The following is a 54,060-nucleotide window of genomic DNA, read 5'->3' on the forward strand; positions in this document are numbered from 1 at the left end:
CGCGGGCGACCAGGACACCCAAAACCGTTCGGGATGTCCGCAGTGCACAGGAATGGGCCCAAGACTCACTCCTGCTCACTGACTAGGAACGGTTCGTGGTCGTCCCGCGCGTGCTCCTCGTCGACTTCGCCCCCAGGGACGTGGAAAGGACGCCGGTGCTGATCAGCTTCGAGGAGTTCGCCGGGATGTTCCGGACCTTCGCGCACACGGCTTGGCGCCTGGAGACCCGGCGTCGCTACCAGTCCGACGAGGAGACGGAGACGTATCAGCGGTTCATCCGGGGCGAGGACGCCGGCTGGGACCTGGACGACCCCTGGTGCGTATCCCGGCGCGAGCAGTCCGCCCTGGGCAAGCGCTTCGAGCGGGTACGGATCGCCGACAACCCGCCCACCCCCGGTCAGCGCTATCTCCTCGACAACGCCCGCCGCAACAGCGCAGTGGGCGAGGACATCCGCAACCTGTGGCGCTCCGAGGCCGAAGCGCTGCAACTCCCCGACGTGGACTTCTGGCTCTTCGACTCCCGGGTCATCGCCCGGCTCCACTTCGATGACGGCGACGTGATGACGGGCGTCGAGCTGGTCACGGACCCCGTCGACGTGGCCCGCGCCTGCCAGGTCCGGGACGCCGCGTGGCACCACGCCGTCCCGTACGAGACCTTCGCGGAACAGGTGCCGTCCGCCGAGTGAGCACCGACTTCCAACAAGCAAGAGTGGCCCTCGGTGCGCGGCTGCGCGAGCTGCGCACCGATCGGCGTCTCACCGGCCGCCAGTTGGCGGTCCTGCTCGGCTGGACCCAGTCCAAAGTCAGCAAGCTGGAGACCGGCCGTCAGACCGCGACGACGGACGATCTCCTGGCGTGGGCGGAAGGTACCGGCCATCCGGAGGCCGCAGAGGAGCTGATCACCAGGCTCCGGAGCCTGGAGTCCCGCTCCCGCGCGTGGCGCAGACAGCTCGCCGCGGGCCACAAGCCGGTCCAGGACACCCTCACGGCCGAGTACGAACGTACGAGGACGTTCCACGTCTGGCAGGGCTCCACGGTCGTCGGCATGCTCCAGACCGCCGAGTACGCCCGCCACGTCTTCACCCGCTACGCCGACCTCCACCAGTCCGTCCGGGACACGGAGGAGGCCGTCCGGGCCCGCGTGAAGCGTCAGGAGATGGTGTACGAGCCGGGGCGCACGTTCCACATCGTGATGTGGGAGGCCGCGCTCCGGGCTCTCGTATGCCCTCCGCCCGTGCTGGCCGCCCAGCTCGATCGCCTGGCGGGCGTCCTCGGACTGGACACCGTCTCCCTGGGTATCGTCCCGTTCGGCGTCTCCCTGAAGATCCCCCCGGCCAACGGCTTCTGGCTCTACGACGACCGCCTGGTGATCGCGGAGGACTGGCACGCGGAACTCTGGCTCGACGACGCGGACAGCGTGGGCGTGTACCGGAAGGTCTGGCAGGCACTCTCCGATTCCGCGGTATACGGGGCAGACGCCCACCGCGTGATCGCCCGCGCCCGGCGGGCTCTCGACACCGCCTGAGAATCCCCCGGAAGATCACGTCCCCGCCCGAGAATCCCTGCGAATCAGCCCCCACAGGGCCCGGCAACCGGCCCTAGCGTCCCTCTCATGGACAGCTCGCACGAACTGGAGACAGTGACCCCGAGCACGGTCATGGAGTCACTGCGCGAATCGCTGATGGCCGCCGGAATCGTTCTCCCCTCCCTGGGCATCGACCCGGCACCGCCCGGCCCGGGGCTGGTGAAGCGGGGCAGTATCCGCCCCGACGTCGCCAAGAAGCTGGCGCAGGTCGTGAAGCGGCGGATCGCATGAGCGCACGCGACAGCCATCCGGACGGGACGGAACCCGGTTGGGCACGGTTCGAGGGCCCGGACCTGAGTCCGGGCAACGCCTTGAAGTGGCGTCCGTGCGAGTGCAGCCGACCGGTGTGTCCGGAGTACCGCCCGGCCACCGGGAGTACCCAGCGGCTGAACGCCAGGGTGGCCGAAGCAAACCGACGGAGCCAGGGGACGGCGCAGTGAGCTCCCCCTGACCCCACCCCACAGACGCCGCCCCGGTGACCGATCCACCGTTCTGCCGGGGCGGCCCACGGCACCACTCAACCCTCACGAGAAGGAGCACGTTCATGGGCGGACAGCACGGCGGAGGCAGCGGCTCGGGTCAGGGCGGAAGCCAGCATGACGACGGCCAGTCCGGCGCCGGTCACGGCGGAGGCGGCTCGGAAGGTCAGGACTCCGGGCACAGTGACACGAAGGGCAGCGGTACCAAGTGACCGAACGCGCCACGACGGAGGCCGGCCCCCAGGGGTTGGCCTCCCGGCTCATGGACTCCGGAGCCCTGACCTCCGACTGGCTCCCCGCCTATCAAGCCGTGCCCCGGGAGTCGTTCGTCCCGGATGTGATCTGGCCCGGCGTCGGCCCGGCCGACGGCGGACCGGTGGCGAGCATCGACCGCCAGGCCGACCCGGAAGGATGGTTCCGCGCGGTCTACTCGGACACCTCCCTGACCACCCAGTGGGACGACGGAAGCCACACGGGCCCCGACCGGGGGAACGTCCCGACATGCAGCAACTCCCAGCCCGCCATGGTGTTCTCCATGCTGGCGGCCTTGGACGTCCAGCCGGGCTCCAAGGTCCTGGAAGTAGGCACGGGAACCGGCTGGAACGCGGCTCTGCTGTCCGAACGGGTCGGCTCGGAGAACGTCACCACCATCGAGTTCGACCCGGAGAACGCGGCCACGGCCCGAGCCCGCCTGGACGCCGCCGGGTACAACCCGGTGGCCGTGGTCGGTGACGGCTCTCAGGGCTGGCCCGGAGGCGCCCCGTACGACCGTGTCCTGATCACCGCCTCCCTCCGGGCGTTTCCGGCGGACATCATCCGGCAGACCCGGCCCGGCGGAGTCATCGTCTCCCCGTACGCCACGGAGTACGGCGGGGAGGCCGTGGTCCGCCTGACCGTCCAGGAGGACGGGAGCGCGTCCGGCCCGTTCGTCTGCTCCTCCGCCTTCATGCGTCTGCGGCAGCAACGCACCTACCGGACGCATGTGAAGAAGTACCTGGGCGGCAAGCCGTGGCCGGCCGATGGCCGCCGGACAACCACTTCACTGTCCCCGGAGGACGTGGCCGACTGGCTCCCCATGTTCGCCATCGGACTCCAGACCCAGGGGATGTTCCCCTACCCCGAGAAACTCGACGGCGGCCGCTACACGCTCTGGCTCCGGGACACCCGGGTCACTTCCTGGGCGTCGATCGACTTCGTTCCCGGTGCGGAGGAGTTCGAGGTCTACCAGTCCGGCCCTCGGGAACTCTGGGGCGAAGTCACCGCTGCCCATGCCTGGTGGGACGACCAGGGCCGACCGGAGTTCGAGCGGTTCGGACTCACGGTCACCCCGGGAGGAGCCACCTGGGCCTGGCTCGACTCCCCGGAGCACCCGGTACCCGCCGTCGGGTAGCCGGACAGGGCACGCGCCCGCCCGGCGCCGCCTTCTCGTGGTCCCGGGCGGGCATCCCGGCGGCTACTCCGCCCCGGCCAGCTTGCGGAGCACGTCGTCCGTCAGGCGGTAGACCGTCCACTCGTCCTGCGGCCGCGCGCCCAGCGCCTCGTAGAACGCGATCGTCGGCGCGTTCCAGTTCAGGACCGACCACTCCAGCCGCTCGTACCCGCGCTCCACGCAGATCCGCGCCAGCTCCGCCAGCAGCGCCTTGCCGTAGCCGCCCCCGCGCACGCCCGGACGGACGTACAGGTCCTCCAGGTAGATGCCGTGCACCCCGCGCCACGTCGAGAAGTTGAGGAACCACACCGAGAAGCCGACGACCTCCCCCTCCTCGGACTCCGCGATGTGCGCGAACGCCGCCGGCCGCTCCCCGAAGAGCGCCTCCCTCAACTGCTCCTGCGTGGCGCGCGCTTCGTGCGGCACCTTCTCGTACTCGGCCAGCTCGCGGATCATGGCCTGGATGGCGGGAACGTCTTCGACGACGGCGCTACGGATCATGCCCCGAGCGTACGACCGCCCGCACCGCTCACCCCAGCAGCAGCTGCGCCACCGCGACCTCGCGCTCCGGCAGTTCCTCCTGCCCCGGCGCCCCGTCCTCCAGCTCCCACAGGCAGTTCTGCAACACCCGCCCCAGCGTCCACGCCCGCGCGCGGTCCCGGTCACCGTCCAGCCCCGCCGCCTCCGTCAGCAGGTCGAACCGCCACCGCACCTCGTCCGCCGAGAAGTTGTTGACCAGCGCCGGCAGCAGCTCGAACCCCGGGTCGCCCGCGAGCGGCTTCGGATCGATCGCCAGCCACGGCTCCCGCCCGCCCGCCAGCACGTTGTCGAAGTGCAGGTCCCAGTGCAGCAGCCGGTCCCCGGGCTCCCCCGCCACCTCCGCCACCGCCGCCGCGCAGTCCGACAGCAGCCGCCGCTCCCCCTCGTCCGCCAACAGCCCGAGCGCCTGCGGTACGCGGTCCAGCATCCGGGCCGCCATCCCCCCGAGCCCGCGCAGCCCGCCCGGAGCCCGCACCGACGTCAGCCGGGCCAGCAACTCCCCGATGACCCGCACCGCCGCCCGCGAGTCCCGTACCGCCAGAGCCGACAGGTGCCGGCCCTCGTCCAACCGCTCCAGCAGCAGCGTCCCCGTCGGCCCGTCGTGCTCCAGCAGCTCCACACAGCCCCGCCCGCCCCACGCGCGCAGCGCGAGCGGCTCCCCCGCACTCTCCTCGTCCAGCATCCCCAGCTTCAGCACGGCCGCCGTGCCGTCCGCCCGTACCACCGGCAGCACCAGAGCCGTCACCCCGTGCATCCCCGGACCCGTCCGCCGCAGCGCCCACCGCTCCAGGAACTCCGTCGCCCGCGCCGGCAGCGCCGCGATGAACTCCCGCCCGGCGGTGCCGTTGTACTCCAGCTGCGCCCGTACCAGCCCGTCCGGAACGTCCTCGATGTCGACCATGCCCCGAGCGTACGACCGCCCGCCCGGCCGCCCCCCACTAGCCCGCGGCGCCGACCCCCGCGGCCTTCAGCGTCGCCGTGAACGCCCCCGCGTCGAACATCGAGCCGTCCTTCGCCCCCACCGGGTTCCCGTCCACCAGGACCAGCGGCGTCCCCTGCGCCCCGGTCGCCTCGAAGCCCTTCTCGGCCTCGGCGACCCACTCCTTGTGCGTCTCCTGCGCCACCGCCTTGTCGAAGGCCTCGCCCCGCAGCCCCGGCACCTGGTCCGCGATCCTCAACAGGTACTCGTCGGTGAACCGCCCCTTCGGCTGACTCGCGAACACCGCCGCGTTGTACTCCGCGAACTTCCCCGCGTCGACCGAAGCCCTCAGCGCGTTGACGGCCTTCACCGAGCCGCTCGCCCCGCCCTGGTCCAGGAACGAGGCCAGCAGGTACTCGACCTTCACCTTGCCCTCGCCCGCCAGCTCGAGCAGCGCCTCGCCACCGGCCCCCTCGAACTTCGCGCAGTAGCCGCACCGCGGATCCACCAGCACCTGCGCCGTGTGCGGCGCGTCCGGCTGTCCGACCACGACCTTCGCCCCGTCCACCTTCGCCGGCAGCTTCGCCAGCCGGTCCGCGATCGGGCTGGTCCGCACCACGGCGGTGGCGTCGGCGTCGGCCGACTTCGCGTCCCCGCCCGCCCCGCAGCCGACGACGGCACCGCCCAGCAGCGCGGCCGCCGCCACCGCCGCGACCACGTGCCCTGCCCTACGTATGCGCACCATTTACCGAACCTCTCACCCAAAACAGAACAAAATACCCCGCCCCACCCTACGGACCCGATCGCCCCGCCCGCATCAGCCATCCGGCCACCCTTCCCACCCCGAAACCCGACACCACGCCGCTGGACACCCCTCCGAGACCGGGTGTAGCAACTCCCCCATGACGATCAACGGCGGCATTTCCTTCTGGTACGCGACGGACAAGACCGCCGACCACCCGCCCCGCGCCCCCCTCACCGGCGACTCCACCGCCGACGTCGTCATCGTCGGCGGCGGCTACACCGGCCTGTGGACGGCCTACTACCTCAAGCGCTCCGCCCCCGACCTCCGCGTCACCGTCCTGGAGCAGAAGTTCTGCGGCTACGGCGCCTCCGGACGCAACGGCGGCTGGCTCTACAACGGCATCGCCGGCCGCGACCGCTACGCCCGCCTCCACGGCCACCAGGCCGCCCAGCGCCTCCAGCGGGCCATGAACGACACGGTCACCGAGGTCATCGACGTAGCCGCCAAGGAGGGCATCGACGCCGACATCCGCCGCGGCGGAGTCCTGGAAGTCGCCCGCACCCCCGCCCAGCTCACCCGCCTCAAGGCCTTCCACACCGCCGAGCTCGCCTTCGGCGAGAGCGACCGGGAGCTCTACGACGCCCCCGCGACCCGCGCCCGCATCGACATCGCCGACGCGGTCGGCTCCAGCTGGACCCCGCACGGCGCCCGCATCCACCCCCTCAAGCTGGTCAAGGGCCTGGCGGCCGCCTGCGAGGGCCTCGGCGTGGTCATCCACGAATCCACACCCGTCACCGAGATCGCGCCCCGCCGCGCCGTCACCCCGTACGGGACGGTTCGCGCGCCCCACGTCCTGCGCTGCACCGAGGGCTTCACCGCCGCCCTCAAGGGTCAGAAGCGCTCCTGGCTCCCCATGAACTCCTCCATGATCGTGACGGCCCCGCTGCCCGCCTCGACCTGGGAGCAACTGGGCTGGTCGGACGCCGCCACCCTCGGCGACATGGCCCACGCCTACATGTACGCCCAGCGCACCGCCGACGACCGCATCGCCCTCGGCGGCCGCGGGGTCCCGTACCGCTACGGCTCGCGCACCGACAACGACGGCCGCACCCAGCCCGCCACCATCGAAGCCCTGACCGACCTGCTGACCTCCTTCTTCCCGGTCCTCGCCGGTACGGAGATCACGCATGCCTGGTCCGGCGTCCTCGGCGTGCCCCGCGACTGGTGCGCCACCGTCACCCTCGACCGCGCCACGGGCCTCGGCTGGGCGGGCGGGTACGTCGGCTCCGGCGTCGCCACCGCCAACCTCGCCGCCCGCACCCTGCGCGACCTGGTCCTCGAAGACGCCACGGAGCTGACGGACCTCCCCTGGGTCAACCACCGCGTCCGCCGCTGGGAGCCGGAGCCGCTGCGCTGGCTCGGCGTCCAGGCCCTGTACGCCGCCTACCGTGAGGCCGACCGCCGCGAGGCCGCCACCCACAGCCCGACGACAACCCCCCTGGCCCGCCTGGCGGACCGCATCTCGGGCCGCCACTGACGACAAAGCGGAAGGCCCCGGACGATCGTCCGGGGCCTTCCGCTTCTGTGCGAATTCCCTCGATCAGAGATCTTCCGACCTGGGATGGAGCCGCCTGTCGGAATCGAACCGACGACCTTCGGATTACAAAGCCGGAGCTCTACCAACTGAGCTAAGGCGGCACGAAACCCACCCGCGAACCCATCGCGAGTGGAGCCGTCATCACTCTACACAGCACCCGATTCCCCAAGCCATCACGTTGAAGCCGTCCCGTAACCACCCACTCACACGTTCGTTGAACGGACTGGTGTGCCGTTCCGAAGATCAGATGGTGGGAGGGGCGATGACGGACCGCATATCGGGGGAGGAAGCCCGGCGCATCAAGCGCGAACACCTCGGGGTGGGCGACCGGACCAAACACCAGGACCGGAAGGCGACTCCGCTGAAGGGACTGGTCCGAGAGCCGGGCACACAGCAGCGCGTCTACCGTTTCCGCTTCTACCCGACCCCCGAGCAGGCGGCCCAGCTCACCCGGACCTTCGGCGCCTGCCGCTGGGTCTACAACGAGGGCCTAGCCCTCCGCGTGAAGGCCTGGGAGGAATGCGGGACCACCCATGACCGCGATACGAATGCGGCGGTGAATCTTCGCGACGAGGGGATGCGGCTGTACTGGTCGGTGGCGGCCGGACTGCCGCCGGGCCGGGTGCCGCCGAGCGTGATCAGGGCTTCGGAAGTGGGGGAGCTCGTACCGGCGGCATAGCCGGGTGCGTTACGAACCGACGGGCCGTCGGCCGCAATGCCTGTGGAGCCTGTGCAAGACCGATCGGTCGCGCCCTCCAGGATCGCGCCCGGCCGGCGACGGGCGTTGAAGCAGGAAGCACCGCTCGCGAGGGTGGTGAGGCGTGGAGCCCAGGTCAAAAGTGAGTCGCTCTGCCAGCCCGGGGGCTGACAGAAGCCCGCCCGGCGGGTAGCGTCGGGCGGAGTCCGGTTGACTGGACTAGACCTTCCACTCGGATCGTCCGGCACGTTCCTGCCGGTAGAAGGGATTCACCACCATGGCTTCTGTCACTTTCGACAAGGCGACCCGTCTGTACCCCGGCGGCGACAAGCCCGCCGTCGACCAGCTGGAGCTGGAGATCGAGGACGGCGAGTTCCTCGTCCTCGTCGGCCCCTCCGGCTGCGGCAAGTCCACCTCGCTGCGCATGCTCGCCGGCCTGGAGGACGTCAACGGCGGCGCCATCCGCATCGGCGACCGCGACGTCACGCACCTGCCGCCCAAGGACCGGGACATCGCGATGGTGTTCCAGAACTACGCGCTCTACCCGCACATGTCCGTCGCCGACAACATGGGCTTCGCGCTCAAGATCGCCGGCGAGGACAAGGCCACCATTCGCAAGAAGGTGGAGGACGCGGCGAAGATGCTCGACCTCACCCAGTACCTCGACCGCAAGCCCAAGGCCCTCTCCGGCGGCCAGCGCCAGCGCGTCGCCATGGGCCGCGCGATCGTGCGCAAGCCGCAGGTGTTCCTGATGGACGAGCCGCTGTCGAACCTCGACGCCAAGCTCCGCGTGTCCACCCGCACCCAGATCGCCGCGCTCCAGCGCGACCTCGGCATCACCACCGTGTACGTCACCCACGACCAGGTCGAGGCCATGACCATGGGCGACCGCGTGGCCGTGCTCAAGGACGGGCTGCTCCAGCAGGTCGACACCCCGCGCAACATGTACGACCGTCCCGCGAACCTCTTCGTCGCCGGCTTCATCGGCTCCCCGGCCATGAACCTGGTCGAGGTGCCGATCACCGACGGCGGCGTGAAGTTCGGCGACAGCGTGGTCCCGGTGTCGCGCGAGGCGCTGTCGGCCGCCGCCGACGCGGGCGACCGCACCGTGACCGTGGGCGTGCGCCCCGAGCACTTCGACATCGGCGACACGGGCGGCCTGACGATCACCGTGAACGTCGTCGAGGAGCTGGGCGCCGACGGGTACGTCTACGGCTCCGCCGCCTCCGCCGAGGGTTCGCAGGACATCGTGGTCCGCGTGGGCGGCCGCCAGGTGCCCGAGAAGGGCTCGACCCTGCACGTGGTGCCGCGCGCCGGCGAGATCCACGTCTTCTCGACCTCGTCCGGGGCCCGCCTGTCCGGCTGATCCCCGGCTCATCCCCGGCGGATCTCCGGCCGGTCCCCGGCCGATGCCCGAACGACCTCGGGCCGTACCGAAGGGGCGCTCCCTCAAGGGGCGCCCCTTCGGCGTGAGTTACGCAGATCGGGCCATTCGGCCCCTCTCGTCAACCCTTAATTCGAAAAGCCACGTCGAACCATCCCCCGACCGGGTGACTAAATGTCGCCAAATCTTCACCGAGCGCTACTCTCGCCCTCGTGACCCACACTGCCCGCCGTATCGGCCGTTCCCTCGCCCTGGTCCTGCCCGTCGTCCTGGTCCTGTCCGGGACCCTCGCGGTCACCATGGTCCCCTGGGCGGACAATTCCCCCTCCCAGATCCTGACCGCCTCCGCCGAGGACGTCTCCGTCCCCGCGAAGCCGCGCGCCGCACAGGACGTCGTCCGCGACCAGCTGCTCAGCGAGCTGCAGCGGGGAGAGCAGCCGGGTGACGTCCTCACCCACCTCCAGCAGGAGGTGGACCGGCGCCCGTCGCTCGCCGAGCACTGTGTGGGCATCGCACGGGCCCTGGGCCGGGCGGCAGTTGACGCGTACGGGCCGACGAAGGCCCAGTCCTACGCCCGTCCGGTGTGCGACACCTCGTACGCCTCGGGTGTCGCCTCCATGGGCTGACCCGCCTCCCTACGCTGGCCGGCATGACCGACGCCGATCCCGCACCCCCTGCACCCTCCGCAACTCCCGCGCCCTCCGCGCCCTCCGCGCCCTCCGCATCCGGATCCGCCTCCCCCGCAGCCGCGTTCCCCGCCTCCCCCGCCCAGGCAGTCGTCCTGGCGGGCGGCCAGGGTTCGCGGCTGCGGCCGTACACGGACGACCGTCCGAAGCCGATGGTGGAGATCCCGGGTACGGGGATGCCGATCATCGGGCACCAGCTGGCCTGGCTGGCCTCCGAGGGGGTGACCGACGCCGTGGTGTCGTGCGGGCACCTCGCGGAGGTGCTCCAGGAGTGGCTGGCGCGGGCCCCGCTGCCGCTGCGCGTGACGACGGTGGTGGAGGAGGCGCCCCTGGGGCGCGGTGGCGGGCTCAAGTACGCCGCGCGGCACCTGCCGTACCCGCAGCGGCCCTGGTTCGCGACGAACGGGGACGTGTGGACGCGGTTCCCGCTGCGCGAGATGGCCGACTTCCATGCGGAGCGGGGCGCGACGGCGACGCTGGCGCTGGCCCGGCCACGGATTCCGTGGGGGGTGGTGGAGACCGATGGGTACGGGCACGTGCTGGACTTCATCGAGGCGCCGCCCTCGCCGTATCTGATCAATGCCGGCGTGTACGTCTTCGGCGCCGAATTCGCGGCCCTGCTCCCGGATTTGGGGGACCACGAGCGCACGACCTTCCCCCGGCTGGCGCGGGAGCGGCGGCTGGCGGGCTTCCCGCTGCCCCAGGGGGCCTACTGGCGGGCGATCGACACGGCGAAGGACCTGACCGAGGCCGCACGGGAGTTGGCGGCGCACAGGGCTTCCTGAGGCTTCCGCGTACGCGCCCGGGCACACCTCGGGGTACGCGTACGGGCCCGGCACGCTCGTGGCGTACCGGGCCCGTACGGGAGGGGTCGTAAGGCGGGGCGTCAGCCGAGGAGGCCGCCGACCAGCCCGGGCTTCTTCGTCGGCGTGCCCCCGCCGGTGGTGCTCGACGAGGCGGGCGGCTGCTGGGGGGTGGACTGGCGGGGGGTGCTGCGGGGGCTCTGGCCGCCGCTGGTGCCGCGGGTGGCGGTGGGCGACTCGGCGCCGGTCCCGGCGGTCTCGCGGGAGGTCGAGCCGCCGGTGCTCTTGCCGGTGGACTTCGCGGCCGGCGAGGAGGCTCCGGCGGAGGGCTGCGCGGAGGGCTTGGAGACGGGCGCCTGCGAGGGCTGCTGCCGTGCGGGGGTGGGCGGCAGCGGGCGGCCGGGGAGGTAGTTGCTGGGGTCCTGGCCGGGGCCCGGGACGGTGACGACGGTGGTGGAGCGGACGGCGCCGCCGAGGAGGGAGCCGACGAGCAGGGTCAGACCGCAGACGACGGTGGCCATGACGGCTCCGCGGCGCAGGACGCGCCGGCGCAGCCGCCAGATCTCGGAGCGGGGGCCGAGGGTGCGCCAGGCCTCGCCGGCGAGGCGTCCGTCGAGGGAGTAGACGGGGGCCCCGGCGATGATCAGCGGGCTCCAGGCGGCGAGGTAGATGATGTCGGGGGCGTCGTACGCGGGAACGGTCTTCCAGCTCACGGTCATGAGCAGGGCGGCGGACAGCAGTGCGCCGAAGCAGGCGGCGAAGCGCTGCCAGAGGCCGAGGACGGTCAGGACGCCGACGGCGACCTGGAGGAAGGCGACGGTCAGGCCGGCCCCGACGGGGTGGGCGAGGGCGAAGTCGCGCAGCGGCTCGGCGAGCGCCCAGGGGTGCAGGGTGTGCAGCCAGGTGACCATGGAGCCGCGCTCGCCGCCGTCGAAGTAGACGGGGTCGCACAGCTTGCCCATGCCGGCGTAGATGGAGATGAAGCCGAGGAAGACGCGCAGCGGGAGCAGCACGACGCCGAGGTTCATGCGGCGGCCCGGGTAGTAGGAGGCCTGGCCGCGCGCGTCGGACGCGGCGCGCCGGGACTCCGCACCGGCTCCGCCGCCCCCGTCCCCGCCCGGGTACGCGGCCTCGTACGGGAGGTCCCGTACGGCGGCCAGCGGGCGGGTCTCGTCGGGGTCGCGGTAGGTGCGCTGGCCGATGACGGTCGGCGTGGCGAGGGTGTCGTCGGCGAGGTCGTGCACGAGGTCGATGCGCGGGATGACCTGCGTGTCGCCGCCGTCGAACTCCTCGTGGCCCCTGCTGTTGTCACGTACGGCCTGGAGCAGGCCGCCCATCGCTGCGGCGTCGCCCGGGGCGGACTTGCCGCTCCAGACGACGGGGCGGCGGCGGCCGGCTCCGGCTCCGACGGCGGCTGCCGCGAGCGCCCCGCCGAGGGCGGGTACGCGCGCGGGGGCGCCTGCGGGCTTGGGACGCGCGCTCGGGCTCGGTGCGAGCCGCACGCGGAAGCTGGCGTGGTTGACGATGACCTGTGCGGGGTCGCACGGCACCTTGACCATGCTCAGCGCGGGCTGGTCGTCGAACCCTGGCGTTCTGGTGTCCACACTCATCTAACCGAGTGATGGGTGTTTAGGACACTGCCTTGACATCAAGGATGTGTCCGAGACCCGTCAAGATCCAGCCATCTCCCCCCGGCAGAAAGGTTGTTCGGGCGGTGTGTCGGCAGCTGATGCGAGAATCAAGGCAGTTGAAGTCTGAGGGGGACACCGGGGATGACCGACCGCGCGCACAACCAGCTCGTCTTTGGTGATCTCACGGACTATCCCGTGATGTCGCAGGCTCTCGACAACCAGTGGCTGCCCGCGGATCTCGCCGGATCCCGGCAGCGGGCGAGCGCGCAGGCCGGGCCTTCGGCCGAGGCCGTGGCGGCGGGGGCGGCGGAGCTCCGGCGCTCGCTGGCGAACAGCGGGACCCTGGTCGTCAACCGGGCGTTCCTGCTGAACAACGAAGCGCTGTACGCGAATTACCTGCCGTCGGCCGAGCCCTCCGAGCGGGCCGCCTTCGCCCAGCTGCTCAACCGCCGGGCGCTGGTGCCGTACCTGCACACGGAGCGGGAGGCCGCGGCCGAATTCAGCTGGGGACACGACCGGTCGGTGAGCTCGGCCTGGCAGCGGATGGTGACGGACGAGTCCGACCCGGGGCTGGTGCGCTTCGACTGGGACGACGAGACCAACCGGGAGCGGGCCGGGCAGGTGGGCAACTTCTTCTCGCGGGAGCTGTCCGGACTGCGGCGGCTGCCGGCGCCGGTCCTGGCCGAGAATTTGGGCATCCCGCTGGAGCAGGCGCAGGCCATGCGCGAGGGCATCCTGAAGGACCTGTACTTCTGGGCGGGCGAGCAGGACAACGACCGGGACATCACGCGGCAGGCGGTCTACGAGCGGTTCCTGACCCGGCCGGGCACGCAGCCGTACGAGAACCTGCTGCGCGAGGGCGACCACATCGTGCCCGCGAAGCAGCTGATCAACCTGCTGTACAGCCTGGGGGTGCCGAAGGCGAGCGGGCTGATCTCGCTGACCCCGCCCGATTCGCCGCCGCGTTCGACCCTCCAGGAGCTGCGGGAGGACAGCCGGCCGGCCGCGGACGATCCCGAGCGGATCGGGCTGCTGCTGCGGGACCTGTTCGCCGACGACCTGCACCGGGCGGTGGACGGGCCCAATTCGTACGCCGGGCTGTCGCTGGCCGACATCGTGCGGCTGCGGCGCGAGGAGGAGTGGCGGTCGTACATCGACGCCCTGGACGGGTTCGTCCGCGGCGGGTTCCGGGACGGGCGGCTGCCGTCGCCGGAGGAGTTCGCCGCGCACACCCGGGACGTGGCGCGCTTCCACGCGCGGATGCTGCGTACGGCGCGCAAGACGAGCGCTTCGCACGGCGGGTTCACCAGGGAGATCAGCACGGTCCTGATCCTGGAGTCGTCGGGGATCGCGCTGCAGGTGGGCGCGGGCGAGGACGTGTCGCTGCTGGCGGGGTCGCTGCAGCTGCTGACGGCGGCCGCCGGGGTGCTGACCGTGCGCCTGCAGTTCCGGGACAAGGGCCGCAAGGGTTCCGGGCTGCGCGGCGGCCTCGGGCACAGTGTGACCCTGCCGTCGCTGCGGCTCGGCAGCCTGCGCAACGACTGGCAGACCATCCTGCGGGTATATGGCGGCCAGGTGGCGCTGAGCGCCGACACCGGCCGCAGGCGCTCGGCCGACCAGCAGGCGGCGGTGTAGTCCCGGCGTGCCACGGCGGGCGGACCTTGAACCACACGGGGAGAGCATGAGCGGGACGGGCGGAGTCGAGGGGTACGAGCGCCTGCGCGCGCAGCGGCCGGAGCTGTTCCGCAACGACCCGGAGGGGATCGAGATCCTGACCGACCCGGGAGCGGTCGCGGCGGCGGGCGGGGTCCTCTACCAGGACCGGTACCTGACGCTGCTGCGCGACCCGGTGCGGTTCCCCGACGGCCGGGAGGGGACGTACCTGCGGGCGCTGAGCGCGACCGCCGAGCCCGGATCGGTGGTGCTGCCGCTGCTCGACGGCCGGGTGGTGCTGATCGAGCACTACCGGCACGCGCCGCGCTCGTGGCAGTGGGAGATCCCGCGCGGCGCCGGCACCCGGGGCCTGACGGGCGAGCGGAACGCCGTGAAGGAGCTGCACGAGGAGGTGGGAGCCGAGGCGCTGGAGCTGATCCCGCTCGGGGTGGTGCACCCGGACAGCGGGATGATCGGGGACTCCGTGCGGCTCTTCGCGGCGCGGATCGACTCGGTGGGGGCGCTGGCGACCGGCGAGGGCATCCGCGGGACGCGCGTGGTGACCTTCGCGGAGGCGGAGGCCATGGCCGCGGACGGCCGGATCACCGACGCGTTCACGATGGTGGCGCTGCTGCGGGCCCGGCTGGCGGGCCTGGCGGACTGAGGACCCGGGCCGGATCGCCGGCGGGCCCCTGGTGGGCGGCCCGCCGGCGTCCGGCTACGGGTGTCAGGTGCGCGGGGCCTCGGCGCGGCGGCGGGCCGCCTCGTAGAGCACGACGCCCGCGGCGACACCGGCGTTCAGCGACTCGGCGCCACCCGGCATCGGGATGCGGACGAGGAAGTCGCAGTTCTCGCCGACGAGGCGGCCGAGGCCCTTGCCCTCGGAGCCGACGACGATGACGACGGGACCGGCGAGCGCTTCCAGGTCCTGGACCTCGTGGGTGCCCTCGGCGGCGAGACCGACGATGGTGATGCCGGACTTCTTGTACTCCTGGAGGGCCCGGGTCAGGTTGGTGACGCGGGAGACCGGAGTGCGGGCGGCGGTGCCGGCGGAGGTCTTCCAGGCGCCGGCGGTCATGCCGGCGGCGCGGCGCTCGGGGATGACCACGCCGTGGCCGCCGAAGGCGGAGACGGAGCGGACGATCGCGCCGAGGTTGCGCGGGTCGGTGACGCCGTCGAGGGCGACGATGAGGGGCTCCTCGCCGTTGTCGTAGGCGGCGTCGGTGAGGTCCTCGGGGTGCGCGTACTCGTACGGCGGGACCTGGAGGACCAGGCCCTGGTGGTTGAGCCCGTTGGTCATGCGGTCGAGCTCGGGGCGCGGGGCTTCCATCAGGTTGATGTTGCCGCGCTGGGCGGCGAGCTGGAGGGCCTCGCGCACGCGCTCGTCGTTGTCGATGAACTGCTGGACGTACAGCGTGGTGGCGGGGACGCCGTCGCGCAGCGCCTCGAAGACCGGGTTGCGGCCGACGACCATCTCGCTCGTGCCCTTGGCGCCGCCGCGGCGGGGCGCGGGGCGGCGCTTGGCGGCCTGGCGGGCCATGGCGTTGGCGATGCGGTTCGCCTTGTGCTTCTTGCGGTCCTCGGCCTTGGGCGTGGGGCCCTTGCCCTCCAGGCCCTTGCGCCGCTGGCCACCGCTGCCGACCGTCGCGCCCTTCTTGTTGGACGTGCGGCGGTTCCTGCGCTGGCTGTTCCCGGCCATGACCTCTACCTGTTTTCGTTGGTGCTGCGATATGTACGTATGAAGAGTGTGCCGCCCTGAACGCCGGGCGGCACAGTCGGACTGCTCCGGGTGCCGGGGGCTCAGCGGGGGCCGAGCGTCCAGCGCGGCCCCGTCGGGCTGTCCTCGATGACCAGACCGGACTGCTGGAGCTGGTCGCGGATGGCGTCGGCGGTCGCCCAGTCCTTGCGGGCGCGGGCGGACTCGCGCTGCTCCAGGACGAGGCGTACGAGGGTGTCGACGGCGCCGTGGAGGTCCTCGCCGCGGTCGGCCTCGCCGGCCCAGTGCGGGTCGAGGGGGTCGAGTCCGAGGATGCCCAGCATCGCCCGTACCTCCGACAGGCGGGCGATGGCCGATTCCTTGTCGTCGGCGGCGAGCGCGCTGTTGCCCTGGCGGACGGTGGTGTGGACGATGGCGAGCGCCTGCGGGACGCCGAGGTCGTCGTCCATGGCCTCGGCGAAGGCGGGCGGGACCTCGGCGGCGGGCTCGACGGTCTTGCCGGCCTTCTCGATGACGCGCTGGACGAAGCCCTCGATGCGCGCGAAGGCCGACTCGGCCTCGCGCAGCGACTCCTCGCTGTACTCGATCATCGAGCGGTAGTGCGGGGTGCCGAGGTAGTAGCGCAGGACGATGGGGCGCCACTGCTTGACCATCTCGGAGACGAGGACCGAGTTGCCGAGCGACTTGGACATCTTCTCGCCGGACATGGTGACCCAGGCGTTGTGGAGCCAGTAGTTCGCGAAGTCGTCGCCGAAGGCCTTGGCCTGGACGATCTCGTTCTCGTGGTGCGGGAAGATCAGGTCGAGCCCGCCGCCGTGGATGTCGAAGGCGCTGCCCAGGTACTTGTGGGCCATGGCGGAGCACTCCAGGTGCCAGCCGGGACGGCCGCGGCCCCACGGGGTCTCCCAGTCGGGCTCGCCGGGCTTGGAGGCCTTCCACATGGCGAAGTCGCGCGGGTCGCGCTTGCCGGTGATGCCCTCCTCGGAGGGCTGGCGCAGGTCGTCGATGTTCTGGTTCGACAGCTGCAGGTAACCGGGGTACGAGCGCACGTCGAAGTAGACGCTGCCGTCGGCCTCGTAGGCGTGGCCGCGCTCGATGAGGGCGCGCATCATCTCGATCATCTCGGGGACGTGACCGGTGGCGCGGGGCTCGTACGTGGGCGGCAGGCAGCCCAGCGCGTTGTAGCCGTCGTTGAAGGCGCGCTCGTTCTCGTAACCGATGGACCACCAGGGGCGGCCCTGCTCGGCGCCCTTCGCGATGATCTTGTCGTCGATGTCCGTGACGTTGCGGATGAAGGTGACGTCCTGGCCGCGGTAGACGAACCAGCGGCGCAGGATGTCGAAGTTCAGGTACGAGCGGACGTGCCCGATGTGCGGTGCGGCCTGCACGGTGGCGCCACAGAGGTAGATCGAGACACAGCCCGGCGTGAGCGGGACGAAATCGCGGATCTGCCGGGCGCTGGTGTCGTACAGGCGAATAGTCACGGCATCCAGGGTAGTGGGCCTCCGGCAGTGCCCCGCGACCCTTTCGGGGCGCGGGGTGCGATTGTTTTCCGAGTGGTGCCGGGCGAGTCGTCGCCGCGGCGCGCTCAGGCGGGGTTCGTCCGGTACACCAGGGCGGTGGCGATGGCCGCGAGCCCTTCGGCGCGGCCGGTGAGGCCGAGTCCGTCGGTGGTGGTCCCGGAGACGGAGACGGGGGCGCCCGCGGCCGCGGCGAGCGCCTTCTGCGCCTCCTCGCGCCGCTTGCCGATCTTGGGACGTACGCCGATCACCTGGATCGCGATGTTGCCGATCTCGAAGCCCTCGGCGCGGACGATCCGCGCGGCCTCGGCCAGCAGGGTGGCACCGGCGGCGCCGGACCACTCGGGGCGGGAGGTGCCGAAGTGCGCGCCGAGGTCGCCGACTCCGGCGGCGGAGAACAGCGCGTCGCAGGCGGCGTGCGCGGCGACGTCGCCGTCGGAGTGTCCGGCGAGCCCGTCCTCCCCCTCCCACAGCAGCCCGGCGCACCACAGCTCGCGGCCGGTCTCGAAGGCGTGCACGTCGGTGCCGATGCCGACCTGCGGCAGCAGCGGCCGGCCTGCGGACACGGCCGGAGCCGCGGAGGCCGCGGAGGCCGCGGAGCTCTCGGAACCTGCGGAGCTAGTAGGCATCGGTGGCCCTCCTGCGGGCGAGTACGGCCTCGGCGAGGACCAGGTCGAGCGGGCGGGTGACCTTGAAGGCCTCTTCGTGGCCGGGAACCACCATGACGGTGATGCCGAGCTGTTCCACCATTCCGGCGTCGTCGGTGGCGCCGTCGCCGTTGACGGCGACCTTCTCGTGCGCGCGCACGAGGGTGGTGCGGTCGAAGCCCTGCGGGGTCTGGACTGCGCGCAGCCGGGCCCGCTCGGGCGTGGCGACCACCGGTTCGGGCTCGCCGGGCCTGCCGGGCTCGACCTCCTTGACGGTGTCGGCCAGCGGCAGCCCCGGCACCACGGCGGGGGCGCCGTCGCGTACGGCCTCGACGACGGAGTCGACGGTGTCCACGGGGACGAGCGGGCGGGCCGCATCGTGGACGAGTACGGAGGTCACGTCCGCCGGGAGGGCGTCCAGACCGGCGCGCACGGACTCCTGGCGGGTCTCCCCGCCGGGGACGACCAGGATCTCGGTGCGGTCCGGCAGGGCGTGCTCGTCCAGGAGGCGGCGCACCTCGGCGGCCCCGTCGGACGGGGCGACGACGACCACGAGGGAGACCGCGCGGGAGCGGGCCATGGCGCGGACGGCGTGGATGAGCATGGGGGTGCCGCCCAGGGTCCGCAGGGCCTTGGGGGCGCCGGGGCCGAGGCGTACCCCGCGGCCGGCGGCCGGGATCACCGCGGCGGTGCGGTGGAGGCGCGATTCGTCAGACATCAGTAGCTCCGAGCCAGGTTTGTGACTTCGGCCGACATGGGTATGGCCTGAAGGGTGCCGGGTGCGACGCCCTCGCCCCTTCCGTGACGACCGGTCGAGCCGGCTGCCCGGACCCGGCACGCCAGTGGTGGGTGCGAAAAGTGCGGAAAAAGTTTCTGGGTACAGACATGCCGCAGCGCCCGGCAACAGCCCCCTCGTGGAGGAGAGGGCTTGTCATCGGGCACCGCGGCACAACTGCATGAACACCGTGCGACTGAACGGCCTCTCGCGTCAGGACGCGAGCACCTCGTCGAGGAGGGCCTCGGCCTTGTCCTCGTTGGTGTTCTCGGCGAGCGCGAGCTCGCTCACCAGGATCTGACGCGCCTTCGCGAGCATGCGCTTCTCACCCGCGGACAGTCCGCGCTCGCGCTCACGACGCCACAGGTCACGCACCACTTCGGCGACCTTGATGACATCGCCAGAAGCGAGCTTCTCCAGATTTGCCTTGTAGCGCCGGGACCAGTTCGTCGGCTCTTCTGCATACGGTGCACGAAGCACCTCGAAGACCCGGTCCAGCCCGTCCTGGCCGACTACGTCGCGAACGCCGACGAACTCCGCATTGTCCGCAGGCACACGAACCGTCAGGTCGCCCTGGGCGACCTTGAGCACCAAGTAGGTCTTGTCCACGCCTTTGATCTGGCGAGTTTCGATGGCCTCGATCAGCGCGGCCCCGTGATGGGGATAGACCACGGTGTCGCCAACCTTGAACGTCATGTGACAGGTACCCCTTCCGTGGCTATCCAGGGTAACACGAGAACCGACTGTTATGAATGGCGTTTTCGCAGGTCAGGGCACATCTCGGGGCTTGACAACAGCGACACGAACGTGCTGCGGAGGCCTTCTGGAAGGGGGTATTCGCAGGTCGGAGGCGCTGCGCGGACCACCCGAAACGGCCGCGCCGCGGTCGGCGGACTGCCGCGCCAACGTGACGTACGTCCCGATTTGCCGGTTTCGAAGCCACGAAACCGAACTACTCCGTTCGACTGGCGACCACCCGTACGGAGCGGGTTCCGGCCCAATCCGGAATTGATCACGGGGCGGCGTTCGAAGGAATCCGGGAATTGATCACCCGGCGGCCCGCGCACGATATGCGAGCGACACATGAACGGCACGCGGAATGCAAGATCGGGTAGCCGCGGCACGGCCGCCCGTGTGCTGCGGAGGGTCGGGTGCGGGGGCGGGGCGGCGGCTCGGTAACCTAAGCGCGCTGACACACCCTTAGGGCGGCTTTACCTCGGCCGTTCCAGGGGGCACTCCCAGCGGTAGCTGGGGGAGTCCATCCTTCCGTTCCGTACGTCCAAGGAGATGCCGCCGCCGTGAGCCGCAGCCTTCGACGCGGTGCCCTCGCCGCCACCGCCGTCGTGTTCTCGATCGCCTCGCTGGCCGCATGCGGTGCGGGCAATGACGCTCAGACCCTCCAGATCAGGCCGGACAACGCCGCCGTCACCAAGGGCGACATCAAGGTCCAGAACGCGCTCGTGATCACCCAGGCCAAGCTGGACGCGAAGGGCCCGGCCGCCGTGACGGCGACGCTCTTCAACTCCGGCGCCAAGGAGCAGACGCTCGACGCCATCACCCTCCCGGGTGGCAAGGGCAAGGTCGTGCTGAAGCCCGCCGCCGGGGCGAGCAAGGTCATCGTGCCGGCCGGCGGGTCCGTGGTGCTCGGCGGCAAGGGCAACGCGTCCGCCGTGATCGAGTCCGGCCGCGAGGCCGTCGAGGACGGCAACGCGCAGAAGGTCGTCTTCCAGCTGAGCTCCACGGGCGACGTGGAGCTCGAGGCCTTCGTCGTCCCCGCCACCGGCATGTACTCCGGCCACGGCCCGACCGAGGCGCCCCCGGCCGCCGGCGCCACCCCGTCGGGCAGCCCCTCGGGCTCGCCGTCGGGCTCGCCCTCCGGTTCGCCGTCGGGTTCGCCGTCCGGCTCCGCGTCGGGCAGCCACGCCGGGTCCCCCTCGGGCAGCCCGTCCGGCTCGGCCTCCACGGGCACCGGCCACTGAGGCACGCAGCATGAGGAAGGGCCCCCATCCGCACCGCGGGTGGGGGCCCTTCCTCGTACCGGTCGAACTGCGGCGGTCGGCCCCGAGGGGCCTCCCGGGCGTCGGGACGCTGCGCCGGCCTCCGGCCGGCAGTCGGGTCCGACCCGCCGCGGCAGGCTTACGGCTCGAACTTGTAGCCGAGGCCGCGGACCGTGACCAGGTAGCGCGGCGCGCCCGGGTCCGGCTCGAACCCCCCTCCGCGTGCGCCCCTCGCGCCGGTCGGCCCCGAGGGGCCTCCCGGGCGTCGGGACGCTGCGCCGGCCTCCGGCCGGCAGTCGGGTCCGACCCGCCGCGGCAGGCTTACGGCTCGAACTTGTAGCCGAGGCCGCGGACCGTGACCAGGTAGCGCGGCGCGCCCGGGTCCGGCTCGATCTTGGCGCGCAGGCGCTTGACGTGGACGTCGAGGGTCTTGGTGTCACCGACGTAGTCGGCGCCCCAGACCCGGTCGATCAGCTGCATGCGGGTCAGTACGCGGCCCGCGTTGCGCAGCAGCATCTCCAGCAGGTCGAACTCCTTCAGCGGGAGGTCCACCTTGGCTCCGGCGACGGTGACCACGTGGCGGTCGACGTCCATCCGTACGGGCCCCGCCTCCAGGGCCGCCGGGGTGACCTCTTCCGGCTCGCCGCGGCGGCGCAGGACCGCGCGGATGCGGGCGACCAGCTCACGCGAGGAGAAGGGCTTCGTGACGTAGTCGTCGGCTCCTATCTCCAGCCCGACGACCTTGTCGATCTCGCTGTCCTTGGCGGTCACCATGATGACGGGGACGTTGGAGCGGCCGCGCAGCTGCCGGCAGACCTCCGTACCCGGCAGGCCGGGGAGCATCAGGTCGAGGAGGACGAGGTCGGCGCCGTTGCGCTCGAACTCGTCGAGCCCGTCGGGCCCGGTCGCCGCGATGGCGACCTCGAAGCCCTCCTTGCGGAGCATGTAGGACAGGGCGTCGCTGAAGGATTCCTCATCCTCGACGACGAGCACTCGGGTCACGGAAGGACCTCCGGGGCAGGAATGGCTGGTGCTGTTTCTGTTTCGAGCAGGGAGGCGGAGGGTGCGGGGGCCCTCGCCGGGGCCGGCGAGGCTGCTTCGGGGAGTCGCAGGGTGAACGTGGAGCCCTGGCCCTCCGAGCTCCATACCGACACCTCCCCGCCGTGCGAAGCGGCTACGTGCTTCACGATCGCAAGGCCCAGGCCGGTTCCTCCCGTGGCACGGGAGCGGGCCGGGTCCACGCGGTAGAAGCGCTCGAAGATGCGCTCGCGGTCCTTTTCCGGGATGCCGATGCCCTGGTCGGTCACGGCGATCTCGATCAAGTCTCCACCCGGCGCGGTGACCCGGCGAGCGGCGATGCCGACGCGGGTACGGGCCGGGCTGTAGTTGACGGCGTTCTCGACCAGGTTCCCGAGGGCGGCGGCGAGCTGTCCCCGGTGGCCCCATACCCGCAGGTCGGCGGTGCCGCCGGCGGCCATGGTGATCTGTTTCGCGGACGCCGTGTGGCGGCAGCGGTCGACGGCCTCCGCGACGAGCGTGTCCACTCTTACGGGCTCGGCGTCCTCCAGGGGGTCGTCGTTCTGTACCCGGGAGAGGTCGATCAGCTCCTGTACGAGGCTGATCAGCCGGGCGGCCTCGATCTGCATGCGGCCGGCGAAGCGGGTGACCGCCTCGGGGTCGTCGGAGGCGTCCATGACGGCCTCCGACAGCAGGGAGATCGCGCCGACCGGGGTCTTCAGCTCGTGGGACACGTTGGCGACGAAGTCGCGCCGTACGGCCTCGATGCGGCGGGCCTCGGTGAGGTCCTCGACCAGGAGGAGCACCAGGCGGGAGCCGAGCGGGGCGACGCGCGCCGAGACGGCGAGGGCCTCGCCGCGGCCGGTGCCGCGCCGGGGCAGGTCCAGCTCGACCTGGCGTATCTCCCCGTCGCGGCGGGTGTCGCGGGCCATGTGGAGCATCGGCTCCACGGCCAGCTTGCCGCCGCGGACCAGGCCGAGGGCGTACGCCGCCGAGCTGGCCTTGACCACCGCGTCGCCCTCGTCGAGCACGACGGCGGAGGAGCGCAGTACGGAGAGGACGGTGTCCACGCCGGGCGGGAGCACCGCATTGATGTCGGGGCGCATGGAGCTCCGGGTGGGGCGGGCCTGGTCGCGCTCGCTCCAGCGGAACGCCAGCATCGCGATGACGCCGGTGCAAAGACCGGCGATCGCTGCAGCTGCGGCGACCGCCGCGTTCACGTCCATGCATCCAGGTTAAGCAGGCGCGACGACACTTCCACAGCCGTTCGGGTGGCACCTCGAACAGTCGTCGCCCAGAGTTCACCCTGGGGACGGGGTTGATTCACTTGGGATGCCGGAGTCGGTCTCGTTCGCGGGTCAACGTGTCAACGTGGGGGCAAGAGGCCGCCCCGGCGCCCGGCCCCCGGGCAGTAGCGCAGCAGCGCGGTAGTTGCAGTGGTCAAGAGAGGGACACGAGACATGCGGGACGCGTATCACGAGGAACTGGACTCGATCGGAGAAGGCCTGGTCGAGATGGCCCGGCTCGTCGGTTCCGCGATCGGGCGGGCCACGACGTCCATGCTCGACGCCGACCTGAAGCTCGCCGAGAGCGTCATCGCCGCCGACCAGAAGGTCGACGACCTGCAGCACGACCTGGAGGCGCGGGCCATCGCCCTGCTGGCCCGGCAGCAGCCGGTCGCCACGGACCTGCGCATCGTGGTCACCTCGCTGCGGATGAGCGCCGACCTGGAGCGCTCCGGCGACCTGGCGCAGCACGTGGCGAAGCTGGCCCGGCTGCGCTTCCCGGACACGGCGGTGCCGCGCGACCTGCACGCGACCATCCTGGAGATGGGGCAGCTGGCGCAGCGCCTGATGGCGAAGGCCGCCGAGGTCATCATCACGAAGGACGTCGACCTGGCGCTCCAGCTGGAGCAGGACGACGACGAGATGGACCAGCTGCACCGCACGCTGTTCCAGCACCTGATGGACGACCGCTGGAAGCACGGCATCGAGACGGCCGTCGACGTGACGCTGCTGGGCCGCTACTACGAGCGCTTCGCGGACCACGCGGTGTCGGTGGCCAAGCGCGTCGTCTACCTGGTGACGGGCGAGCACGCGGACGAGCTCCAGGCGCCGACGCAGGTCGAGGGCGCCTGACGGGCCGCACCGGCGCGTCTGCCCCAATGCGCCGTTGACGCGCCGGTGCGGCTGGGCATGAATGAGGGCGAGGGCGGTCCGTCGTACCGGGTCGTGTACGCCGCCCGCGAGGAGGAACCATGCCCGATTCCCCCGTCCCCATCACCCCCGAGCACGAGGCGCAGCAGCCGGAGTCGCTGCGCCTCCCGCTGCTCGCCGCCTGCGGCTGCGGCTCGGGCTGCGGCTGCGGCTGCCAGTCCGGCGCCCCCTGCCAGTGCGGCGGCTGACCCCGCCCGCGCCCGGCCCGACGCACGCGAAGGGCCCCGCCCGATTCCCTCGGCCGGGGCCCTTCGCACGCTGTGGGGCGTGTCGGACGGTTACTTCTTGCCCTGGTTCTTGACCGCCTCGATCGCGGCCGCGGCGGCGGTCGGGTCGAGGTAGGTGCCGCCCGGGTTGAGGGGCTTGAAGTCGGCGTCCAGCTCGTAGGCGAGCGGGATGCCGGTGGGGATGTTCAGGCCCGCGATGGCCTCGTCGGAGACGCCGTCCAGGTGCTTGACCAGGGCGCGCAGGGAGTTGCCGTGCGCGGCGACCAGGACCGTGCGGCCGGCCAGCAGGTCCGGGACGATGCCGTCGTACCAGTACGGCAGCATGCGGACGACGACGTCCTTGAGGCACTCCGTGTTGGGGCGCAGCTCCGGCGGGATGGTCGCGTAGCGCGGGTCCTCGGACTGGGAGAACTCCGTGCCGTCCTCGAGCGCCGGCGGCGGGGTGTCGTACGAGCGGCGCCACAGCATGAACTGCTCCTCGCCGAACTCGGCGAGGGTCTGGGCCTTGTCCTTGCCCTGGAGGGCGCCGTAGTGGCGCTCGTTGAGGCGCCAGGAGCGGTGGACCGGGATCCAGTGACGGTCGGCCGCCTCGAGCGCCATCTGCGCGGTGCGGATCGCGCGCTTCTGGAGCGAGGTGTGCACGACGTCGGGGAGCAGGCCGGCGTCCTTGAGCAGCTCACCGCCGCGGACCGCCTCCTTCTCGCCCTTCTCGTTGAGATTGACGTCCACCCAGCCGGTGAACAGGTTCTTCGCGTTCCACTCGCTCTCGCCGTGACGGAGCAGGATCAGCTTGTACGGTGCGTCGGCCATGCGTACGAGCCTAATGGACGGCCCGGGGCGCTCGCGCGCGGTGTGCACGGCGGCCGATTGACACCAGACGTCAATCGAGTGGCCCTGGAGGACGGCTATACGTAGGGTCCCAAGAGCCGCAGGGACACTTACACCGCCGGGGGGATTCCGTATGTCCGTTGACACCTTGAGACGGGCCGCGCAGGAGAGCGTGTCGGGTCTGCCCCGCGCTTTCTGGTGGCTGTGGACGAGCACGCTGATCAACCGGCTCGGGGCCTTCGTCGCCACATTCATGACCTTGTACCTGACCCTGGAGCGGGGCTATTCGGCCTCGTTCGCGGGACTTGTGGTGGCTCTGCACGGGCTCGGCGGTGTGGTGTCCTCGCTCGTCGCGGGCGTGATGACGGACCGGCTGGGGCGGCGGCCCACGCTGATGGCGGCGCAGGCCTCGACGGCCTTCTCGGTGGCGCTGCTGGGGTTCATGAAGGAGCCGGCGGCCATCGCGGCGGTAGCGATGCTGGTCGGCATGACGTCGAACGCGTCGCGGCCGGCCGTGCAGGCGATGATGGCCGACATCGTCCGCCCCGAGGACCGGGTGCGGGCGTTCGCGCTGAACTACTGGGCCATCAACCTCGGCTTCGCGATCTCCGCCGCCGTCGCCGGCTTCGTCGCCCAGTACAGCTACCTGGCCGGTTTCCTGGGCGAGGCGGCGCTGACGCTCGCCTGCGCGGTCCTCGTGTACGTGAAGCTGCCCGAGTCGCGGCCCGAGAAGGGCGACGCGGCCGCGGAGGCGGCCGAGGCGGAGGTCGGGCTGGGCACGGTGCTGCGCGACGGCCGCTACATGGGTGTGGTCGGGCTGTCGTTCCTGATCTCGCTGATCTTCATGCAGGGGATGTTCGGGCTGCCGCTGGCGATGGGCGCGGCGGGCTTCTCCACCTCGGACTACGGCCTGGTGTCCGCCGTCAACGGCGTGATGATCGTCGTACTGCAGATCCCGGTCACGCGGTTCATCGAGCACCGCGACCCGCAGAAGCTGCTGGTGATCTCCGCGCTGCTCGCGGGGTACGGGTTCGGGCTCACGGCCTTCGGCGGCTCGATCGGGGTGCTCGCGCTGACCGTCTGCGTGTGGACGCTGGCCGAGATCATCAACTCGCCGACCCAGATGGGCCTGGTCGCGCGGCTCTCCCCGCTGCACGGGCGCGGCCGCTACCAGGGGATGTACACGCTGTCCTGGGCGGTGGCCTCGCTGATCGCGCCGCTGCTGGCGGGCGGGGTGATCGACCGCTTCGGGGCGGGCTGGCTGTGGGGGGCGACGGCCGCCCTGGGCACGGTGGCCGGGCTCGGCTACTGGCTGCTGATGCGCAACCTGCCGCCCGAGGAGGTTCCGGTGCTCGACGCGTCCACCGCCAAGGCCAAGGCCAAGGCCGCCGGGGCCGAAGCCGCGGCCACCACCGGCCCCTAGGTCAGGCCGTCGGCCGGGTGAGGTGCTTGAAGGCGTCGAGGTTGTAGGTCGGCTCGCCCCGCGACACCCGCCACTCGTACTCGCGGCGGATGGCGCTCGCGAAGCCCAGCTCCAGCAGGGTGTTGAAGGCACCGTCCGCCGCCTCCAGGACCGTTCCGAGCAGCTGGTCCAGGTCCTGCGGGGTGACCACGGACAGCGGGAGCCGGGCCGTCAGGTAGACGTCGCCGAGGCGGTCCACGGCGTAGGCCATCCCGTACAGCTTGAGGTTGCGCTCCAGCAGCCAGCGGTGGACGCCCGCCTCGTTCTCGTCGGGGTGGCGGATCACGAAGGCGTTGACCGACAGCGAGTGCTTGCCGACCCGCAGCGCGCAGGTGGTGGACAGCTTGCGGGTGCCGGGGAGCTGGACGACGTACGAGCCCGGCCCGGGGCTCTCCCAGCTCAGCTCCGCGCCGGCCAGCGTGGTCTCGATGATCCCGGTGATCCCGGTGGTGTCGGCGGTGTCAGCCATGGTGGGAGCGTACGCGACGCCGATGATCATGCATCGCAGCCGTGTACACGTCCGCGGTCCCGCTCGCGGCGGTGTCCCACCCGAAGAACTGCGCGTGCCGGGCGGCCTCGGCGCCCATCCGGTCCGCGAGCTGCGGGTCGTCGACGAAGCGGCGCAGCTCGCGGGCGTAGTCGACCGGGTCGTGGCCGGGTACGAGGATGCCCGTCACGCCGTCGTTGACGGCCACGGGCAGCCCGCCGACGGCGGCCGCGAGGACCGGCGTGCCGGTGGCCTGGGCCTCTATCGCGACCAGCCCGAAGGACTCGCTGTACGAGGGCATGACCAGCACGGACGCCGCCCGGAACCAGTCGGCGAGCTGGTCCTGGCGCACCGGCGGGTGGAAGTGCACGAGGTCGGCGATGCCGAGCTTGGCGGCGAGTTTCTGCAGCCCCTCCGGCTTGGCGAGCCCGCTGCCGCTGGGGCCTCCCACCACCGGTACGAACAGGCGCGAGCGCAGCGAGGGATCGCGGTCCACCAGCTCGGCGACGGCGCGCAGCAGGATGTCGGGGGCCTTGAGCGGCTGGATGCGCCCGGCGAAGAGCGGGATGACGGCGTCCTGCGGCAGGCCCAGGCGGGCCCGGGCGGCGGCGCGGCCGTCGGCGACGGTGAAGCGGTCGAGGTTCACGCCGGGGTGGACGACGGCCACCTTGGCGGGGTCGGCCTCGTAGTACCGGACGAGCTCGTCGGCCTCTTCGGCGGTGTTCGCGATGAGCCGGTCGGCGGCGGAGACGATCTGGGTCTCGCCGATGACGCGGGCGGCGGGCTCGGGGGTGTCGCCCTCGGCCAGGGCGGCGTTCTTGACCTTGGCCATGGTGTGCATGGCGTGGACGAGCGGGACGCCCCAGCGCTCGGCGGCGAGCCAGCCGACGTGGCCGGAGAGCCAGTAGTGGGAGTGGACGAGGTCGTAGTAGCCGGGCCGGTGGCCGGCCCAGGCCTGCATCACGCCGTGGGTGAAGGCGCACAGCTGGGCCGGGAGCTCCTCCTTGGCGAGGCCTTCGTACGGGCCCGCGTCCACGTGGCGCACGAGGACGCCGGGGGCCAGCTCGACCGCGGGCGGCAGGCCGCCGGTGGTGGCGCGGGTGAAGATCTCGACCTCGATGTTGATCGCGGCGAGGCGCTTGGCGAGTTCGACGATGTAGACGTTCATGCCGCCGGCGTCGCCGGTGCCGGGCTGGTGCAGCGGTGAGGTGTGCACGCTGAGCATGGCGACGCGGCGCGGCTTGCGGTGGCTGCCGACGGCCGGCAGGCGCAGCCGGGGCGGGTCGTGGCGGGTGGAGCGGGCGGCTGCGATGCGGCCGCTGAGGCTGCCGCCGAGGCGGGACACGTACTGGCTCAAGGGAGCAGTTCCTCTCGCTCGGACGACGGCCGGCTCGACGGGCGCTGGGGTACAGCTGGGCACGGCTGCGGGAGCGCGGTCGGCGCTCTTCTTGGAGTGCAACCCGGATGGCGGTGCCCCGCATTCCGGGAGCGCGCGGTTTCCTGCTCGGTTTGCCGGTTTTTTATCCGGCGGGAGTGCTCCGCTTACTCTCGGCCCATGGCCTCCCGCAGTACCCCTCCCCCCGGCCGCCCTGTGGGCACGGTGACGCGTGGGACGACGAACCCGAACCGCCTGCGCCGCATGGACCGCTGGATCGCGGCGACGCACGGGGCGGCGCTGCGCCGTGCGGACGCGCCGGTGGCGGTGGACCTGGGCTACGGAGCCGCTCCGTGGACGGCGGTGGAGCTGCTGGCCCGGCTGCGTGAGGCGGCTCCGCGGGTACGGGTGGTCGGCATCGAGATCGAACCGGCGCGGGTCGCGGGCGCGAAGCCGTACGAGCGGGACGGGCTGACCTTCCGGCACGGCGGCTTCGAGGTCCCGCTGGAGGGCGGGGAGCGCCCGGCGCTGATCCGCGCGGCGAACGTACTGCGCCAGTACGACGAGGAGCAGGTGGCAGCGGTGTGGGAGCGGCTGTGCGCGCGCCTCGCCCCGGGCGGGCTGCTGGTCGAGGGGACCTGCGACGAGATCGGGCGGCGGCACGTGTGGGTGGCGCTGGGCCCGGAGGGGCCGCGCACGGTGACCTTCGCGACGCGGCTGGGGTCGCTGGAGCGTCCGTCGGACCTGGCGGAGCGGCTGCCGAAGGCGCTGATCCACCGGAACGTGCCGGGTGAGCCGGTGCACGCGTTCCTGCGGGACTTCGACCGGGCGTGGGCGGCGGCCGCGCCGTACGCCTCGTACGGCGCGCGGCAGCGCTGGATCCGCACGGCGCGGGCCCTGTCCGGCGCGTGGCCGCTGGCGGACGGGCCGGGGCGGTGGCGGCAGGGGGAACTGACGGTGCGCTGGGAGGCGTTGCGCCCGGCGGAGTGAAGGCGGCGTGTCGGGGAACCGGGGGCGCGGACGGCCCGTTGAGACGTCGGGGATGGGCGGACGGGGCGTTGGAGGGAGCGCCGGAGGGGACGTTGGGCGGGGTCCGGAGAGAGCCCTCGGGGGAGGGACAAGACCGGATGGACACCCCCATGGGTGTCGGAATTCACCGACTCGTGGCACCATCCCGAAGGCAATGGCAAGTTACTGACCAATAGTCAGATCTGATGTCGAGTGATGTCGGGGCGTCTGGGGGAACCATGGGGACCGTGAAGCGACGGAAGGGTGCGACCGCTCTCACACTGCTGTGCGCGCTGGCGATACTGACCGCACCCGGCCTCACGGTCGGGACGGCCTTCGCCGCGCCGACGCCCGATCCGGGCGCGAAGTCCCTGGAGCAGGTCCGCAAGGAGATAGAGGACCTCTTCCGCCAGGCGGGCACCGCCACGGACGCCTACAACCTCGCCGAGAGCGAGACCAGGACCCAGTCCGCCAAGATCGTCGAGATCGCCAACCAGGTCGTGGCCGGCCAGGAGCGGATCGCCGCACTGAAGAACCGCGCGGGCGCGGCGGCCCGCGCCCAGTACCGCTCGGGCGGCCTGCCGCCGGGCTCGAAGCTGGCGCTGAGCAACAGCCCGACCCAGTTCCTCGACGGGGCGGACCGGCTGCGCCAGGGCGAGAAGGCCACCTCCGACCTGCTCTCCGAACTGAACCGGACCCAGAGCGACTTGCAGCAGTACGCGAAGGACGCGAGCGCGCAGTGGGAGGCGCTGGAGGCGAACCGGATCAAGCAGGAGACCTCGAAGCGGGAGATCGAGCAGAAGATCAAGGCCGCGGAGGAGCTGGAGAGCAAGCTGGAGGCCGAGGAGAAGGCCCGGCTGCTGCAATTGGAGCAGGAGGCCCAGTACCGGGCCCAGACGGCGTGGCTGTCGACGGGCGTGCTCAAGGACGTCCACGGCCTGGCCACCGACGCGGGCAAGCGGGCGGTCCAGTTCGCCTCGGCGCAGATAGGCAAGCCGTACATCTGGGGCGCCGAGGGGCCCGGCGCCTTCGACTGCTCGGGGCTGACCTCGCAGGCGTGGCTGACGGCGGGCCGGACGATCCCGCGGACCTCTCAGGAGCAGCTGCGGCTGCTGCCGAAGGTCGCGATCAAGGACATGCGGCCCGGCGACCTGATCATCTACTTCGACGACGCGAGCCACGTCGGGCTGTACGTCGGCGACGGCGCGATCATCCACGCGCCGCGGCCGGGGCGCAACGTCACCCTGGCGGGCGCGGGCTCCATGCCGATCAAGGCGGTCGTCCGGCCGGACGCGTAGCCGGCGCCGCCGGGCGCGGGGAGTCGGCGGGTCGGGCGGTCGGGCGGTCGGCGGGTCGGGCACGGGGGCCGCGTCGGGCGCCGGGGGCCGGCGGGCCGATCGGGGGTCCGCCTCCGCCGGCCGCGCCCCGGAGGCAACCACGGCGGCGTCCCGTACGTCTCGTCAGGCGGGACGAACTGCGGCGCCGCCGTGACGTTGGTCATTCGGTTGAGCAGGTTTTCCCCCGCGATAACGGCATATGACGGAGGCCCTGGCCAAGAACGGCATTCCGCTCACCGTGCCCGTACCGCTAGGGTCGCCCGGACGAGCGCACCCCCGGGGGGAGGGAAGGAACCGGAGACGATGCCCGTACCCGTACCGCGGCAGAGGGAATTCCCGGCCACGGAGAGCGGTCAGGCCCTTCCGTACGCCACCGCACCCCCTGTCACGGCAGCTGCGACGGCCCCGGCCGCCGCCACGCCCTCCCTCACCCTGCTGGTGATCGAAGACGACCCCGCGGGCGGGCTCACCGTCCCCGAGATCCTCGACGCCGACGGCCACCGCATCCGGCTGCGCACCGCCCGCAACCTCACCGAGGCCGAGCGCCTGCTCACGCCCGACGTGCACTGCGTCCTGCTCGACCTCTCCCTGCCCGCCGGCCCCGCCGCGGGCCCGGCCCGCACCGCGGACGCCACCGACCGGCTGGACAACCTGCGCCAGGTGCTCCGCATCGCCCCCCGCCACGCCGTCCTCGTCCTCACCTGCGAGGACGATGCCGAGCGCGCGGCCGAGGCCGTACGAGTCGGCGCCCAGGACTTCCTCTTCCGCGACGAGCTCGACGGCCGCCTGCTCAGCCGCGCCATCCGCTACGCCGTGGAGAGAAAGCGGGCGGACACCGCCCAGTACAAGCTCGCAGAATCGAAACTGCGCGCCCAGGAGAACGCCCGCCTGGAACGCGGGCTGCTCCCCAACCCCCTCCTGGAGGGCTCCGACCTCCGCTTCGCCGCCCGCTACCACGCCGGACGCAGCCGGGCCCTGCTCGGCGGGGACTTCTACGACACCGTCCGCACCCCCGACGGCACGGTCCACGCCATGATCGGCGACGTCTGCGGCCACGGCCCCGACGAGGCGGCCCTGGGCGTGGAGCTCCGCATCGCCTGGCGCGCCCTGACCCTGGCCGGGCTGTGCGGTGACGACCTGCTCTCCACCCTCCAGGAGGTCCTGGAGGTGGAGCGGCCCTGCGAGGAGATCTTCGCGACGCTCTGCACGGTGGATATCGCACCCGACGGCCGTCGGGCGGGCCTGTGCCTGGCGGGCCATCCGGCGCCGCTGATATCGCGGCCCGGCCGCCCCGCGCGGCTGCTCCCGTACGAGAACAGCGGCCCCGCGCTCGGGCTGCTGCCCCGGGCCCGCTGGCCGCGCCGGCAGGTGGAGCTGGGCGGCACCTGGAGCCTGATGCTCTACACCGACGGGCTGATCGAGGGCCGGATCGGCGAGGGCCGGGAGCGGCTCGGCCAGGAGGGCATGGTCGAGATGATCAACCGGCACCTGGACTCCGGTCTGAGCGGCGAGGGCCTCCTGGAGGCCTCGGTCACCGAGGCCCGCCGCCTCAACGGCGGCGAGCTCACGGACGACGTCGCCGTGGTCCTGCTCTCCCGCGCCGAGGGCTGACGCGCGAGGGCGGGGCGCCCCCGGTCACGGGCGCTCGGCTGCGGACCCTCGGACCCTCGCCTGCGGACCCTCGGCCACGGCCCCCGGCCGCGGGCTACCGCCCGCCGTTGTACGGCCCGTACGGTCCGTCGCTGCTGCTGCCGCCCTTGCGGCGGCCGCCGCCGGACACCTGCTTGAGGGCCGGGCGCACGTCGACGAAGAACACGATGGTGGCCACCAGGCCCGCGATCTGCAGGAAGAGCATCCCGAGGAAGAAGTCCACGACGACCGTGATGCCGAGGATGACCAGCCAGAACGTCTTGGTCTGCTTCTCGGCGGCGCGGTACGCGTCCTCGCGCGCCAGCAGTGCGAGGACGAAGGCCACGACGGCCAGCGCCAGCATGGCGAACCCGAGCAGCGGGAGAACTCCCTCGTCGAACCCGTTCATCAACATCGCCTGACCGCCTTCTCGCGCCTGATGCCACTTGTCTCCACGCTACCGGCAGAGCCGCTCTCGCAAACTACAACGGACCGGGCACCCCTCGGGTGCCCGGTCCGTCGTCACGCCGGTCAGCTCTCGTCGGCCGGCTCGACGGCGGCCTTCTTGGCCGCCGTCTTGCGGGTGGCGGCCTTCTTCGCCACGGGCTTCTCCTCGGCGGCCGGCTCGGCGGCGGACTGCTCGGCGGCGGCCTGCTCGGGCTCCGGCTCGACGGCGACGGCAATGTCGACGATCTCCTCGGAGACCTCGCCGCGCCAGGCCCGTACGGCCTGCTCACCGTGCTCGGCGACCTTGTCGTAGGTCTCCTTGGCCTTCACGGCGTACTCGGCGGCAACGCCGACCCCGCGCAGCGCCAGGTCCTGGGCGGTCTCCCCGAGCTTCTTCGGGTCGATCGAGCCGAGCACCTCGGCGACCTTGGCGGTGACCGCCTCCTGCGCCTCCTTGGCCTTCTCCTGCACGGCCTTCGGGTCGGTGTTCCGCACGGCGTCGATGCGCGCCGGGGCCTCGGCGCGCAGCTGCTCGATGAGCCCGGGCACCTTCTTGGCCTGCTGGGCGGCGAGGTCGGCGGTGCCGGCGACGAAGTAGAGCGGGGTGGGGTCGGTGAGGGTCTTCTTCAGGTCATCGGCGATGGCCATGTGCTTGGTCCTCCCGGATCACGGTTCAGTTCGTGGGCGTAGGGGGCATCGCGTCGCCGGCGCCGGCCGGACCGGCCGGGTCTGCCGGTTCAGCCGGGTCTGCCGGGTCTGCCGGGTCTGCCGGTTCAGCCGGTTCGGCGTCGAGGGCGTTCTCCTTGCGGAACGACTCGTAGATCTGGAGCAGCACCTGCTTCTGCCGCTCGTTGATCGACGGATCGGCGAGGATCGCGGCCCGCGTCTCCACCTCGTCCCGGTCCCGCTCGTCCAGGATCCCGGCCTGCACGTACAGCGTCTCTGCGGAGATCCGCAGCGCCTTGGCCAGTTGCTGCAGGATGTCCGCGGACGGCTTGCGCAGCCCGCGCTCGATCTGGCTCAGGTAGGGGTTCGACACCCCGGCCGCGTCGGCCAGTTGCCGCAGCGAGAGCTGAGCCTGCCTGCGCTGCTCGCGCAGGTATTCGCCGAGATTTCCGACGTTGAGCGATGCCATGCCTCGATCCTGCCCGATGGCGCTAACTATTGCAAGCAGTCGCTTGCAACATCACGCACCCGAGGGGCGGGACGCGATGATCACCGTCGCGTAGTACTCCTCCGAGGTGACCGCGTGGACCGTCAGCCCCGCCGACGACAGGGCCGAGGCCGTGACCGGCGACTGGCGGGCGCTCGTCTCGATCAGCAGCCGGCCCCCCGGGGCGAGCCAGGGCAGGGCCCCGGCCGCGATGCGCCGGTGCAGGTCGAGGCCGTCCGCACCGCCGTCCAGGGAGGTCAGCGGCTCGTGGTCACGGGCCTCCGCAGGCAGCAGGGCGATCTCGGCCGTCGGGACGTACGGGGCGTTGACCACCAGGACGTCCACCCGCCCCCGCAGGGCCGCCGGGAGCGGGTCGTACAGGTCGCCCTCCCACACCGCGCCCCCGTACGGCGCCACATTGCGCCGCGCGTAGGCCAGCGCCACCGGGTCGATGTCCGCCGCGTGCAGCTCCACACCGCCGCCGCCCGGCACCGAGGCCGCCACCGCCGCGCCCAGCGCGCCGACCCCGCAGCACAGGTCCAGCACCACCGCACCCGGCCGGGCCAGCGCCACCGCCTCCTGCACCAGGAACTCGGTGCGCCGGCGCGGCACGAAGGCCCCCTCCCCCACCGCCATGCGAAGCCCGCAGAACTCGGCCCAGCCCACCACGTGTTCCAGCGGTTCCCCGGCCGCCCTGCGGGCCACCAGACCCGCCAGGTGCACTTCGTCGGCGGCGGCGCCCGCCAGCAGCTCCGCCTCCTCCTCCGCGAAGACGCAACCCGCCGTACGCAGGGCCGCCACCGTCGCGGTCAAGTCCACCGAAGTCCCATCCACTTGCTTCAAAACCCCAGTCCTCAGTTCTCCAGAACGGTGACGTCGATGCGGTCCAGCCCCGCCGGATCCGCCAGGATGTCGATCGCGACGATACGGCCGCCGCTCACCGTGAACCCCATGACCGCGACCGCCTTGCCGCCCGGCGGGATCGTGACGATGCCCGGCGCCCCGTTGACCAGCGCCCGCCGCGCGTACGGCGCCATCCGCGCGAAGGTGAGCGCCTGCCGGGCCACCGCCCACGCGCCGAGCGCCGTCTCCTCCAGGTCCACCCGCAGCACCACGTCCGGATCCAGCACCGCGATCAGGCCCTCGAAGTCCCCGCCGCGCGAAGCCGCCATGAAGGCCCCGACCACCTCGCGCTGGCGCCGCAGGTCCCGGTCCGGCGCCGGTGCGCCGCCCTGCACCCGGCGCCGCGCCCGGCTCGCCAACTGCCGTGCCGCCGCGGGCGTACGCTCCACGATCGGCGCGATCTCGTCGAAGGGCACCCCGAACATGTCGTGCAGTACGAAGGCCAGCCGCTCGGCCGGCGCCAGCTGCTCCAGCACGACGAGCAGCGCGAGCCCCACCGAGTCCGCGAGCAGCACCTCCTGCTCCGGGTCCAGCCCTTCCGGACCGCTCAGCAGCGGCTCCGGGGAGCTGAACACCGGGCTGTCCAGGGACTCCTCGCGGCGCGCCTTGCGGGTGCGCAGCTGGTCCAGGCAGACCCGGGCGACGACGGTGGTCAGCCAGCCGCCCAGGTTCTCCACCTCTCCGGTGTCCGAGCGGTCGAGCCGGAACCACGCCTCCTGCACGGCGTCCTCCGCCTCGCTGAGCGAGCCGAGCATCCGGTAGGCCACCGCCCGAAGGTGCCCGCGCTTCTCCTCGAAGCGCGCCGCCAGGTACGCGGTGTCCGCAGACCGGGTCTCCGCCGTGCTGTTCATCCCGTGCTCCCTCGTCCGTGCCGTCCGTCCGTACCCCCGTACGCAAACCTGACGGTCGGCGGCCCGCGCGTGTGACGAGGACCGGCGGATCAGAAGATGTCCGGGCACCAAGGGCGGCGGGCCGTACGGAAGACGGCGTCCGCGAGCGCCGCCGCTCCCGGACGCTCCTCGGTGATCCTGCCGAGCGCGGCCAGCCGCAGGGCCGACTCGTCGCCGAGGTACAGCGCCCCGAGCGCGGCCACGTCCAGGCGCAGGTCGGCGGGGTCCGAGGTGACCGCGCACTCCCCCGTCGCGGCGTCCAGCCGGTAGCGGCCGGCGGCCAGGCCGGCCGGGTCCGTCACCTCCAGGACGAGGACCCCGGGACAGGCGTACGTCCGGGCGCCCAGCGCGCGCACGACATCCAGCAGCCGCACCCACAGGAAGTCCGAGACCGTCACGACCCCGGCCGCACGCGGGTCGGGCAGCAGCTGCGCGACGAGGTCGTCGGGGGCGCGGTATCCGGTACGGACCTTCTGCACCCAGTCGATGGAGCACAGGAAGTGCCACAGGGCCCGCTCGGCGGCCGGGGACAGCGCCAGCAGCCCGGTGACCTGGAGGGTGTTCTGCGGGGTCTTCGCGTCGCTCCACCGGTCGTCCGCGGTGTAGACGGCCAGGCCCTCCACCTCGCCCGCCGCCGTCCGGTACACGGCGTGGAACTTCTCCGTGTACGGGCGGTACGACATGTCCTCCACCCCGGTCGACGCGTTCCACCAGCGCTCGTCGCGGTCGATGAAGCCGTGGGTGACCGCGCGCAGCCGCTCGTGCAGGCCCGGGCCCACCCGCCGCACCTCGGCCGCGTCCACGAGGTCGATGCGGGCCCCGTCGGCGGGCGCGGACCAGCGCCGGTCGAGTCCGGCGCGCGGTACGTCGATCTCCCATTCCGCGATGGAGGCCGCGGGCCCGTACCCGTACCGCCCGTAGATCGGGTACTCGGCGGCTATCAGCGTGCTCAGGACCTCGCCGCGCGCCTTGGCGGCGGACAGTTCGGCGGCCATCATCCGGCTGAGCAGGCCCTGGCGGCGGTGCGTGGGCGACACGGTGACGTTGGAGACGGCGCCGGCCGGGACCACCGCCCCGCCCGGCACGGTCAGTTGCTGGGCGAAGGAGCGGAAGGACGCGACGCAGCGGCCGGTCTCGGTGTCGAACCCGCCCTGGACACGGGCGAGGTCGGTGTACTTGGCCCGGAGGGCGACGTCCGACTCCGTCACCCGCGCCGCGGTCAGGAACCCGGTGTTCAGGGCGTTCAGCCAGTCGGGGAGCTCTGCTTCGGCGATCGGCCGGACTTCAGCGGTCATGACCGGCCACGCTAATCGGGCCTGCCCGGCGCCGTCGCCTGAATTTCCCGCGCCCGCGCGCCCGTGCGCGGGTGCCCGCCGTCCCGGGGGTCTCAGGCCAGCAGGTCGTCCACCTGCGCCTCGCCCTCGCGATAGCGCCGGGTGATCTCCGCGCTGCACTCGTCCACCGTGCGCTGGAGCTGCTGGCGGCGCCGCGAGACCTGCTGCTCGTAGCGCACGAGGCGGCCCATCGCCTCGTACAGCTCCTCGTCCGTGCGCGCCGCGAGGTCCGACAGCTCCACGTCGGACAGCATCTCGGCCGCCAGCAGCCGGTACTCCTCGCTGTGCGGGGTGCCGAGGGTGACGTGCCGGGCGGAGGCGCTGCGGCTGGAGGGGGCGTCGGCGAGGATCTCCGAGAGCCGGTCCACCACCGGCGCCTCGGGATCCGTACGCCGCGCGAGCTCGGCGCGCAGGATGTCGATGCGGCCCTGGAGGAGTCGGCGTACGTAGCTCAGGTCGGCCTCGTCGCGCTGCGCGTCGCGGCGCAGCGCGCGCAGCTCCGGCAGCCCGAGCGCGGTGGCAGGCGTCGCCGGCGCGTGCGGGTCGCCGGTGCGCTGCGCGGGCGGCCGCAGGGCCGCCGCCATGTCGGAAGCGGGTACAGGTACGGAGGTACCAGAGATATTCATGTGAACGTGTCCGTCCCCTCGACCGGTGCTGAGGGCACCGCCTGCGTGCATGGTGCCACTCTCCGTGGTCCGGATGCAGTCCCACTCCACCCGATCGGCCCCGGACGGGTGCAAGGCTGGTACACAGGTGGTATGCGAGCAGTGGTGCAGAGAGTGGACGGCGCGAGCGTCGTGGTGGCCGGCGAGACCGTGGGCGAGATCGTCGGCGAGGGGCTGTGCGTGCTGGTGGGGGTGACCCACGACGACACCCCGGAGAAGGCGGCGCAGCTGGCGCGCAAGCTGTGGTCCGTGCGGATCCTGGAGGCGGAGAAGTCCTGCAGCGACGTGGACGCGCCGCTGCTGGTGATCTCCCAGTTCACGCTCTACGGGGACGCGCGCAAGGGCCGCCGGCCCACCTGGAACGCGGCGGCGCCCGGCGAGGTGGCGGAGCCGCTGGTCGACGAGGTCGTGGCGCAGCTGCGGGCGCTGGGCGCGACGGTGGAGACGGGCCGGTTCGGCGCGGACATGCGGGTCTCGCTCACCAACAACGGCCCGTTCTCCATCGTCATCGACATCTAGCCGCGTCGGGCTACGGCGCTACGACGACCTCCTGCGCGGCGGCCGTCTTGCCGACGAGCAGCGACGCGTCCACCGGAACGTTCCGCTTGACCAGCGCGAGCGCGATCGGGCCCAGCTCGTGGTGGCGGACCGCGGTGGTCACGAAGCCGAGCTGGCGCCCCTCCTCCCCGTCGGCGGCGAGCCGTACGGGCGCGCCGTGCGCGGGGAGCAGCACCTCGGAGCCGTCCAGGTGCAGGAAGACCAGGCGGCGCGGGGGCTTGCCGAGGTTGTGGACGCGGGCCACCGTCTCCTGGCCGCGGTAGCAGCCCTTCTGCAGGTGCACGGCGGTGCCGATCCAGCCGAGCTCGTGCGGGATGGTGCGGTGGTCGGTCTCGGCGCCGAGCCGCGGCCGGTGCGCCTCGACGCGCAGGGCCTCGTACGCGAGCAGGCCGGCGGCGGGGCCGTGGGTGGCGGCGAAGGCCTCCAGCTCGCCGCGGGGCAGGAAGACGTCGCGGCCGTACGGGGTCTCCCGTACGACGTGCTTCTCGGCGACCTCGGCGATGGAGCCGGCGGGCAGGTGCACGACGGCGAAGTCGGCGGTCCGGTCGGCGACTTCGACGCGGTAGAAGAACTTCATCGCCTCCAGGTAGGCGATCAGCGCGTCCTGGGTGCCGGGCTCGACGTGCGCCCAGACCGTCTCGCCGTCGTCCACGAGGTAGAGCGCGTGCTCGATGTGGCCGTTCGCGGAGAGGATCAGCGCCTCGGTGGCCTGGCCGGGCGGCAGCTCGGTGAGGTGCTGGGTGAGGAGCAGGTGCAGCCAGCTCAGCCGCTCCGGGCCGCTGACGGTGACGACGCCCCGGTGGGAGAGGTCGACGAAGCCGCGGCCGTCGGCGAGGGCGCGCTGTTCTCCGTACAGCTCTCCGTAGTGGGCGGCGACGCCCTCGTCGCGGCCTTCGGCCTGCACGGCACCGGGGAGATGGAGCAAAGGGCTGGTCATGAAACCAAGCCTACGACCCTATTGCGCGTGGCCGTCACGGTGTTTGGCGGCGCACTTCTTGCAAAGTCCGAAGATCGCGAAGTGCTTCATGTCGGTCTCGAAGCCGAAGGTCGCGCGGAGCTTCGCGGTGAACTCGGAGGCGATGTCCACGTCGGCCTCGATGACGTCGCCGCAGTCGCGGCAGACCAGGTGGATGTGGTGGTGCCGGTCGGCGAGGTGGTACGTGGGCGCGCCGTGGCCGAGGTGGGCGTGCGAGACGAGCTTCAGCTCCTCCAGCAGCTCCAGCGTGCGGTAGACGGTGGAGATGTTGACCCCGGAGGCGGTCTTGCGCACCTCGGCGAGGATCTCGTCGGGGCTGGCGTGCTCCAGGACGTCGACCGCTTCGAGCACGAGCTGGCGCTGCGGGGTCAGGCGGTATCCGCGCCTGCGCAGGTCGGTCTTCCAGTCGGTGTCCGCACTGGTTTCGACGGTCTCGCCGCCTTCGGTGCTCTCGGTGCTGACCACCCGGCCAGTGTAAGCGCGCGAAGGGGACCGCGGGCGGTCCCGCGGTCCCCTTCGTGCACAGCCTGTGGATGTGGCCGCTCAGCGGAAGAAGGCGATGCCGTCGTCCGGCATGTCCGGAAGGTTGCGCGCCATCTCGGCGACCTCCTCGGGGCTGACGACCTTCTTCAGCTGCGCCGACATGTACGGGCGCAGCGGCACCTCGGGGGTGGTCTTCTCGCCGACCCACATGAGGTCGCTCTTGACGTAGCCGTAGAGGCGCTTGCCACCGCTGTGCGGGCGGGACGTGGCGGTGCGGGCGACGGCGTCGGTGACCAGCTCGATCTGGGGCTTCTGGTCGGCGAGGTCGCCGTACCAGATCTCGACGACGCCCTGGTCACGGACCATGACGATCTCGACCCTGCGCTGGTTGTCGATGCGCCAGTAGCCCGACTCGGACTCCAGGGGGCGCACCTTCTGGCCCTCGGCGTCGAGCACCCAGGTGTGGGAGGTGTACTCCAGGAAGTCCCGGCCGTCGTGGCTGAAGACGACTTCCTGGCCGAAGTTGCACTTCTCCTCACCCGGGAAGTCAAAGACGCCTGCGCCTTCCCAGGTGCCGAGGAGGAAGGCGAGGGGCACGAGGCCCGGGTTCAGGTCGGACGGGATCTGGATCATGAATGTCTGCTCAGGCGATCTGTGGGAGGGGTTCCGGGATCCGGGGCGGATGGCTGCCGGTCAGACGGTCAGCGCTGACCCTGGTACAGCTTCTTCACGGCCAGACCGGTGAAGGCGAGGACGCCGACGCAGACCAGGACCAGCAGGGAGGTGAAGACTGCCTCAAGCACGGTGTGCTCCTCGGAGGTTTCGTTCGGGGGTACGGGCCGGTCCCCAAGCCTACTGGCCTGGGGACCGGTGCACTCTGTGAGGTAGGCCGTACAGTCGGCCGCCGGGCTGCCGCCCGGCTGCCGTCAGGACAGCAGCTGGTCCTGGAGGATCACCGTCTGGTGGAACGGGACGGCCGCCACCTCGCCCTTGCGGGTCTGCAGGACAACGGCCTGCAGGTCGCCGGACTGGATGCAGCCGGCCTTCACCTGGTCGTCGCCGAACGGCGCGGGTTCCGAGTAGACGGACACGGACCGCAGGTCAGGCGTGTGCTGGGTGGTCTTGGCCTTGCTCCAGACGGGGTCGCCCTCCAGCCGGTTGACCCCGTTCACCTTCATGTCCATGCCGCAGCCGCCGAAGGCGTCGGCGAAGCCGGAGGAGTGGAAGCGCAGCAGGTAGATCCGGGTGCGGGTGCCGTCCGGCATGACCCAGCCGCGGGCGGCGATCTGGCGCAGGCCGTCGTCGACGAAGCCCTGCTTGATCTCCGCGCGCGCGTCGGCCGCGTACTCCTCCAGGAAGGTGTCCTGGGACACCATCTGGTCCTTCTCCAGCTTCAGCGCGGGGTCCTGGACGGACCCCTTCGGGGCGGGCAGGAGCAGTTCGCCGAGCGTGGCGTAGTGGATGCCGTCCTTGTTGTCCTCGGCGAAGGGCTGTGCGGCGCCGGGGGCCAGCGTGGGCTTGGTGACCGCCGTCGCCGGGAAGACCCAGCGGCCGTCGTCCTTGGTGGACAGGCCGGGGATGTCGGTGCGCTCGGGCTGGGTGATCCCGTACGCGACGCCCGTGCCGACCGCCCCGAAGGCGACGACCGCGGCGGTCCAGCGCAGGGCGGCGAACAGCTTGCGGCGGTCCTTGGGCACCTTGGGCACCTCCGGCGCCGCGGGCTCCGCCGGGGTCTCCAGGGCCACGGGGGCCGCGGGAGCCTCGGGCGTCCCGGGCGTCCCGGGCGTCCCGGGCGCCTGCGACGCCTCGGCCACCGCGGGCTCCTGCGGCGCGGCTGCTGCGCCCAGGGCCACGGGGGCCGCGGCTGCTGCGGACGTCTCAGGGACCGAGGGGGCCACGGGGGCCACCGGGGTCTCCGCGGCCGCGGGGGTCTCCGCGGCCGCGGGCGTGGGCGGCGCGGGCGCGTCGGCCGCCACGGGCGCCGCCTCGGCAACCGCGGGCTCCTGCGGCGCGGCCGTCTCGGTCACGGCCTCCGGGGCGGTGTTCTGCTCGGTCACACGGACTCCCCGGGGGACTTCAGGTGGGACAGCTGGTTCTTGAAGAACTGCGTCGCGTCGGAGGTGGAGAAGGGCTTGGGCCCGTAGGCGCGGAAGTTGACCATCACGTCGCCCTCGACCGCCACGCAGTCGAGGGAATCGATGGTCTCCTTGTCCTTCTCGCCGAGCGCCATCACGGAGCACTTGGCGTCGGGGTAGCCGTCCACCTTGGGTGCGTCGCGGCCTTCGCCGATGAATTCGATGAGCTTCTTGTTGACCTCGGAGAACTTCCCCAGGGACTGCGGGTCGGCCTGCATGATGCGGACCTCCAGCACCATCTTGCCGCCGCCCTTGGTGTAGCTGCGGCCGGCCAGGCCCTTGAGCTTCAGCTCGGCCAGCGCCTCGTCGCGCTGCTTGCGCTCGGTGCTGGACAGGCCCTTGCGGGCGTCCTTGAAGCCCTGGACGGCGCTCTCGCCGGAGACGAAGAAGTTGTTGCCGTCGTCCGCGAGGTCCGGGCCGAGGGAGAAGTTGGTCGGCACCGGCAGGAGCTTGCCCGACAGGTCGTTCGGGGGCACGGCGGCCGGCTTCTCGGGCTGCGCGGCGTGCTCGCCCGCGGCGGTCCAGTACCGGGTCGGCGAGGTGCGGTCGGCGTCGGCGATGGCCGCGGAGGCCCAGACACCGCCGCCCGCGAGGAGGGCGACGGCCACGCCCGCGGCGATGACGGCGGCCTTCTTACGGTTGACCGTGCGCGCGGGCTTCGCCGGCGCGGCCCCGTCGACCGGTGCCGGAGCCTCGACCGGTGCCGGAGCCTCGACCGGAGCCGGAGCCTCGACCGGAGCCGGAGCGGCCTCGGGGGCCGGCTCCTGGGCGGCGGACGGTACCTCGACCGGCGCGTTCTCGTTCTGCGGCTCGGTCACAGTCGCTCCAGCTGTCGCTTGGCCAGGTCGATGACATCGCTCTCCGCGATCTTGCCGCGGTTGTTGAAGTAGCCGATGTCCAGGACGATGTCGCCGCGGCGGGCGATGGCCCGGGCGCCGCGGATCGGGTAGTAGCCCGGCTTCTCGTCGGCCTCCGAGTCCACCCAGACGTGGCCGAGGTCACCGGAGATGCCGGGGATGTCCACGCCGTCGTTGCCCGCGTACTTCTTCTCGGGCATGTACCGCGCCTGGTCCTGCTGGTAATCGTCCGCGCCGGAGCGGTCGTTGAACTGCAGCAGCCGGACCTCGACGAACACGCGGTCGTCCTCGGACCAGACCGTGGAGGCGACGCGGCGGATGCGGTCGCGCAGGATGCCGGGCAGCGCGTGGTCCGGCTTCTCGAAGAACTCCGAGGCGAAGAAGTCGAGCGACTCGTAGCCGCTGCCCTCGACCTTGGCCCCGGCCGGGGCCTCGACCAGCAGCGCGGCCAGGTCGTCGTCGGTCTTGTGCCAGCGGTTGGCGTTGATCGTCCTGTTCGTCGTGCCGCCGTCGGGCGCGAGCGCCTTGGGGGTGACCACCCCGGCCTGGGCCAGCGGCGGGAGCGGCGTGGGTTCGCGGTCGTACTGGATCGCGTAACCGGTGACCGTCCCGGCGAGGACGCCGAGGACGACGGCGCTCGCGATCAGGAGGGCCATACGCCCGCGGCGGCGCGTGCGCACCGGAGCCGGAGCCGGAGCCGGAGCGGAATCAGCGTCGGAATCCGCAACGGAATTCACAGCCGGAAATTCCGGAGTGTCCGATTCCGAGACGTTCTCCGCCTCTTTCCGCTGCTCAGGGATGGTCTGTTCGTGTTCCAAAAGAGTCCCCCACAGGACTGGAGGCGCGGGTCAATTACCCGTGCACACACATGACAGCTTGCTGCGGGGAGATGTTGTACGCACACTTATTACAGTTTTATATCGGCGGGTTTCAGTCCTCGCGACGCCGCTTTCCGTCGAGCTCGTCCCACCACTCGTCGGACTTCGGATCGCCCGAGGGGTCGTCCCACCAACGGTCGTCCGGGCCACGGCGGTTGGCGACCACCGCCGCGACCGGCGGTATGACCATCGCGACCACGCACAGGGCGACGGCGGCCTCGACCGACCACAGGCGCACGAAGGACCAGGCGGACACGAAGAGGAACAGGCATCCGCCCATCAGCAGGAAGTAGGCGCGGCGCCGCCGGGCGTACATGCCTCCAGCGTAGGGCCGGACGGCACGAAGGGCCGCACCCCGTTCCAGTGGCGTCCAACCCCCTGGGGTGCGGCCCTTCGGCCGGTCATGCGGTCGCGCGGCCGTTGTACGGTCGCGCTGCGTGCAGCGGTCAGACCGCGATGGCCACGTTCGTCACGCCGCCGGCCTCGGCGACGACGACCTTGCGGTCGGCCTGGCCGCCGGGGACGAGCGCCCGCAGCGTCCAGGAGCCGGTCGCCGCGTAGAAGCGGAACTGGCCGGTCGCCGAGGTCGGGACCTCGGCGGTGAACTCGCCGGTCGAGTCCAGCAGGCGGACGTAGCCGCTCACTCCCTCGCCGTCCTTGGTGACCTGGCCCTGGATCGCGGTCTCACCGGGCTTGAGCGTCGCGAGGTCGGGCCCGCCGATCTGTGCTCCACACATGTTCTCTGTCCTGTCCTAGAGAGGTCGTACCTACGGGGCGTCGCGTGCCCGGGATTACTTGTTGGGGCCGAGCTCGATCGGCACGCCGACCAGCGAGCCGTACTCGGTCCACGAGCCGTCGTAGTTCTTGACGTTCGTCTGGCCGAGGAACTGGTGCAGCACGAGCCAGGTCAGCGCGGAGCGCTCACCGATGCGGCAGTAGGCGATGGTGTCCTTCGACAGGTCGATGCCCTCGGCCTCGTAGAGGGCCTTGAGCTCGTCGTTCGACTTGAAGGTGCCGTCGTCGTTGGCGTTCTTCGACCACGGGATGTTGCGGGCGCTCGGCACGTGGCCGGGGCGCTGCGACTGCTCCTGCGGGAGGTGCGCCGGGGCGAGCAGCTTGCCGGAGAACTCGTCGGGCGACCGGACGTCGACCAGGTTCAGGGAGCCGATCGCGGCCACGACGTCGTCGCGGAAGGCGCGGATCGAGGTGTCCTGGGCCTTGGCCTTGTACTCGGTGGCCGGGCGGTTCGGGACCTCGGTGCCGTCGACCAGGTCGCGGGAGTCGAGCTCCCACTTCTTGCGGCCGCCGTCGAGCAGGCGGACGTCCTGGTGGCCGTAGAGCTTGAAGTACCAGAACGCGTACGAGGCGAACCAGTTGTTGTTGCCGCCGTAGAGGACGACGGTGTCGTCGTTGGAGATGCCCTTGGCGGAGAGGAGCTTCTCGAAGCCCTCCTGGTCCACGAAGTCGCGGCGGACCGGGTCCTGGAGGTCCTGCTTCCAGTCGATCCGGACGGCGTTGGTGATGTGGTTCTTGTCGTAGGCGGACGTGTCCTCGTCCACCTCGACGATGACGACGTTGGCGTCGTTCAGGTGGGCCTCGACCCAGTCGGCGTCTACGAGGACGTCGCTGCGGCTCATGGTGTTCTCCTCCGGGGCAGTGTGCGGCGGGGCTGTGCTGGTGGTGCTGGGAACGTGCTTCCGGGTGCGCTCGTACTCCTGAGCGGGGAGGCGCCAGGGGGCAGGAGGCAGGTGTGGTCACACGGGAAAGCGGAAGGCCGTCGTCCGGCTGTGGAGCGGGATGCGCTCACACGTCACATGGATCGACAGAGCATGGCGGCGACGCGACACAGGTCTACTGCCCGTCGCTTCGTGAGGTCCGCCTGCTGCTGCTTCATAGCCATGGATCGTAGGGACGAATCGGCTGCCCTGTCACCGTCGTGTCATATTCCGAGACAGGATCGTCCGGATATTGGGACGCGGGCACCCCCGGGCGGCCACCGCACCGCCTCGGGGAGCCTGCGTACGGCCCGTTCATCTGCGGATCGGACCGCGCCGTCTCACTATCCGGCCACGGACACGTTCGAGCCGCCGAGCGTCAGGTGCGCACCCGCCTCGTCCGCGGTCAGCCCGGTCAGCTGCATTCCGGTCGGCAGTCCGCCGTCGATCCGCCGGTCGAAGTCCGTCACCCTGCGGATCGCGGTCTCGATCCCGGGGAGCCCCTCGCCCGGCACCGCGTCGGCGCGCACCCGGACGACCTTCGAGCCGTCCTTGCCGTCGGCCAGGGAGACCGTCGACACCACGCTGCGGGTGACCTTCCTGCCGAGGAAGTCGATGGTCGCGGTGATCTTCACCTTGTTGGGCGCGCCGCCGTAGGCGATGGTCACGCCGGGCTGCGCCGCCGCCATCAGGCCCTGGTAGTCCACCAGGGCGGAACCCTCGGCGCGCTTGGCCTTGCCGCCGCTGAAGTCGCCGTCCAGCTCCACCTCGCGGAAGGTGACGCGCAGGTTCGACAGGGTGGTCTTGCGGCCCTCCGAGGTGGTCACGGCGAGGTCGGACACCCTCAGGTCGACCCGGTCCAGGTCATGGGTGAGCGCCTGGGTCAGGAAGGGGAAGCCGTGGATGTCCACGCCGACGCCCGGGATACCGCCCTGCCTGTTCTGGATCCGTTCGGCCAGCTCGTTCTCGGCGTAGCCGACGGCCCAGCGGTCCAGGCCGACGAACAGGCCTCCGAGCAGTATTGCGGCGATCACGACGCCACGTAGGACACGCACGTGCCCACCCCCTACTGATTGGTACGTGCGTCCTAGTGGACCATGCACCCGTGTGAGGAGGCCGTGAGCAGTCCCACGGGGCGTCAGCCCACCACCCGTCCGAGCAGGTAGACGGCGGGGGCGGCCACCGCCAGCGGCAGCGCGACACCGGCCGTCATGTGCACGAACTTCGACGGATAGTCGTACGCCGCCACGCGCAGCCCGATCAGCGCGCACACCCCGGCCGCGAGGCCCAGCAGCGCCCCGCCGGCCCCGACCGAGGTCAGCCCGCCGACCGCGATGCCGGCGCCGGCGGCCGCGGCCAGCGAGACGCCGACCGAGGGCACGGTGGGCAGCGGCAGCGCGCGGGCGAAGACGGCGACCGCGACGGCGGCCGCGCCCACGGTCACCGAGGCGGTGTCGGCGGCCAGGTAGCCGGCGCAGACGATGGCCAGCGCGGCGGAGGCCACGGAGGCCATCAGCCCGTACATCCGCTCGTCCGGCTCGGCGTGGCTGCGCAGCTGGAGCACGAGGGTGAGCAGCACCCAGGCGCCCAGGGTGCCGATGATGGCGCCGGGGCCGTACGCGCGGTCCACGGCGAGCACCGCCCCGTCCGCGACGAGGGCTCCGGCGAAGGCGAGGGCGATGCCCTGGCGGGCCGGCCACATGCCGTTGAGGCGGAACCAGCCGGCCGCGGTGAGCCCCTGGAGGGCGATCAGCGGCACGAGCAGAGCGAACTGCCCGAAGGCGGCGGCCGCGGCGATCAGCAGCCCGAGGGCGGCGGTCAGTATGGCCGGCTGCGGGCCGGGGTCGATGATCGGCGACCGGCCCTCGGCGCGGGCCTGGGCGGGGTCGACGGCGCGCAGGGTGTTGCCGGCGAGCGTGGGCGGGGAGTACGCGGGCTCCTCGCCGTCGGCCTCCCCCTCCGGCGGCCCGGCCGCGGCGGGGGCCGCGGGGGCGGCGGGGGCCGCCGCCTGGGGCGGGAGGTAGGCGGTGGCCTCGGCCCAGTCCTGCACGGGGGCGGCCACGGGCGCGGGGGCCGGTACCTCGTCGCGGAACCAGCTGTCCGGGGCGGCCGTCTGCCGGTACTGCGGCTGCTGCGGCTGCGCCTGCTGCACCTGCTGCTCGGGACCGGGGTACGGAGGCAGGTACGCCGTCTCGCCCCACTCCTGCACGGGAGCGGGCGCCGGCGCGGGGGCCGGCGCCGGTACCTCGTCGCGGAACCAGCTGTCGGGGGCGGCCGTCTGCCGGTACTGCGGCTGCTGCGCCTGCTGCACCTGCTGCTCGGGACCGGGGTACGGAGGCAGGTACGCCGTCTCGCCCCACTCCTGCACGGGCGCGGGCGCGGGCCCCGGCGAAGGGGCCGGGGCGGGCGCGGGGACCTCGTCCCGGAACCACCCTTCCGGAGCAACCGGCTGGTGCGCGGTGTCCCAGGTGTCGGACTGCCAGGTCTGGGTCCCGTACGGATCCTGGTACTGCTGCTGTTGCTGTTGCTGCTGCTGTCGCTGCTGTTCCTCGGGAGTGCTCATCGGACCGCGCTCACCCGCCCGCGAACGGCGGGAGCACCTCGACGGTGCCCCCCTCGGTCAGCTCGACGGAGTCGTGCGCCCGCTTGCCCACGGGCTCTTCGTTCACGAGGAAGGAGCAGCGCAGCAGGACCCGGGTCAGCTCCCCGGGGTGGCGTTCCCGCACTGCGTCGAGCGCCTCGGCCAGTGTGCGCGCCGAGTACGGCTCCTCCGCCGTCTTGGCCGCGGCCTTGGCCGCCGCCCAGTAGCGGATGGTTCCGGTTGCCACTGCAGCTCCTATCGTCGTCTCCGCGTCGGCCTCCATGATGAACCCTCGGACCCCCCGGCCCCGCGTGCCTCCATGCGCCCCGGGTGCGCCCGGGATGCCTCCCGGGGGGCCGCCGATCCGGTGAAACCGGGGCATACGCTGGTCACGGGGGTGGTGCGAACCACAGAAGAGGCGGTCGCGGAAGCCTCGGCCCCGCGGGCACGGGTGGGCTATTCTGCTGGCGAGAGGATCCGGGCAACGTAGCCCCCGGGTCCTTTTGTGCTTTCAGCACGTTGAACGGACCGAGAACAGTGGTATCCATCCGGACCTCAGGGCGCGGGGACCGGGCGGACACCAGGCAAGCCGTACGAAGCAGTGCCGCGAAAGTCCTCGACGGGACCGAGGAGGAACCGACGTGATGGACCAGCGAACCGTGCAGAACCGCCCGACCTGGGCAGGTGGTCGGGCATGAGCTCCCTCCTGCTGCTGACCAATGCCCTGCAGCCGTCCACCGAGGTGCTGCCCGCCCTCGGCCTGCTGCTGCACAACGTCCGGGTGGCCCCCGCGGAGGGCCCCGCCCTCGTGGACACCCCCGGCGCCGACGTGATCCTCGTGGACGGCCGCCGCGACCTGCCCCAGGTGCGGTCGCTGTGCCAGCTGCTGCGCTCCACGGGGCCGGGCTGCCCGCTGATCCTCGTCGTGACCGAGGGCGGCCTCGCGGCCGTCACCGCCGACTGGGGCATCGACGACGTCCTCCTCGACACCGCGGGTCCCGCCGAGGTCGAGGCGCGGCTGCGGCTCGCCACCGGCCGCCAGCAGCTGGGTTCGGACGACTCCCCGATGGAGATCCGCAACGGCGACCTCTCGGTGGACGAGGCCACGTACTCGGCGAAGCTCAAGGGCCGGGTCCTCGACCTCACCTTCAAGGAGTTCGAGCTGCTCAAGTACCTCGCACAGCACCCGGGCCGGGTCTTCACGCGCGCCCAGCTGCTCCAGGAGGTATGGGGCTACGACTACTTCGGCGGCACCCGCACGGTGGACGTCCACGTGCGGCGGCTGCGCGCCAAGCTCGGCCCCGAGCACGAGTCCCTGATCGGCACCGTGCGTAACGTGGGCTACCGCTTCGTGACCCCGGAGAAGGTCGAGCGGGCCGCCGCGGAGGCTGCGGCACAGGCGGCGGCCAAGGCCACGGCTCAGGCAGCGGCGCAGGCCGCGGCGGCCACCACCCGGATGGAGGAATCCCCTGTGGGAATCCCTACCTCTGGACGCCCTGCCCAGAGGTAGGTCACCCCGCGTAGACTGCCGCGCGTGGCCAAGGTGACGCGGGATGACGTGGCACGACTGGCGGGTACCTCTACCGCCGTCGTGAGCTACGTGATCAACAACGGACCCCGGCCGGTTGCCCCGGCCACGCGCGAGCGTGTCCTCGCCGCGATCAAGGACCTGGGCTACCGCCCGGACCGGGTCGCGCAGGCGATGGCGTCGCGGCGCACCGACCTCATAGGCATGATCGTCCCGGACGCCCGGCAGCCGTTCTTCGCGGAGATGGCGCACGCGGTCGAACAGGCCGCCGCCGACCGCGGAAAGATGGTCCTGGTCGGCAACTCCGACTACCGCACCGAGCGCGAGGTCCACTACCTGCGGGCCTTCCTCGGGATGCGGGTCTCCGGCCTGATCCTGGTCAGCCAGGGCATGAGCGAGCAGGCCGCCAGCGAGATCGAGGCCTGGGACGCCCGCGTGGTACTGCTGCACGAGCGCCCCGAGGCGATCGACGACGTGGCGGTGGTCACGGACGACATCGGCGGCGCCCAGCTCGCCACCCGGCACCTGCTGGAGCACGGGCACGAGTACGTCGCCTGCATCGGCGGCATCGAGAACACCCCGTCGGTCGGCGACCCGGTCGCCGACCACGTCGAGGGCTGGCGCCGGGCCATGCTGGAGGCCGGCCGCTCGATCGAGGGCCGGCTCATCGAGGCCCCGTACAACCGCTACGACGCGTACACGGTCGCCCTGGAGGTCCTGGCGCGGCCCGACCGGCCGACGGCCGTCTTCTGCGCCACGGACGACCAGGCGATCGGCGTGCTGCGCGCCGCGCGGGAGCTGCGCATCGACGTGCCCGGGGAGCTGGCGGTGGCCGGCTTCGACGACGTGAAGGAGGCGGCCCTCACGGACCCGCCTCTGACCACCGTGGCCTCGGACCGTCCGGCGATGGCCCGCGCGGCGGTGGACCTCGTCCTGGACGACGGGCTGCGCGTGGCCGGGTCCCGCCGGGAGCGCCTGAAGCAGTTCCCCTCGGCCCTGGTCATCCGCCGCTCCTGCGGCTGCCGCTAGCCTCCCGCGGACCCGGGTCCCGGGCCGGGCCTTATTTCGGGCATACACGGTTCTGTCGGGCTTCTCAGCCCAGACTCAGGAAGCTCTCATGATCCGCGCTCAGAGTCATAGACATGACCGAGAGCTTCCGCCGCGAAGGCGAGTACCCCGAAAACCGCCCGACCCAGGACCAGCCGTTCGGTGAGGACTGGCAGCGGGGCCGCGACCGGCTGGCGCAGGACGCCGCCGGGGCCTGTCCGCCGCCGCCCGTGTACCCGCCCGCCGCGCCGGGGTGGCACGAGGCGCACCGGCCCCCGGTCATCCAGGGCGAGACGGTCCCCGCTGCCTCCGCCGCCTCCGCCGCCGGCTCCGGCGGCTCCGGCGGCTGGGGCGGCAGCGGCTCCCCCGGCCCGGCCCACGCCGCCGCCCCCGCGCCCCGCGCCAAGAGGCCCGTCGCGCTCCTCGCCGCCGTCGCCCTGGCGGCGGCCGTGGTCGGCGGCGGCACCGCGGCCGCCGTCCAGCAGCTGCTCGGCACCACCACCGGATCCGGCACCGGCGTCAACGGCACGAACGTCTCCCAGTCGAGCAACGGCACCGTCTCAGGGGTCGCCGAGAACGTCAGCCCCTCCGTCGTCCGGATCGACACCCGCACCGGCTCGGGCCAGGGCACCGGCTCCGGCATCGTCGTGACCGCCGACGGCGAGATCGTCACCAACAACCACGTCATCGACGGCGCCACCGAGATCCAGGTGACGATGAGCGACGGCAAGAAGTACACCGCCAAGGTCGTCGGCACCGACCCCGACAAGGACCTGGCGCTCATCAAGCTCCAGGGCGCCAGCGGCCTCAAGCCCGCCAAGCTCGGCGACTCCGGCGGCCTCAAGGTCGGCGACCAGGTCGTCGCCATCGGCTCCCCCGACCGCCTCACCGGCACCGTCACCAGCGGCATCGTCTCCGCGCTCGACCGCGAGGTGAACGTCCCCAAGTCCGAGCAGCGCCAGACCCCGCAGCGCGGCCAGGGCGGCGGCTGGCCGTTCTCGTACGACGGCCGGCAGTTCAACGGCGACACCGGCTCGAACACCACCTCGTACAAGGCCATCCAGACCGACGCCTCCCTGAACCCCGGCAACTCCGGCGGCGCCCTGGTCAACATGAACGGCGAGATCGTGGGCATGCCCTCGGCGATCTACTCCCCCTCCAGCGACGGTTCCACCGCCGGCAGCGTCGGCCTCGGCTTCGCCATCCCGGTCAACACGATCAAGGCCGACCTGCCCTCCCTCCGCAAGGGCGGCACCGGCGGCACCGGCAGCTCCGGCACCGGCGGCGGCCAGAGCGGCACCAACGGCTTCGGCACCTCGTTCTGACGCGGGCCCGCACCACGCCCGTGCGACGCTGGGGGAAGACCTCCGCGGGACGGATCCCGCACTTCCGCCGGCCACGACCACCCTGGGGGACCCACCCATGAATCCCGCCGAAGGCGAAGCACGCATCCTCGTCGTGGACGACGAGCCGGCCGTGCGCGAGGCCCTGCGCCGCAGCCTCGCCTTCGAGGGCTACGGCACACAGACCGCCGTCGACGGCCTCGACGCCCTCGACAAGGCGGCCTCCTACGCCCCCGACCTGATCGTCCTGGACATCCAGATGCCCCGGATGGACGGTCTGACGGCCGCGCGCCGACTGCGCTCGACGGGCAGCACCACCCCGATCCTGATGCTCACCGCCCGCGACACCGTCGGCGACCGCGTCACCGGCCTCGACGCGGGCGCCGACGACTACCTCGTCAAGCCGTTCGAGCTGGACGAGCTGTTCGCCCGCGTCCGCGCGCTGCTGCGCCGCAGCTCGTACGCCGCCCCCTCCGGCGCCGCCGACGGCGCCGGCGAGGACGTGCTGACCTTCGGCGACCTGCGGATGGACCACACCACCCGCGAGGTCACCCGCGCCGGACGCCCGGTGGAGCTGACCCGCACCGAGTTCACCCTGCTGGAGATGTTCCTGGCGCACCCCCGGCAGGTCCTGACGCGCGAGCAGATCCTCAAGACCGTCTGGGGCTTCGACTTCGAGCCCAGCTCCAACTCCCTGGACGTGTACGTGATGTACCTGCGCCGCAAGACCGAGGCCGGGGGCGAGCCCCGGCTGGTCCACACCGTGCGCGGGGTGGGCTACGTACTGCGCCAGGGCGAGAGCGGCCCCGAGTGAGCCCCACCGCCAGATTCCGCGCCCTCCCGCTGCGTTCCCGCCTCGCGCTCCTGGTCACGGTCGCCGTGGCGCTCGCCGTGGCCGCCGTGGCGGCGGTGTCCTGGGTCATGGTGCGGGCCCAGCTCAACGACCAGCTGAACCAGTCCCTCAAGGCCACGAACCCGACCGCCCAGGTGCTGCGCACGCTGCGCGAGGGCTGCTCGACGCGCCCCGGCCAGCAGGTGCAGCCGGAGATCGCCGGGCAGCTGAACGCGACCGTGCAGATCATCACGGCCGACGGCAGCCACTGCACGGTGAGCGGGCTCACGGACCTGCCCGCCACGGAGACCGACAAGGAGGTCGCCGCGGGCAGGCGCGACAAGGTCCTCTACGACGCGACGACCGCCGGCGGCGTCGAGATGCGCGTCTACACCTTCCCCGCGCAGGCGCAGCCCGGCTCCCCCGTCTTCGCGATCTCGGTGGCCAAGCCCCTGGCCGACGTCAACAAGCCGCTGTCCACGCTCGCCTGGGTGCTCCTGCTGGTCTCCGGCATAGGAGTCGTCGGCGCGGGCGCCGCCGGGCTGTGGGTGGCCCGTACGGGGCTGCGCCCGGTCGACGAGCTCACCGGTGCCGTCGAGCACATCGCCCGTACCGAGGACCTCACCGTCCGGATCCCCGACGAGGGCGACGACGAGATCGCCCGCCTGTCGCGGTCCTTCAACTCCATGACGGCCGCGCTCGCCTCCTCCCAGGAGCGCCAGGCGCAGCTGATCGCGGACGCCGGGCACGAGCTGCGGACCCCGCTCACCTCGCTGCGCACCAACATCGAGCTGCTCGCGCGCAGCGAGGAGACCGGCCGGGCCATCCCGCCGGAGGACCGCCGGGAGCTGCTGGCTTCGGTCAAGGCACAGATGACGGAACTGGCCTCGCTGATCGGCGACTTGCAGGAGCTGTCCCGGCCGGATGCCGGGGCGGGCAGCCCGCTCCAGGTGGTGGCCCTGCACGAGATCGCCGAGGCGGCACTGACCCGCGCCCGGCTGCGCGGTCCGGAGCTGGCGTTCCGCTCCGACCTGGCGCCCTGGTACGTACGGGGCGAGGCCGCGGGCCTGGAGCGTGCGGTGGTCAACGTCCTGGACAACGCGGTGAAGTTCAGCCCGCCCGGCGGCGTCGTCGAGGTGTCGCTGCGGGCGGGCGAGCTGACCGTACGGGACCACGGCCCGGGCATCCCGGCCGAGGACCTCCCGCACGTCTTCGAGCGGTTCTGGCGCTCCCCCTCGGCCCGCGCCCTGCCCGGCAGCGGCCTGGGCCTGTCCATCGTGGCCCGTACTGTGCACCGCGCGGGCGGCACCGCCGAGCTGCGCGCGGCGCCCGCCGGCGGCCCGGG

At 72.2% G+C, this 54,060-nt stretch carries 58 protein-coding genes and 1 tRNA gene (1 of these 59 only partly in view); 24 read left to right on the forward strand and 35 right to left on the reverse strand.

Annotation, left to right across the window (positions count from 1 at the left end):
• Positions 1 to 95: 95 nt before the first annotated feature.
• The 4 genes from AB0M99_RS27285 to AB0M99_RS27300 all read left to right on the forward strand — a co-directional run bounded on the left by AB0M99_RS27285 (position 96) and on the right by AB0M99_RS27300 (position 3,454).
• A complete protein-coding gene (locus AB0M99_RS27285; RefSeq protein ID WP_365924867.1) occupies positions 96 to 686 on the forward strand; it encodes a DUF6879 family protein in 591 nt (196 codons plus the stop codon).
• Positions 683 to 1,525 carry a helix-turn-helix transcriptional regulator gene (locus tag AB0M99_RS27290; protein WP_365924869.1) on the forward strand — a complete coding sequence of 281 codons (843 nt, stop codon included), beginning with the start codon at positions 683 to 685 and terminating at the stop codon, positions 1,523 to 1,525. Before AB0M99_RS27285 ends, AB0M99_RS27290 begins: the two co-directional genes overlap by 4 nt.
• A gap of 87 nt (positions 1,526 to 1,612) precedes the next feature.
• The gene (locus AB0M99_RS27295) at positions 1,613 to 1,816 is read left to right on the forward strand and encodes a hypothetical protein (protein WP_365924871.1); all 204 of its coding nucleotides are present in this window, start codon (positions 1,613 to 1,615) and stop codon (positions 1,814 to 1,816) included.
• A 456-nt stretch (positions 1,817 to 2,272) separates the two neighbouring features.
• Positions 2,273 to 3,454 (forward strand): methyltransferase domain-containing protein, encoded by a 1,182-nt coding sequence (locus AB0M99_RS27300; protein WP_365924873.1) that lies wholly within the window; start codon positions 2,273 to 2,275, stop codon positions 3,452 to 3,454.
• A gap of 63 nt (positions 3,455 to 3,517) precedes the next feature.
• Here AB0M99_RS27300 and AB0M99_RS27305 read toward each other — a convergent pair whose 3' ends face one another.
• The 3 genes from AB0M99_RS27305 to AB0M99_RS27315 are packed head-to-tail and all read right to left on the reverse strand — an operon-like array spanning position 3,518 to position 5,697.
• Positions 3,518 to 3,994 carry a GNAT family N-acetyltransferase gene (locus AB0M99_RS27305; protein ID WP_365924875.1) on the reverse strand — a complete coding sequence of 159 codons (477 nt, stop codon included), beginning with the start codon at positions 3,992 to 3,994 and terminating at the stop codon, positions 3,518 to 3,520.
• A gap of 28 nt (positions 3,995 to 4,022) precedes the next feature.
• Positions 4,023 to 4,934, reverse strand: a complete 912-nt coding sequence (locus AB0M99_RS27310) for an aminoglycoside phosphotransferase family protein (protein WP_365924877.1) — start codon at positions 4,932 to 4,934, stop codon at positions 4,023 to 4,025.
• A 37-nt stretch (positions 4,935 to 4,971) separates the two neighbouring features.
• Entirely contained in the window at positions 4,972 to 5,697 is a 726-nt protein-coding gene (locus AB0M99_RS27315; RefSeq protein WP_365924879.1) for a thioredoxin domain-containing protein, read from the reverse strand.
• A 157-nt stretch (positions 5,698 to 5,854) separates the two neighbouring features.
• On the opposite strand from AB0M99_RS27315, the gene AB0M99_RS27320 reads away from it, so the two are divergent.
• Positions 5,855 to 7,234, forward strand: a complete 1,380-nt coding sequence (locus AB0M99_RS27320; protein ID WP_365924881.1) for an FAD-dependent oxidoreductase — start codon at positions 5,855 to 5,857, stop codon at positions 7,232 to 7,234.
• An 85-nt stretch (positions 7,235 to 7,319) separates the two neighbouring features.
• Here the strand turns inward: AB0M99_RS27320 and AB0M99_RS27325 are convergent.
• Positions 7,320 to 7,395 (reverse strand) — tRNA-Thr (locus AB0M99_RS27325).
• Between the two features lie 161 nt (positions 7,396 to 7,556).
• Between AB0M99_RS27325 and AB0M99_RS27330 the strand changes: the two genes are divergently transcribed.
• The 4 genes from AB0M99_RS27330 to AB0M99_RS27345 all read left to right on the forward strand — a co-directional run bounded on the left by AB0M99_RS27330 (position 7,557) and on the right by AB0M99_RS27345 (position 10,846).
• A complete protein-coding gene (locus tag AB0M99_RS27330; protein WP_365924883.1) occupies positions 7,557 to 7,973 on the forward strand; it encodes a helix-turn-helix domain-containing protein in 417 nt (138 codons plus the stop codon).
• A 295-nt stretch (positions 7,974 to 8,268) separates the two neighbouring features.
• Positions 8,269 to 9,357, forward strand: a complete 1,089-nt coding sequence (gene ugpC, locus AB0M99_RS27335) for a sn-glycerol-3-phosphate ABC transporter ATP-binding protein UgpC (protein WP_365924885.1) — start codon at positions 8,269 to 8,271, stop codon at positions 9,355 to 9,357.
• A 230-nt stretch (positions 9,358 to 9,587) separates the two neighbouring features.
• Complete coding sequence (locus AB0M99_RS27340; protein WP_365924887.1) at positions 9,588 to 10,001, forward strand: hypothetical protein; 414 nt, start codon at positions 9,588 to 9,590, stop codon at positions 9,999 to 10,001.
• A 23-nt stretch (positions 10,002 to 10,024) separates the two neighbouring features.
• Positions 10,025 to 10,846, forward strand: a complete 822-nt coding sequence (locus AB0M99_RS27345; protein WP_365924889.1) for a nucleotidyltransferase family protein — start codon at positions 10,025 to 10,027, stop codon at positions 10,844 to 10,846.
• Positions 10,847 to 10,947: 101 nt separating this feature from the next.
• Here the strand turns inward: AB0M99_RS27345 and AB0M99_RS27350 are convergent, their stop codons facing one another.
• A complete protein-coding gene (locus AB0M99_RS27350) occupies positions 10,948 to 12,474 on the reverse strand; it encodes a DoxX family membrane protein (protein WP_365924891.1) in 1,527 nt (508 codons plus the stop codon).
• Positions 12,475 to 12,636: 162 nt separating this feature from the next.
• Between AB0M99_RS27350 and AB0M99_RS27355 the strand changes: the two genes are divergently transcribed.
• A complete protein-coding gene (locus tag AB0M99_RS27355; protein ID WP_365924893.1) occupies positions 12,637 to 14,130 on the forward strand; it encodes a hypothetical protein in 1,494 nt (497 codons plus the stop codon).
• 46 nt (positions 14,131 to 14,176) lie between these two features.
• Complete coding sequence (locus tag AB0M99_RS27360) at positions 14,177 to 14,812, forward strand: NUDIX hydrolase (protein ID WP_365924895.1); 636 nt, start codon at positions 14,177 to 14,179, stop codon at positions 14,810 to 14,812.
• Between the two features lie 63 nt (positions 14,813 to 14,875).
• Here AB0M99_RS27360 and rlmB read toward each other — a convergent pair whose 3' ends face one another.
• The 5 genes from rlmB to AB0M99_RS27385 form a co-directional block, all read right to left on the reverse strand.
• Positions 14,876 to 15,847 carry a 23S rRNA (guanosine(2251)-2'-O)-methyltransferase RlmB gene (gene rlmB, locus AB0M99_RS27365; protein ID WP_365924897.1) on the reverse strand — a complete coding sequence of 324 codons (972 nt, stop codon included), beginning with the start codon at positions 15,845 to 15,847 and terminating at the stop codon, positions 14,876 to 14,878.
• Positions 15,848 to 15,948: 101 nt separating this feature from the next.
• Positions 15,949 to 17,349 carry a cysteine--tRNA ligase gene (cysS, locus tag AB0M99_RS27370; RefSeq protein ID WP_365924899.1) on the reverse strand — a complete coding sequence of 467 codons (1,401 nt, stop codon included), beginning with the start codon at positions 17,347 to 17,349 and terminating at the stop codon, positions 15,949 to 15,951.
• A 104-nt stretch (positions 17,350 to 17,453) separates the two neighbouring features.
• A complete protein-coding gene (gene ispF, locus AB0M99_RS27375; RefSeq protein WP_365924901.1) occupies positions 17,454 to 18,014 on the reverse strand; it encodes a 2-C-methyl-D-erythritol 2,4-cyclodiphosphate synthase in 561 nt (186 codons plus the stop codon).
• Complete coding sequence (ispD, locus tag AB0M99_RS27380) at positions 18,004 to 18,750, reverse strand: 2-C-methyl-D-erythritol 4-phosphate cytidylyltransferase (RefSeq protein WP_365924903.1); 747 nt, start codon at positions 18,748 to 18,750, stop codon at positions 18,004 to 18,006. Before ispD ends, ispF begins: the two co-directional genes overlap by 11 nt.
• A 270-nt stretch (positions 18,751 to 19,020) precedes the next feature.
• Complete coding sequence (locus tag AB0M99_RS27385; RefSeq protein WP_003953493.1) at positions 19,021 to 19,503, reverse strand: CarD family transcriptional regulator; 483 nt, start codon at positions 19,501 to 19,503, stop codon at positions 19,021 to 19,023.
• 602 nt (positions 19,504 to 20,105) lie between these two features.
• On the opposite strand from AB0M99_RS27385, the gene AB0M99_RS27390 reads away from it, so the two are divergent.
• The gene (locus tag AB0M99_RS27390) at positions 20,106 to 20,786 is read left to right on the forward strand and encodes a DUF461 domain-containing protein (protein ID WP_365924905.1); all 681 of its coding nucleotides are present in this window, start codon (positions 20,106 to 20,108) and stop codon (positions 20,784 to 20,786) included.
• Positions 20,787 to 21,125: 339 nt separating this feature from the next.
• Here the strand turns inward: AB0M99_RS27390 and AB0M99_RS27395 are convergent, their stop codons facing one another.
• Positions 21,126 to 21,806: a response regulator transcription factor gene (locus tag AB0M99_RS27395; RefSeq protein WP_007265514.1), complete on the reverse strand. Its 681-nt coding sequence runs from the start codon at positions 21,804 to 21,806 to the stop codon at positions 21,126 to 21,128.
• Positions 21,803 to 23,047: an ATP-binding protein gene (locus tag AB0M99_RS27400; RefSeq protein ID WP_365924907.1), complete on the reverse strand. Its 1,245-nt coding sequence runs from the start codon at positions 23,045 to 23,047 to the stop codon at positions 21,803 to 21,805. The genes AB0M99_RS27395 and AB0M99_RS27400 overlap by 4 nt, the downstream gene beginning before the upstream one ends.
• A 234-nt stretch (positions 23,048 to 23,281) precedes the next feature.
• Between AB0M99_RS27400 and phoU the strand changes: the two genes are divergently transcribed.
• Both phoU and AB0M99_RS27410 read left to right on the forward strand, forming a co-directional pair.
• Positions 23,282 to 23,959, forward strand: coding sequence for a phosphate signaling complex protein PhoU (phoU, locus tag AB0M99_RS27405; RefSeq protein ID WP_365924909.1), 678 nt, complete (start codon positions 23,282 to 23,284; stop codon positions 23,957 to 23,959).
• Positions 23,960 to 24,078: 119 nt separating this feature from the next.
• On the forward strand, positions 24,079 to 24,225 hold the full coding sequence (locus AB0M99_RS27410; protein ID WP_365924910.1) for a hypothetical protein: 147 nt from the start codon (positions 24,079 to 24,081) through the stop codon (positions 24,223 to 24,225).
• Positions 24,226 to 24,315: 90 nt separating this feature from the next.
• Here the strand turns inward: AB0M99_RS27410 and AB0M99_RS27415 are convergent, their stop codons facing one another.
• On the reverse strand, positions 24,316 to 25,074 hold the full coding sequence (locus AB0M99_RS27415) for a phosphoglyceromutase (RefSeq protein ID WP_365924912.1): 759 nt from the start codon (positions 25,072 to 25,074) through the stop codon (positions 24,316 to 24,318).
• A gap of 151 nt (positions 25,075 to 25,225) precedes the next feature.
• On the opposite strand from AB0M99_RS27415, the gene AB0M99_RS27420 reads away from it, so the two are divergent.
• Positions 25,226 to 26,515, forward strand: a complete 1,290-nt coding sequence (locus AB0M99_RS27420; protein ID WP_365924914.1) for an MFS transporter — start codon at positions 25,226 to 25,228, stop codon at positions 26,513 to 26,515.
• Between the two features lies 1 nt (position 26,516).
• Here the strand turns inward: AB0M99_RS27420 and AB0M99_RS27425 are convergent, their stop codons facing one another.
• On the reverse strand, positions 26,517 to 27,023 hold the full coding sequence (locus tag AB0M99_RS27425; RefSeq protein ID WP_365924916.1) for a YbjN domain-containing protein: 507 nt from the start codon (positions 27,021 to 27,023) through the stop codon (positions 26,517 to 26,519).
• Positions 27,016 to 28,353, reverse strand: coding sequence for a D-inositol-3-phosphate glycosyltransferase (gene mshA / locus AB0M99_RS27430; RefSeq protein ID WP_365925035.1), 1,338 nt, complete (start codon positions 28,351 to 28,353; stop codon positions 27,016 to 27,018). The genes AB0M99_RS27425 and mshA overlap by 8 nt, the downstream gene beginning before the upstream one ends.
• Before the next feature lie 243 nt (positions 28,354 to 28,596).
• Between mshA and AB0M99_RS27435 the strand changes: the two genes are divergently transcribed.
• The 3 genes from AB0M99_RS27435 to AB0M99_RS27445 all read left to right on the forward strand — a co-directional run bounded on the left by AB0M99_RS27435 (position 28,597) and on the right by AB0M99_RS27445 (position 32,372).
• Positions 28,597 to 29,406, forward strand: coding sequence for a class I SAM-dependent methyltransferase (locus AB0M99_RS27435; protein WP_365924918.1), 810 nt, complete (start codon positions 28,597 to 28,599; stop codon positions 29,404 to 29,406).
• Between the two features lie 257 nt (positions 29,407 to 29,663).
• Positions 29,664 to 30,722 (forward strand): NlpC/P60 family protein, encoded by a 1,059-nt coding sequence (locus tag AB0M99_RS27440; protein WP_365924920.1) that lies wholly within the window; start codon positions 29,664 to 29,666, stop codon positions 30,720 to 30,722.
• A 342-nt stretch (positions 30,723 to 31,064) separates the two neighbouring features.
• Entirely contained in the window at positions 31,065 to 32,372 is a 1,308-nt protein-coding gene (locus tag AB0M99_RS27445; protein WP_365924922.1) for a fused response regulator/phosphatase, read from the forward strand.
• A gap of 94 nt (positions 32,373 to 32,466) precedes the next feature.
• On the opposite strand, the gene AB0M99_RS27450 is transcribed toward AB0M99_RS27445, so the two are convergent.
• The 7 genes from AB0M99_RS27450 to AB0M99_RS27480 form a co-directional block, all read right to left on the reverse strand.
• The gene (locus AB0M99_RS27450; protein WP_365924924.1) at positions 32,467 to 32,805 is read right to left on the reverse strand and encodes a DUF2516 family protein; all 339 of its coding nucleotides are present in this window, start codon (positions 32,803 to 32,805) and stop codon (positions 32,467 to 32,469) included.
• A gap of 116 nt (positions 32,806 to 32,921) precedes the next feature.
• Positions 32,922 to 33,485 (reverse strand): hypothetical protein, encoded by a 564-nt coding sequence (locus tag AB0M99_RS27455; protein ID WP_365924926.1) that lies wholly within the window; start codon positions 33,483 to 33,485, stop codon positions 32,922 to 32,924.
• A 25-nt stretch (positions 33,486 to 33,510) separates the two neighbouring features.
• Entirely contained in the window at positions 33,511 to 33,972 is a 462-nt protein-coding gene (locus tag AB0M99_RS27460; RefSeq protein ID WP_365924928.1) for a helix-turn-helix transcriptional regulator, read from the reverse strand.
• A 51-nt stretch (positions 33,973 to 34,023) separates the two neighbouring features.
• On the reverse strand, positions 34,024 to 34,803 hold the full coding sequence (locus AB0M99_RS27465; RefSeq protein WP_365925037.1) for a putative protein N(5)-glutamine methyltransferase: 780 nt from the start codon (positions 34,801 to 34,803) through the stop codon (positions 34,024 to 34,026).
• A gap of 41 nt (positions 34,804 to 34,844) precedes the next feature.
• Positions 34,845 to 35,744 (reverse strand): sigma-70 family RNA polymerase sigma factor, encoded by a 900-nt coding sequence (locus tag AB0M99_RS27470; RefSeq protein ID WP_365924930.1) that lies wholly within the window; start codon positions 35,742 to 35,744, stop codon positions 34,845 to 34,847.
• Between the two features lie 89 nt (positions 35,745 to 35,833).
• Positions 35,834 to 37,078, reverse strand: a complete 1,245-nt coding sequence (locus tag AB0M99_RS27475; RefSeq protein WP_365924932.1) for a GNAT family N-acetyltransferase — start codon at positions 37,076 to 37,078, stop codon at positions 35,834 to 35,836.
• Positions 37,079 to 37,170: 92 nt separating this feature from the next.
• Complete coding sequence (locus AB0M99_RS27480) at positions 37,171 to 37,701, reverse strand: ABC transporter substrate-binding protein (RefSeq protein ID WP_365924934.1); 531 nt, start codon at positions 37,699 to 37,701, stop codon at positions 37,171 to 37,173.
• 174 nt (positions 37,702 to 37,875) lie between these two features.
• On the opposite strand from AB0M99_RS27480, the gene dtd reads away from it, so the two are divergent.
• Complete coding sequence (gene dtd / locus AB0M99_RS27485) at positions 37,876 to 38,301, forward strand: D-aminoacyl-tRNA deacylase (RefSeq protein WP_365924936.1); 426 nt, start codon at positions 37,876 to 37,878, stop codon at positions 38,299 to 38,301.
• Between the two features lie 10 nt (positions 38,302 to 38,311).
• Here the strand turns inward: dtd and AB0M99_RS27490 are convergent, their stop codons facing one another.
• From AB0M99_RS27490 to AB0M99_RS27550, 13 genes are all read right to left on the reverse strand, one after another.
• The gene (locus AB0M99_RS27490; protein WP_365924938.1) at positions 38,312 to 39,277 is read right to left on the reverse strand and encodes a folate-binding protein; all 966 of its coding nucleotides are present in this window, start codon (positions 39,275 to 39,277) and stop codon (positions 38,312 to 38,314) included.
• A gap of 18 nt (positions 39,278 to 39,295) precedes the next feature.
• Positions 39,296 to 39,781, reverse strand: a complete 486-nt coding sequence (locus AB0M99_RS27495; protein WP_365924941.1) for a Fur family transcriptional regulator — start codon at positions 39,779 to 39,781, stop codon at positions 39,296 to 39,298.
• A gap of 78 nt (positions 39,782 to 39,859) precedes the next feature.
• On the reverse strand, positions 39,860 to 40,432 hold the full coding sequence (locus AB0M99_RS27500) for an FABP family protein (protein WP_365924943.1): 573 nt from the start codon (positions 40,430 to 40,432) through the stop codon (positions 39,860 to 39,862).
• 293 nt (positions 40,433 to 40,725) lie between these two features.
• A complete protein-coding gene (locus AB0M99_RS27505) occupies positions 40,726 to 41,856 on the reverse strand; it encodes a hypothetical protein (protein WP_365924945.1) in 1,131 nt (376 codons plus the stop codon).
• Complete coding sequence (locus tag AB0M99_RS27510; protein ID WP_365924947.1) at positions 41,853 to 42,752, reverse strand: hypothetical protein; 900 nt, start codon at positions 42,750 to 42,752, stop codon at positions 41,853 to 41,855. The genes AB0M99_RS27505 and AB0M99_RS27510 overlap by 4 nt, the downstream gene beginning before the upstream one ends.
• A complete protein-coding gene (locus tag AB0M99_RS27515) occupies positions 42,749 to 43,447 on the reverse strand; it encodes a hypothetical protein (protein ID WP_365924949.1) in 699 nt (232 codons plus the stop codon). The genes AB0M99_RS27510 and AB0M99_RS27515 overlap by 4 nt, the downstream gene beginning before the upstream one ends.
• Positions 43,448 to 43,721: 274 nt before the next feature.
• Positions 43,722 to 43,985: a DUF3099 domain-containing protein gene (locus AB0M99_RS27520; protein ID WP_365924951.1), complete on the reverse strand. Its 264-nt coding sequence runs from the start codon at positions 43,983 to 43,985 to the stop codon at positions 43,722 to 43,724.
• A 130-nt stretch (positions 43,986 to 44,115) separates the two neighbouring features.
• Entirely contained in the window at positions 44,116 to 44,406 is a 291-nt protein-coding gene (locus AB0M99_RS27525; protein ID WP_365924953.1) for a DUF1416 domain-containing protein, read from the reverse strand.
• A 54-nt stretch (positions 44,407 to 44,460) separates the two neighbouring features.
• Positions 44,461 to 45,306 (reverse strand): sulfurtransferase, encoded by an 846-nt coding sequence (locus AB0M99_RS27530; protein ID WP_365924955.1) that lies wholly within the window; start codon positions 45,304 to 45,306, stop codon positions 44,461 to 44,463.
• A 173-nt stretch (positions 45,307 to 45,479) separates the two neighbouring features.
• Positions 45,480 to 45,569 carry an Ms5788A family Cys-rich leader peptide gene (locus AB0M99_RS27535; RefSeq protein WP_353962781.1) on the reverse strand — a complete coding sequence of 30 codons (90 nt, stop codon included), beginning with the start codon at positions 45,567 to 45,569 and terminating at the stop codon, positions 45,480 to 45,482.
• A gap of 159 nt (positions 45,570 to 45,728) precedes the next feature.
• Positions 45,729 to 46,418, reverse strand: coding sequence for a DUF2993 domain-containing protein (locus AB0M99_RS27540; RefSeq protein WP_365924958.1), 690 nt, complete (start codon positions 46,416 to 46,418; stop codon positions 45,729 to 45,731).
• A gap of 104 nt (positions 46,419 to 46,522) precedes the next feature.
• Positions 46,523 to 47,947, reverse strand: coding sequence for a hypothetical protein (locus AB0M99_RS27545; RefSeq protein ID WP_365924960.1), 1,425 nt, complete (start codon positions 47,945 to 47,947; stop codon positions 46,523 to 46,525).
• Between the two features lie 10 nt (positions 47,948 to 47,957).
• A complete protein-coding gene (locus AB0M99_RS27550; protein WP_365924962.1) occupies positions 47,958 to 48,212 on the reverse strand; it encodes a MoaD/ThiS family protein in 255 nt (84 codons plus the stop codon).
• Positions 48,213 to 48,659: 447 nt separating this feature from the next.
• Here AB0M99_RS27550 and AB0M99_RS27555 point away from each other — a divergent pair, with 447 nt between their 5' ends.
• From AB0M99_RS27555 to AB0M99_RS27575, 5 genes are all read left to right on the forward strand, one after another.
• Positions 48,660 to 49,475 carry a response regulator transcription factor gene (locus tag AB0M99_RS27555; RefSeq protein WP_365924965.1) on the forward strand — a complete coding sequence of 272 codons (816 nt, stop codon included), beginning with the start codon at positions 48,660 to 48,662 and terminating at the stop codon, positions 49,473 to 49,475.
• A gap of 24 nt (positions 49,476 to 49,499) precedes the next feature.
• Positions 49,500 to 50,522: a LacI family DNA-binding transcriptional regulator gene (locus AB0M99_RS27560; protein ID WP_365924967.1), complete on the forward strand. Its 1,023-nt coding sequence runs from the start codon at positions 49,500 to 49,502 to the stop codon at positions 50,520 to 50,522.
• A 113-nt stretch (positions 50,523 to 50,635) separates the two neighbouring features.
• Entirely contained in the window at positions 50,636 to 51,865 is a 1,230-nt protein-coding gene (locus AB0M99_RS27565) for a trypsin-like peptidase domain-containing protein (RefSeq protein WP_365924970.1), read from the forward strand.
• Positions 51,866 to 51,962: 97 nt separating this feature from the next.
• Positions 51,963 to 52,697, forward strand: coding sequence for a response regulator transcription factor (locus AB0M99_RS27570; protein ID WP_365924972.1), 735 nt, complete (start codon positions 51,963 to 51,965; stop codon positions 52,695 to 52,697).
• A protein-coding gene (locus AB0M99_RS27575) for a HAMP domain-containing sensor histidine kinase (RefSeq protein ID WP_365924974.1) crosses the window boundary here: on the forward strand, positions 52,694 to 54,060 show its 5' portion. It continues 76 nt past the right edge of the window; only the first 1,367 of its 1,443 coding nucleotides appear in the window; it begins with the start codon at positions 52,694 to 52,696; its stop codon lies off the right edge, out of view. Before AB0M99_RS27570 ends, AB0M99_RS27575 begins: the two co-directional genes overlap by 4 nt.

The organism is Streptomyces sp. NPDC051183 (assembly GCF_040682455.1).
Taxonomy (GTDB): Bacteria; Actinomycetota; Actinomycetes; order Streptomycetales; family Streptomycetaceae; genus Streptomyces.

What these genes read in the sequence shown, in the direction of transcription:
- AB0M99_RS27295 (WP_365924871.1), top strand. Translation starts at nt 1,613, where the DNA reads ATGGACAGCTCGCACGAACTGGAGACAGTGACCCCGAGCACGGTCATG.
- AB0M99_RS27420 (WP_365924914.1), top strand. Translation starts at nt 25,226, where the DNA reads ATGTCCGTTGACACCTTGAGACGGGCCGCGCAGGAGAGCGTGTCGGGT.
- AB0M99_RS27360 (WP_365924895.1), top strand. Translation starts at nt 14,177, where the DNA reads ATGAGCGGGACGGGCGGAGTCGAGGGGTACGAGCGCCTGCGCGCGCAG.
- AB0M99_RS27500 (WP_365924943.1), bottom strand. Translation starts at nt 40,432, where the DNA reads ATGATCCAGATCCCGTCCGACCTGAACCCGGGCCTCGTGCCCCTCGCC.
- AB0M99_RS27320 (WP_365924881.1), top strand. Translation starts at nt 5,855, where the DNA reads ATGACGATCAACGGCGGCATTTCCTTCTGGTACGCGACGGACAAGACC.
- ugpC (WP_365924885.1), top strand. Translation starts at nt 8,269, where the DNA reads ATGGCTTCTGTCACTTTCGACAAGGCGACCCGTCTGTACCCCGGCGGC.
- AB0M99_RS27565 (WP_365924970.1), top strand. Translation starts at nt 50,636, where the DNA reads ATGACCGAGAGCTTCCGCCGCGAAGGCGAGTACCCCGAAAACCGCCCG.
- ispF (WP_365924901.1), bottom strand. Translation starts at nt 18,014, where the DNA reads ATGCCTACTAGCTCCGCAGGTTCCGAGAGCTCCGCGGCCTCCGCGGCC.
- AB0M99_RS27305 (WP_365924875.1), bottom strand. Translation starts at nt 3,994, where the DNA reads ATGATCCGTAGCGCCGTCGTCGAAGACGTTCCCGCCATCCAGGCCATG.
- ispD (WP_365924903.1), bottom strand. Translation starts at nt 18,750, where the DNA reads ATGTCTGACGAATCGCGCCTCCACCGCACCGCCGCGGTGATCCCGGCC.
- AB0M99_RS27350 (WP_365924891.1), bottom strand. Translation starts at nt 12,474, where the DNA reads ATGAGTGTGGACACCAGAACGCCAGGGTTCGACGACCAGCCCGCGCTG.
- AB0M99_RS27330 (WP_365924883.1), top strand. Translation starts at nt 7,557, where the DNA reads ATGACGGACCGCATATCGGGGGAGGAAGCCCGGCGCATCAAGCGCGAA.
- dtd (WP_365924936.1), top strand. Translation starts at nt 37,876, where the DNA reads ATGCGAGCAGTGGTGCAGAGAGTGGACGGCGCGAGCGTCGTGGTGGCC.
- AB0M99_RS27530 (WP_365924955.1), bottom strand. Translation starts at nt 45,306, where the DNA reads ATGAGCCGCAGCGACGTCCTCGTAGACGCCGACTGGGTCGAGGCCCAC.
- AB0M99_RS27400 (WP_365924907.1), bottom strand. Translation starts at nt 23,047, where the DNA reads ATGGACGTGAACGCGGCGGTCGCCGCAGCTGCAGCGATCGCCGGTCTT.
- AB0M99_RS27545 (WP_365924960.1), bottom strand. Translation starts at nt 47,947, where the DNA reads ATGAGCACTCCCGAGGAACAGCAGCGACAGCAGCAGCAACAGCAACAG.
- AB0M99_RS27355 (WP_365924893.1), top strand. Translation starts at nt 12,637, where the DNA reads ATGACCGACCGCGCGCACAACCAGCTCGTCTTTGGTGATCTCACGGAC.
- AB0M99_RS27525 (WP_365924953.1), bottom strand. Translation starts at nt 44,406, where the DNA reads ATGTGTGGAGCACAGATCGGCGGGCCCGACCTCGCGACGCTCAAGCCC.
- AB0M99_RS27385 (WP_003953493.1), bottom strand. Translation starts at nt 19,503, where the DNA reads ATGACGTTCAAGGTTGGCGACACCGTGGTCTATCCCCATCACGGGGCC.
- AB0M99_RS27450 (WP_365924924.1), bottom strand. Translation starts at nt 32,805, where the DNA reads ATGTTGATGAACGGGTTCGACGAGGGAGTTCTCCCGCTGCTCGGGTTC.
- AB0M99_RS27490 (WP_365924938.1), bottom strand. Translation starts at nt 39,277, where the DNA reads ATGACCAGCCCTTTGCTCCATCTCCCCGGTGCCGTGCAGGCCGAAGGC.
- AB0M99_RS27410 (WP_365924910.1), top strand. Translation starts at nt 24,079, where the DNA reads ATGCCCGATTCCCCCGTCCCCATCACCCCCGAGCACGAGGCGCAGCAG.
- AB0M99_RS27455 (WP_365924926.1), bottom strand. Translation starts at nt 33,485, where the DNA reads ATGGCCATCGCCGATGACCTGAAGAAGACCCTCACCGACCCCACCCCG.
- AB0M99_RS27425 (WP_365924916.1), bottom strand. Translation starts at nt 27,023, where the DNA reads ATGGCTGACACCGCCGACACCACCGGGATCACCGGGATCATCGAGACC.
- AB0M99_RS27475 (WP_365924932.1), bottom strand. Translation starts at nt 37,078, where the DNA reads ATGACCGCTGAAGTCCGGCCGATCGCCGAAGCAGAGCTCCCCGACTGG.
- AB0M99_RS27555 (WP_365924965.1), top strand. Translation starts at nt 48,660, where the DNA reads ATGAGCTCCCTCCTGCTGCTGACCAATGCCCTGCAGCCGTCCACCGAG.
- AB0M99_RS27310 (WP_365924877.1), bottom strand. Translation starts at nt 4,934, where the DNA reads ATGGTCGACATCGAGGACGTTCCGGACGGGCTGGTACGGGCGCAGCTG.
- AB0M99_RS27570 (WP_365924972.1), top strand. Translation starts at nt 51,963, where the DNA reads ATGAATCCCGCCGAAGGCGAAGCACGCATCCTCGTCGTGGACGACGAG.
- AB0M99_RS27445 (WP_365924922.1), top strand. Translation starts at nt 31,065, where the DNA reads ATGCCCGTACCCGTACCGCGGCAGAGGGAATTCCCGGCCACGGAGAGC.
- AB0M99_RS27520 (WP_365924951.1), bottom strand. Translation starts at nt 43,985, where the DNA reads ATGTACGCCCGGCGGCGCCGCGCCTACTTCCTGCTGATGGGCGGATGC.
- phoU (WP_365924909.1), top strand. Translation starts at nt 23,282, where the DNA reads ATGCGGGACGCGTATCACGAGGAACTGGACTCGATCGGAGAAGGCCTG.
- AB0M99_RS27515 (WP_365924949.1), bottom strand. Translation starts at nt 43,447, where the DNA reads ATGGCCCTCCTGATCGCGAGCGCCGTCGTCCTCGGCGTCCTCGCCGGG.
- AB0M99_RS27470 (WP_365924930.1), bottom strand. Translation starts at nt 35,744, where the DNA reads ATGAACAGCACGGCGGAGACCCGGTCTGCGGACACCGCGTACCTGGCG.
- AB0M99_RS27535 (WP_353962781.1), bottom strand. Translation starts at nt 45,569, where the DNA reads ATGGCTATGAAGCAGCAGCAGGCGGACCTCACGAAGCGACGGGCAGTA.
- AB0M99_RS27435 (WP_365924918.1), top strand. Translation starts at nt 28,597, where the DNA reads ATGGCCTCCCGCAGTACCCCTCCCCCCGGCCGCCCTGTGGGCACGGTG.
- AB0M99_RS27480 (WP_365924934.1), bottom strand. Translation starts at nt 37,701, where the DNA reads ATGGCGGCGGCCCTGCGGCCGCCCGCGCAGCGCACCGGCGACCCGCAC.
- AB0M99_RS27460 (WP_365924928.1), bottom strand. Translation starts at nt 33,972, where the DNA reads ATGGCATCGCTCAACGTCGGAAATCTCGGCGAATACCTGCGCGAGCAG.
- AB0M99_RS27315 (WP_365924879.1), bottom strand. Translation starts at nt 5,697, where the DNA reads ATGGTGCGCATACGTAGGGCAGGGCACGTGGTCGCGGCGGTGGCGGCG.
- rlmB (WP_365924897.1), bottom strand. Translation starts at nt 15,847, where the DNA reads ATGGCCGGGAACAGCCAGCGCAGGAACCGCCGCACGTCCAACAAGAAG.
- AB0M99_RS27440 (WP_365924920.1), top strand. Translation starts at nt 29,664, where the DNA reads ATGGGGACCGTGAAGCGACGGAAGGGTGCGACCGCTCTCACACTGCTG.
- AB0M99_RS27345 (WP_365924889.1), top strand. Translation starts at nt 10,025, where the DNA reads ATGACCGACGCCGATCCCGCACCCCCTGCACCCTCCGCAACTCCCGCG.
- AB0M99_RS27415 (WP_365924912.1), bottom strand. Translation starts at nt 25,074, where the DNA reads ATGGCCGACGCACCGTACAAGCTGATCCTGCTCCGTCACGGCGAGAGC.